The sequence below is a fragment of the Massilia sp. Root351 genome (assembly GCF_001425045.1).
Classification (GTDB): domain Bacteria; phylum Pseudomonadota; class Gammaproteobacteria; order Burkholderiales; family Burkholderiaceae_D; genus Rugamonas.
In genome coordinates this window covers 57,672-115,342 of record NZ_LMDJ01000003.1, presented here as the reverse complement: position 1 = coordinate 115,342, position 57,671 = coordinate 57,672, and the positions used below count along the sequence as shown (strand labels likewise).

43 protein-coding genes, 4 tRNA genes and 6 pseudogenes (2 of these 53 cut by a window edge) are annotated in these 57,671 nt (G+C 66.7%); 37 read left to right on the top strand and 16 right to left on the bottom strand.

Annotated features, from left to right (window positions below):
* From ASD15_RS06820 to ahpF, 4 genes are all read left to right on the top strand, one after another.
* Positions 1-509, top strand: the end of a protein-coding gene (locus tag ASD15_RS06820) for an Ig-like domain-containing protein (protein WP_082551638.1). It extends 925 nt beyond the left edge of the window; only the last 509 of its 1,434 coding nucleotides appear in the window; the start codon falls outside the window, past its left edge; the stop codon is at positions 507-509.
* A gap of 74 nt (positions 510-583) precedes the next feature.
* A complete protein-coding gene (locus ASD15_RS06815) occupies positions 584-3,391 on the top strand; it encodes an EAL domain-containing protein (RefSeq protein ID WP_057154082.1) in 2,808 nt (935 codons plus the stop codon).
* Positions 3,392-3,543: 152 nt separating this feature from the next.
* The gene (ahpC, locus tag ASD15_RS06810; RefSeq protein ID WP_056399876.1) at positions 3,544-4,107 is read left to right on the top strand and encodes an alkyl hydroperoxide reductase subunit C; all 564 of its coding nucleotides are present in this window, start codon (positions 3,544-3,546) and stop codon (positions 4,105-4,107) included.
* 72 nt (positions 4,108-4,179) lie between these two features.
* A complete protein-coding gene (gene ahpF, locus ASD15_RS06805) occupies positions 4,180-5,769 on the top strand; it encodes an alkyl hydroperoxide reductase subunit F (RefSeq protein ID WP_057154080.1) in 1,590 nt (529 codons plus the stop codon).
* Between the two features lie 51 nt (positions 5,770-5,820).
* Here the strand turns inward: ahpF and ASD15_RS06800 are convergent, their stop codons facing one another.
* The 9 genes from ASD15_RS06800 to ASD15_RS06760 all read right to left on the bottom strand — a co-directional run bounded on the left by ASD15_RS06800 (position 5,821) and on the right by ASD15_RS06760 (position 12,073).
* Positions 5,821-6,954, bottom strand: a complete 1,134-nt coding sequence (locus ASD15_RS06800) for an AI-2E family transporter (RefSeq protein WP_057154078.1) — start codon at positions 6,952-6,954, stop codon at positions 5,821-5,823.
* Positions 6,954-7,433: a cyclic nucleotide-binding domain-containing protein gene (locus ASD15_RS06795; RefSeq protein WP_057154077.1), complete on the bottom strand. Its 480-nt coding sequence runs from the start codon at positions 7,431-7,433 to the stop codon at positions 6,954-6,956. The genes ASD15_RS06800 and ASD15_RS06795 overlap by 1 nt, the downstream gene beginning before the upstream one ends.
* Positions 7,434-7,538: 105 nt before the next feature.
* Complete coding sequence (locus tag ASD15_RS06790) at positions 7,539-8,165, bottom strand: ATP-binding cassette domain-containing protein (RefSeq protein ID WP_057154075.1); 627 nt, start codon at positions 8,163-8,165, stop codon at positions 7,539-7,541.
* Positions 8,165-9,382 carry a hypothetical protein gene (locus tag ASD15_RS06785; protein WP_229418093.1) on the bottom strand — a complete coding sequence of 406 codons (1,218 nt, stop codon included), beginning with the start codon at positions 9,380-9,382 and terminating at the stop codon, positions 8,165-8,167. Before ASD15_RS06785 ends, ASD15_RS06790 begins: the two co-directional genes overlap by 1 nt.
* A gap of 55 nt (positions 9,383-9,437) precedes the next feature.
* Positions 9,438-9,514: transfer RNA gene (locus ASD15_RS06780), tRNA-Asp, on the bottom strand.
* Between the two features lie 33 nt (positions 9,515-9,547).
* Positions 9,548-9,623, bottom strand: a tRNA-Val gene (locus ASD15_RS06775).
* 49 nt (positions 9,624-9,672) lie between these two features.
* Positions 9,673-9,749, bottom strand: a tRNA-Asp gene (locus ASD15_RS06770).
* A 41-nt stretch (positions 9,750-9,790) separates the two neighbouring features.
* Positions 9,791-9,866, bottom strand: a tRNA-Val gene (locus ASD15_RS06765).
* A gap of 89 nt (positions 9,867-9,955) precedes the next feature.
* Positions 9,956-12,073 (bottom strand): S9 family peptidase, encoded by a 2,118-nt coding sequence (locus ASD15_RS06760; protein ID WP_229418092.1) that lies wholly within the window; start codon positions 12,071-12,073, stop codon positions 9,956-9,958.
* A 76-nt stretch (positions 12,074-12,149) separates the two neighbouring features.
* Between ASD15_RS06760 and ASD15_RS06755 the strand changes: the two genes are divergently transcribed.
* From ASD15_RS06755 to ASD15_RS06740, 4 genes are all read left to right on the top strand, one after another.
* Entirely contained in the window at positions 12,150-13,415 is a 1,266-nt protein-coding gene (locus tag ASD15_RS06755; protein ID WP_057154071.1) for an MFS transporter, read from the top strand.
* A gap of 82 nt (positions 13,416-13,497) precedes the next feature.
* Complete coding sequence (locus tag ASD15_RS06750) at positions 13,498-13,854, top strand: nuclear transport factor 2 family protein (RefSeq protein ID WP_057154069.1); 357 nt, start codon at positions 13,498-13,500, stop codon at positions 13,852-13,854.
* 27 nt (positions 13,855-13,881) lie between these two features.
* Positions 13,882-14,736, top strand: a complete 855-nt coding sequence (locus tag ASD15_RS06745) for an alpha/beta fold hydrolase (RefSeq protein WP_057154067.1) — start codon at positions 13,882-13,884, stop codon at positions 14,734-14,736.
* Positions 14,733-15,599: a helix-turn-helix domain-containing protein gene (locus ASD15_RS06740; RefSeq protein ID WP_057154065.1), complete on the top strand. Its 867-nt coding sequence runs from the start codon at positions 14,733-14,735 to the stop codon at positions 15,597-15,599. The genes ASD15_RS06745 and ASD15_RS06740 overlap by 4 nt, the downstream gene beginning before the upstream one ends.
* Positions 15,600-15,611: 12 nt before the next feature.
* On the opposite strand, the gene ASD15_RS06735 is transcribed toward ASD15_RS06740, so the two are convergent.
* Positions 15,612-16,070 carry a nuclear transport factor 2 family protein gene (locus ASD15_RS06735; RefSeq protein ID WP_057154063.1) on the bottom strand — a complete coding sequence of 153 codons (459 nt, stop codon included), beginning with the start codon at positions 16,068-16,070 and terminating at the stop codon, positions 15,612-15,614.
* Positions 16,071-16,202: 132 nt separating this feature from the next.
* Here ASD15_RS06735 and dinB point away from each other — a divergent pair, with 132 nt between their 5' ends.
* A complete protein-coding gene (gene dinB, locus ASD15_RS06730; protein WP_057154061.1) occupies positions 16,203-17,369 on the top strand; it encodes a DNA polymerase IV in 1,167 nt (388 codons plus the stop codon).
* Positions 17,370-17,427: 58 nt separating this feature from the next.
* Positions 17,428-18,324, top strand: a complete 897-nt coding sequence (locus tag ASD15_RS06725; protein WP_056399834.1) for a recombination-associated protein RdgC — start codon at positions 17,428-17,430, stop codon at positions 18,322-18,324.
* A gap of 31 nt (positions 18,325-18,355) precedes the next feature.
* Here ASD15_RS06725 and ASD15_RS06720 read toward each other — a convergent pair whose 3' ends face one another.
* Positions 18,356-19,891: a class I SAM-dependent methyltransferase gene (locus ASD15_RS06720; protein WP_057154059.1), complete on the bottom strand. Its 1,536-nt coding sequence runs from the start codon at positions 19,889-19,891 to the stop codon at positions 18,356-18,358.
* 34 nt (positions 19,892-19,925) lie between these two features.
* A complete protein-coding gene (locus ASD15_RS06715; RefSeq protein ID WP_057154057.1) occupies positions 19,926-20,411 on the bottom strand; it encodes an asparaginase domain-containing protein in 486 nt (161 codons plus the stop codon).
* Between the two features lie 114 nt (positions 20,412-20,525).
* Between ASD15_RS06715 and ASD15_RS06710 the strand changes: the two genes are divergently transcribed.
* Entirely contained in the window at positions 20,526-21,278 is a 753-nt protein-coding gene (locus ASD15_RS06710; protein WP_057154056.1) for a hypothetical protein, read from the top strand.
* A 271-nt stretch (positions 21,279-21,549) separates the two neighbouring features.
* Here ASD15_RS06710 and ASD15_RS06705 read toward each other — a convergent pair whose 3' ends face one another.
* Positions 21,550-22,554: a D-2-hydroxyacid dehydrogenase family protein gene (locus ASD15_RS06705; RefSeq protein ID WP_057154054.1), complete on the bottom strand. Its 1,005-nt coding sequence runs from the start codon at positions 22,552-22,554 to the stop codon at positions 21,550-21,552.
* A gap of 343 nt (positions 22,555-22,897) precedes the next feature.
* On the opposite strand from ASD15_RS06705, the gene ASD15_RS06700 reads away from it, so the two are divergent.
* From ASD15_RS06700 to ASD15_RS06690, 3 genes are all read left to right on the top strand, one after another.
* The gene (locus ASD15_RS06700) at positions 22,898-24,754 is read left to right on the top strand and encodes a phosphoenolpyruvate carboxykinase (GTP) (protein ID WP_057154052.1); all 1,857 of its coding nucleotides are present in this window, start codon (positions 22,898-22,900) and stop codon (positions 24,752-24,754) included.
* A 107-nt stretch (positions 24,755-24,861) separates the two neighbouring features.
* Positions 24,862-25,479, top strand: coding sequence for a TetR/AcrR family transcriptional regulator (locus ASD15_RS06695; RefSeq protein WP_057154049.1), 618 nt, complete (start codon positions 24,862-24,864; stop codon positions 25,477-25,479).
* Positions 25,480-25,689: 210 nt separating this feature from the next.
* Entirely contained in the window at positions 25,690-26,367 is a 678-nt protein-coding gene (locus ASD15_RS06690) for a 2-hydroxychromene-2-carboxylate isomerase (RefSeq protein WP_082551636.1), read from the top strand.
* Between the two features lie 10 nt (positions 26,368-26,377).
* On the opposite strand, the gene ASD15_RS06685 is transcribed toward ASD15_RS06690, so the two are convergent.
* On the bottom strand, positions 26,378-27,811 hold the full coding sequence (locus tag ASD15_RS06685; RefSeq protein ID WP_057154047.1) for an aldehyde dehydrogenase family protein: 1,434 nt from the start codon (positions 27,809-27,811) through the stop codon (positions 26,378-26,380).
* A 216-nt stretch (positions 27,812-28,027) separates the two neighbouring features.
* Here ASD15_RS06685 and ASD15_RS06680 point away from each other — a divergent pair, with 216 nt between their 5' ends.
* From ASD15_RS06680 to ASD15_RS06655, 6 genes are all read left to right on the top strand, one after another.
* On the top strand, positions 28,028-29,827 hold the full coding sequence (locus ASD15_RS06680; RefSeq protein ID WP_229418091.1) for a DUF885 family protein: 1,800 nt from the start codon (positions 28,028-28,030) through the stop codon (positions 29,825-29,827).
* Positions 29,828-29,964: 137 nt separating this feature from the next.
* Positions 29,965-30,975: a GSCFA domain-containing protein gene (locus ASD15_RS06675; protein WP_057154043.1), complete on the top strand. Its 1,011-nt coding sequence runs from the start codon at positions 29,965-29,967 to the stop codon at positions 30,973-30,975.
* Between the two features lie 10 nt (positions 30,976-30,985).
* Positions 30,986-31,354 carry an HAD-IIIC family phosphatase gene (locus ASD15_RS06670; protein WP_057154041.1) on the top strand — a complete coding sequence of 123 codons (369 nt, stop codon included), beginning with the start codon at positions 30,986-30,988 and terminating at the stop codon, positions 31,352-31,354.
* Positions 31,351-32,931: a phosphotransferase gene (locus ASD15_RS06665; RefSeq protein WP_057154040.1), complete on the top strand. Its 1,581-nt coding sequence runs from the start codon at positions 31,351-31,353 to the stop codon at positions 32,929-32,931. The genes ASD15_RS06670 and ASD15_RS06665 overlap by 4 nt, the downstream gene beginning before the upstream one ends.
* On the top strand, positions 32,928-33,659 hold the full coding sequence (locus tag ASD15_RS06660) for a glycosyltransferase family 2 protein (protein WP_057154037.1): 732 nt from the start codon (positions 32,928-32,930) through the stop codon (positions 33,657-33,659). Before ASD15_RS06665 ends, ASD15_RS06660 begins: the two co-directional genes overlap by 4 nt.
* Positions 33,649-34,929, top strand: a complete 1,281-nt coding sequence (locus ASD15_RS06655; RefSeq protein WP_057154036.1) for a WavE lipopolysaccharide synthesis family protein — start codon at positions 33,649-33,651, stop codon at positions 34,927-34,929. The genes ASD15_RS06660 and ASD15_RS06655 overlap by 11 nt, the downstream gene beginning before the upstream one ends.
* 12 nt (positions 34,930-34,941) lie before the next feature.
* Here ASD15_RS06655 and ASD15_RS06650 read toward each other — a convergent pair whose 3' ends face one another.
* Both ASD15_RS06650 and uvrA read right to left on the bottom strand, forming a co-directional pair.
* Positions 34,942-35,895, bottom strand: a complete 954-nt coding sequence (locus tag ASD15_RS06650; RefSeq protein WP_082551635.1) for an AraC family transcriptional regulator — start codon at positions 35,893-35,895, stop codon at positions 34,942-34,944.
* 6 nt (positions 35,896-35,901) lie between these two features.
* Positions 35,902-38,763 carry an excinuclease ABC subunit UvrA gene (gene uvrA, locus ASD15_RS06645; RefSeq protein ID WP_057154035.1) on the bottom strand — a complete coding sequence of 954 codons (2,862 nt, stop codon included), beginning with the start codon at positions 38,761-38,763 and terminating at the stop codon, positions 35,902-35,904.
* Between the two features lie 222 nt (positions 38,764-38,985).
* Here uvrA and ssb point away from each other — a divergent pair, with 222 nt between their 5' ends.
* From ssb to pseI, 17 genes and pseudogenes are all read left to right on the top strand, one after another.
* Positions 38,986-39,486: a single-stranded DNA-binding protein gene (gene ssb / locus ASD15_RS06640; RefSeq protein ID WP_057154034.1), complete on the top strand. Its 501-nt coding sequence runs from the start codon at positions 38,986-38,988 to the stop codon at positions 39,484-39,486.
* 793 nt (positions 39,487-40,279) lie between these two features.
* Positions 40,280-42,067: pseudogene (locus tag ASD15_RS33105) on the top strand (heme utilization protein); the annotation flags it as partial.
* Between the two features lie 27 nt (positions 42,068-42,094).
* A pseudogene (locus ASD15_RS33100) lies at positions 42,095-42,696 on the top strand (heme utilization protein); the annotation flags it as partial.
* Positions 42,697-42,710: 14 nt separating this feature from the next.
* Positions 42,711-42,932 (top strand): annotated as a pseudogene (locus ASD15_RS33790) (hypothetical protein); the annotation flags it as partial.
* 151 nt (positions 42,933-43,083) lie between these two features.
* Positions 43,084-43,434: pseudogene (locus ASD15_RS33785) on the top strand (hypothetical protein); the annotation flags it as partial.
* 184 nt (positions 43,435-43,618) lie between these two features.
* Positions 43,619-43,855, top strand: coding sequence for a hypothetical protein (locus ASD15_RS33780; RefSeq protein WP_373888165.1), 237 nt, complete (start codon positions 43,619-43,621; stop codon positions 43,853-43,855).
* Positions 43,852-44,309, top strand: a pseudogene (locus ASD15_RS33775) (heme utilization protein); the annotation flags it as partial. The gene ASD15_RS33780 and the pseudogene ASD15_RS33775, both read left to right, overlap by 4 nt.
* Positions 44,310-44,323: 14 nt before the next feature.
* The gene (locus ASD15_RS33770; RefSeq protein ID WP_373888164.1) at positions 44,324-44,686 is read left to right on the top strand and encodes a hypothetical protein; all 363 of its coding nucleotides are present in this window, start codon (positions 44,324-44,326) and stop codon (positions 44,684-44,686) included.
* 11 nt (positions 44,687-44,697) lie between these two features.
* Positions 44,698-45,570 (top strand): annotated as a pseudogene (locus tag ASD15_RS33765) (heme utilization protein); the annotation flags it as partial.
* Between the two features lies 1 nt (position 45,571).
* Positions 45,572-48,973: S-layer family protein (locus tag ASD15_RS06620; protein WP_229418090.1), on the top strand; the 3,402-nt coding region annotated here is incomplete at its 5' end.
* 165 nt (positions 48,974-49,138) lie between these two features.
* Positions 49,139-51,283 carry a peptidase domain-containing ABC transporter gene (locus tag ASD15_RS06615; RefSeq protein ID WP_057154028.1) on the top strand — a complete coding sequence of 715 codons (2,145 nt, stop codon included), beginning with the start codon at positions 49,139-49,141 and terminating at the stop codon, positions 51,281-51,283.
* Complete coding sequence (locus tag ASD15_RS06610) at positions 51,256-52,605, top strand: HlyD family type I secretion periplasmic adaptor subunit (protein WP_057154027.1); 1,350 nt, start codon at positions 51,256-51,258, stop codon at positions 52,603-52,605. The genes ASD15_RS06615 and ASD15_RS06610 overlap by 28 nt, the downstream gene beginning before the upstream one ends.
* Positions 52,606-52,735: 130 nt before the next feature.
* Positions 52,736-53,737 (top strand): UDP-N-acetylglucosamine 4,6-dehydratase (inverting), encoded by a 1,002-nt coding sequence (gene pseB / locus ASD15_RS06605; RefSeq protein ID WP_057154309.1) that lies wholly within the window; start codon positions 52,736-52,738, stop codon positions 53,735-53,737.
* Positions 53,734-54,885: a UDP-4-amino-4,6-dideoxy-N-acetyl-beta-L-altrosamine transaminase gene (pseC, locus tag ASD15_RS06600; protein WP_057154025.1), complete on the top strand. Its 1,152-nt coding sequence runs from the start codon at positions 53,734-53,736 to the stop codon at positions 54,883-54,885. The genes pseB and pseC overlap by 4 nt, the downstream gene beginning before the upstream one ends.
* Positions 54,882-55,574: a pseudaminic acid cytidylyltransferase gene (pseF, locus tag ASD15_RS06595; protein ID WP_057154023.1), complete on the top strand. Its 693-nt coding sequence runs from the start codon at positions 54,882-54,884 to the stop codon at positions 55,572-55,574. The genes pseC and pseF overlap by 4 nt, the downstream gene beginning before the upstream one ends.
* Before the next feature lie 26 nt (positions 55,575-55,600).
* Entirely contained in the window at positions 55,601-57,163 is a 1,563-nt protein-coding gene (gene pseG / locus ASD15_RS06590) for a UDP-2,4-diacetamido-2,4,6-trideoxy-beta-L-altropyranose hydrolase (protein ID WP_057154021.1), read from the top strand.
* 36 nt (positions 57,164-57,199) lie between these two features.
* Positions 57,200-57,671, top strand: partial view of a pseudaminic acid synthase gene (pseI, locus tag ASD15_RS06585; protein ID WP_057154019.1) — the start only. 575 nt of this gene lie beyond the right edge of the window; the window shows 472 of its 1,047 coding nt (coding positions 1-472); the start codon lies at positions 57,200-57,202; the stop codon falls past the right edge of the window.

Here is a 57,671-nt window from a genome sequence, read left to right as displayed (position 1 = left end):
ACGGCGACGCCACCGGCGCCGACGTCAACGCGCCGGTGCAGGTCGGCACCCAGAGCTGGGCCAGCATCTCGGCCGGCGGCAGCCATTCGGCCGCCATCCGCACCGAGGGCACGCTGTGGACCTGGGGCGACAACCTCAGCGGCCAGCTGGGCTTGAGCAGCACCACCAAGTCGGCCGTGCCGGTGCAGGTGGTCTTGGCGGGCAACGCCAACAACTGGTCCGCCGTGTCGGCCGGCCTGAAGCACACCGTGGCCATCCGCACCGACGGCACGCTGTGGACCTGGGGCTCCAACAGCAACGGCCAGATCGGCAACAACACCCTGCTCGACCAGACCGCGCCGGTGCAGATCGGCACTTCCACCGGCTGGACCTCGGTGGCGGCCGGCGGCCAGCACAGTATCGGCATGATGCTCGACAACACGCTGTGGACCTGGGGCCTGAACGCCGACGGCCAGCTGGGCAACGGCCAGAACACCGACCAGCGCGTGCCCGTGCTGGTGGTGCAGTAACGTAGCGGCGCCACAGGACCGGAGCCGCCTTGCCGCGCTTGCAGCCCCGCCCGCCGCGCTGTTGGCCGCTGCCTTTGCCGTTTTTGCCGCCGGCGCGCGCGCCGGCCGGCCTGCGGCGGCTGGCGCTGCTGGCCGGGCTGGCGCTGGTGCTGGCCTGGCCGGCGCAGGCCCAGGAGAAGGTGGTGCTGCAGCTCAAGCATAGCCACCAGTTCCAGTTCGCCGGCTATTACGCGGCGCTGGAGCAGGGCTACTACCGCGAGGCCGGACTGGACGTGCGCATCCTGGAAGGGGCCGACGGCAATGAGCCGGAGCGCGCCGTGCTGGCCGGCAAGGCCCAGTACGGCGTGGGCGACAGCAGCCTGCTGCTGGCGCGCCTGAAGGGCAAGCCGGTGGTGGTGCTGGGCGTGGTGTTCCAGCATTCGCCCTATGCGCTGGTGATGGCGCAAGGCACGGCCGCGCCGGACGTGCACCGCGTGGCCGGCAAGCGCGTGATGATAGGTACGCTGTCGAACGACCTGAGCCAGGGCGACGAGCTGATGGCCTACCTGCGCAAGGAAGGCATACAGCCGTCCGGCCTGCGGCGCCTGGAACACAGCTACAATCCGGACGACCTGATTACCGGCAAGGTGGACGCCATGTCCATCTTCACCACCAATGAGCCGGACCTGCTGGACCGCGCCGGTTTTCCCTACGACATCTACAGCCCGCGCAACGCCGGCATCGACTTTTACGGCGACAACCTGTTTACCAGCGAGCAGGAAATCAGGGACCACCCGGAGCGGGTCAAGGCTTTCCGCGCCGCCAGCATGCGCGGCTGGCAGTACGCGATGAGCCGGCACGACGAAATCGCCGACCTGATCTTGAACAAGTATTCGCGCCGCAACGACCGCCGCCACCTGCTGTACGAGGCGCGCGCCATGGTGCCGCTGGTGCAGCCGGTGCTGGTGGAAGTGGGCTATATGAACCCGGACCGCTGGCAGCACATCGCCGACGTGTACACCGACCTGGGCATGCTGCCGCGCGGCGCCAGCTTCGACGGCTTCCTGTACCAGGCCGACAGCGGCCGCGCGCTGGCCTGGCTGTACCGCGTGCTGGCGGCCGGCGGCGCGCTGCTGGTGCTGGGCGCCGGCGTGCACGTGGCCTTGCTGGCGCGCGAGCGGCGGCGCGCGCAGGAGGCCATCCGCAAGGGCGAGGCGCGCTTCCGCACCATGTTCGAGGCCGCTCCCATGGGCATCGCGCTGATCGACACCGCCAGCGGCCAGTTCCGCGACATCAACCCGCGCTACCTGGAAATCGCCGGCCGCACGCTGGCCGAGATGAAAGCCAGCAGCTGGCGCGACATCAGCCACCCGGACGACGTGGCGCCCGAGCAGGAGCAGGTGGCGCGGCTGCAGGCGCAGCAGATCGCCGGCTTCAAGCTGGCCAAGCGCCTGCTGCGCCCGAACGGCTCGGTGGTGTGGGTGGACGCCTCCATCACCACGCTGGACGCGGGCAGCAAGGCGCACCACCTGTGCATGATCGAAGACATCACCGACAAGAAGCAGACCGAGGCGCTGGTGTGGCAGCAGGCCAATTTCGACACCCTGACCCAGCTGCCGAACCGGCGCATGTTCCAGAACCGGCTCGAGCAGGCCATCGTCAAGAGCCGGCGCGACGGCAGCCGGGTGGCCATCCTGTTCATCGACCTGGACCATTTCAAGGAAGTCAACGACACCCTGGGCCATCACCAGGGCGACGTGCTGCTGGTGGACGCGGCGCACCGCATCGGCGCCTGCGTGCGCGAGTGCGACACCGTGGCGCGCCTGGGCGGCGACGAGTTTACCGTCATCCTCAGCGAGCTCGATGCTGCCGGCCTGGGCCGGGTGGAAACCATCGCCCAGACCATACTCGACAGCCTGCGCGCGCCCTTCCCGCTGGGCGCGGAGCAGGCCTTCGTGTCGGCCAGCATCGGCATCACCCTGTTCCCGGACGACGCCGCCTCGATCGAGGATCTGCTCAAGCACGCCGACCAGGCCATGTACGCCGCCAAGGACGCCGGCCGCAACCGCTTCAGCTATTTCACGCCGGCGCTGCAGGTGGCCGCGCTGAACCGCATGCGGCTGACCAACGATCTGCGCGGCGCCGTCAAGGGCCAGCAGCTGGAACTGTATTTCCAGCCCATCGTGCACCTGCGGAGCGGCCGCATCCACAAGGCCGAGGCGCTGGTGCGCTGGCGCCACCCGGTGCGCGGCCTGGTCAGCCCGATGGAATTCATCCCGCTGGCCGAAGCGAGCGGGCTGATCATTGAAATCGGCGCCTGGGTGTTCCGCGAAGCAGTGCGCTGGCTGCGGCGCTGGCGCAGCGAGATCGATCCCGCCTTCCAGCTCAGCGTGAACCAGTCGCCGCTGGAGTTCCAGCGCGACGGCGGCTACCAGGCCTGGCTGGCGCTGCTGGGCGAGCTCGGCCTGCCGGGGCAGGCGGTGGTCATCGAGATCACCGAAGGGCTGCTGCTGGACGCCAGCAGCAGCGTGGTCGACCAGCTGCTGCAACTGCGCGACGGCGGCATCCAGGTGGCGCTGGACGACTTCGGCACCGGCTACTGCTCGCTGTCCTACCTGAAGAAGTTCGACATCGACTACCTGAAGATCGACCGCAGCTTCACCCGCAACCTGGCGCCGGACTCGAGCGACATGGCGCTGTCGGACGCCATCATCGTCATGGCCCACAAGCTCGGCCTGCACGTCATCGCCGAAGGCGTGGAAACCCCCGAGCAGCGCGACCTGCTGGCCGCCGCCGGCTGCGACTACGGCCAGGGCTACCTGTTCGCCCGCCCCATGCCGGCCACCGAATTCGACGCGCTGCTGCGCAGCAGTGCCGATACGGCAATCGTGACCAGTCAATAACGCTGCGGCCCCGGAACGGGGATAATAGGGCTTCGGCCTTGTTCGCCGATAGTTAAAGCCAATTGAAACAATTGGAACAATCAATTTTTCAAATGGTTGCAAAAGCCCTAAACTGGCATCTCATTGATACACAACCTCACGAGGAAACCACAATGTCTCTCATTAACACCCAAGTAAAACCATTCAAGGCAACCGCTTACCACAATGGCAAGTTCATTGACCTGAGCGAAGAATCGCTGAAGGGCAAGTGGTCCGTCTTCATGTTCTACCCAGCCGACTTCACCTTCGTGTGCCCAACCGAACTGGAAGACCTGGCCGATTTCCAGCCTGAATTCGCCAAACTGGGCGTGGACGTGTACGGCATCTCGACCGACACCCACTTCGCCCACAAAGCATGGCACGACACCTCGGACGCGATCAAGAAAGTGAACTACCCGCTGATCGGCGACCCAACCGGCACCCTGTCGCGCAATTTCGAAGTGATGATCGAAGAAGAAGGCCTGGCACTGCGCGGCACCTTCGTCATCAATCCTGAAGGCCAGATCAAAGTGATGGAAGTGCACGACAACGGCATCGGCCGCGACGCGTCCGAACTGCTGCGCAAAGTCAAGGCCGCCAAATACGTGGCCGAGCACCCAGGCCAGGTTTGCCCGGCCAAGTGGACCGAAGGCGCTGCCACCCTGACCCCGTCGCTGGACCTGGTCGGCAAGATCTAAGCATTAGCTTGTATTGAGTAGTAAGGCGCCGGCGCATTTGCCCGGCGCCAACCGAAAAAAAAGGAAAACACCATGTTGGACGCAACCCTCAAAACCCAGTTGAAAACCTATTTGGAAAAGGTCGTGCAGCCGATTGAGATCGTTGCGACGCTGGATGATTCCGCCAAAGCCCGCGAAATGCAGGCCCTGCTCGCCGACATCGTCGTGCTGAGCGACAAGATTACCCTGGTCGAAAAGACCGATGGCGACGTGCGCAAACCGTCGTTCGCCATTACCCGCCCCGGGACCGATATCGCCGTGACCTTCGCCGGCATCCCGATGGGCCATGAATTCACCTCGCTGGTGCTGGCGCTGCTGCAAGTGGGCGGCCACACCATCAAGTTCGACGAGGCGGTGATCGAACAGATCCGCAACCTGGACGGCGATTTCCACTTCGAAACCTTCATCTCGCTGACCTGCCACAACTGCCCCGAGGTGGTGCAGGCGCTGAACGCGATGTCGGTCATCAACCCGCGCATCAAGGTCACCACCATCGACGGCGGCGTGTTCCCGAAAGAAGTCGAGGAACGCCAGATCATGGCCGTGCCGATGATGTTCCTGAACGGCCAGCACTTCGGCCAGGGCCGCAGCAGCGTGGAAGAGATCCTCGCCAAGCTGGACACCAATGCCGGCGCGCGCCAGGCGGCCGAACTGAGCAAGAAAGACGTGTTCGACGTGCTGATCGTCGGCGGCGGCCCCGCCGGCGCGGCAGCGGCCATCTACGCGGCCCGCAAAGGCATCAAGACCGGCGTGGTGTCGGAACGCTTCGGCGGTCAGGTGCTGGACACGCTGGCGATCGAGAACTTCATCTCGGTCACCGAAACGGACGGCCCGAAATTCGCCGTGGCGCTGGAGCAGCACGTGAAAGCCTACGACGTCGACATCATGAACACCCAGCGCGCCGCCCAGCTGACGCCGGGCAAGCTGGTGGAAGTGACCACCGCCAGCGGCGCCGTGCTGAAGAGCAAAACCGTGATCCTGGCCACCGGCGCCCGCTGGCGCGAGATCAACGTGCCGGGCGAGAAGGAATACCGCAACCACGGCGTGGCCTACTGCCCGCACTGCGACGGCCCGCTGTTCAAGGGCAAGCGCGTGGCGGTGATCGGCGGCGGCAACTCCGGCGTGGAAGCGGCGATCGACCTGGCCGGCCTGGTCAAGCACGTGACCTTGATCGAGTTCGGCGCCGAACTGCGGGCCGACGCGGTGCTGCAGCGCAAGCTGCGCAGCCTGCCGAACGTGACCGTGATCGTCTCGGCGCACACCACCGAGATCCACGGCGACGGCAAGATCGTCAACGGCCTGAGCTACAACGACCGCGTCAGCGGCGAAGCGAAGAAAGTGGAGCTGGAAGGCGTGTTCGTGCAGATCGGCCTGGTGCCCAACACCGAGTGGCTGAAAGGCACGGTCAGCCTGTCCAAGCACGGCGAGATCGAAGTGGACGCGCGCGGCCAGACCTCGATCCCCGGCGTGTTCGCCGCCGGCGACGTGACCACGGTGCCGTACAAGCAGATCATCATCGCCACCGGCGAAGGTGCGAAGGCGGCCCTGTCGGCCTTCGACCACCTGATCCGCTCCGGCGACGAGGAAGAAGTCGTGGCGGCGCCGGTCGCGGTTGCAGCCTGAGTCCAGCGCTCAACCCTGGGGCCGTGCCGCCGGGACTGGCCCCGGCCTTCGCTACACCGCCAGGTCCGCGCTGGCCTGTTTTTCCCGCAGCGCCTTGGCGTTGCGGTGGCGGGCGCGCAAACGCGGGTTGGTGATCAGCCTGCCCAGCGTTTCGCCCACCACCATCACCACGCCCAGCAAGGGCAGCACCAGCATCAGCCCCGCCACCCCGGCCACCGAGCCGCCGATAAAAATCATCAGCACCGTGATCAGGGGATGCATGTGCAGGCTGCGCCCCAGGGTCAGCGGCATGAACACGAAATCGTCCAGCAGCCGCACCAGGATGAACACGCCGATCGCGCTGTAGGCCACCAGCGGCGCCCCCGGCGCGTCGGTCGACGCCACCATCACCACCATGCAGCAGCCGACGATGGAGCCCACGTAGGGCACCCAGGCCAGCACCGCGGCGATCAGCCCCAGCATCACCGGCGAGGACACGCCGATGGCCCACAGGCCGAAGGCCAGCACCGCCGTGTCCAGCACGGTGAGCTTGAGCATGCCCTGGAAGTAGGCATGCGCGGTCTGGTCCACCTCGTGCAGCAGGCACAGCGTCCGCTCGAAGAAGGCGTTCGGCACCGCGCGCGCCAGGAATTTCTTGAACAGGTGGCCGTCGCGCAGGAAGAAGAAGGTCAGGAAGGGCGCCAGCAGCAGCGCCGGCAGCCAGCCCGCCACCGACACCACGATGGCCGTCAGGTGGCTTTGCATGAAGTCTTCCATGTAGGCGGCGAACTGGGCGTCGACCACCTGGCTCAGGTGCATGTCGCGCAGCAGCGGGAACTTGTCCTCCAGCGCGCGCAGCAGGCCGCGCACGAAATCGAGCCCGCCGCCCACGTAGCGCGCCAGCATGTCCTGCCACGATACGGACGGCGCCGGCAGCCACAGGTTCAGCGCCAGCGCGCCCAGCGCCACCGCCACCGTGAAACAGCCGCCCACCAGCAGCGCGGCCGCGCCCTGGCTCATGCCCAGGCGCAGCAGGCGCTGCATGGGCGGCAGCAGCAGGTAGTACAGGATGATGGCCAGCAGAAAGGGGATTGCCAGCCACAGCATGTGCTGCAGCACCAGCAGCAGGGCGCAGGTGGCCGCGATGATGCCGCTCCAGACCACCGGCCCGGACGCCTGCTGGGCACTGCCCGCGTAGTCGTGCATCACAGCGCCTCGATCTGCGGCCGGCCCGACATCCATTCGCGCAGCCGGTGCGCGATATGGCGCGCCAGCGCGAGCGAGATCTTGTAGCCGATCACGGCGTCGGTTTCCATCAGCCCCATGAAGTCGGCGCGGAAGAACACCGCCACCTCACAGTTGTCGAGCGCGCGCGCCTGGGCGTTGCGCGGCGAGTTGTCGAGCAGGGCCAGGTCGCCGAAGAAGGAGCCGGGACCCACCTCGGCCACCACTTCCGCGCTGTGGTCCAGCGCGCGCGTGATGATCACGCGGCCGGCCGTCACCAGGTACAGCGCCTGGCCTTCCTCGCCCTGGTCGAAAATGATTTCGCCGGACAGGTAGCGCCGCTCGTGCAGCATGTCGTCGACGATTTTCAGCTCCAGCGGAGTGAGCGAGGCGAACAGCGCCGACTGCTTCAGGCGGTGCAGGCGCGGGGACAGGGTTTGGGTCTTGAGGAAGCCGAACATCGGGGTGCTCCGTGGAGGTTTTGTGCAAAGCAACATCATTGTCGCCGGTTTCCCGGCCGGCCGCGCATTCCGCGGCTTGGGGCGCCCGCTCTTGTTGCTAAGGAATCACAACTCGACCGTTTGCGCCAGCGGCACGCCCGGTTCCACATGGCTGGTCAGCACGATGCACTGGCGCGCCAGGCGGGCCGGATCGGCCAGCTGGGCGCGCAGGTAGTCGACGGCGGCCGCGTCCAGTCCGTTGAAGGGCTCGTCGATCAGCAGCAGCGCCACCGGCAGCGCCAGGGCCAGGCTCAGCTGCATCTTCCTGTGCTGGCCCAGCGACAGCGTGGTGACCGGCTGGTCCAGCGCGATGAGCAGGCGGAAGGCGCGCAGTTCGGCCTCCAGCAGGGCCGCGTCGGTGGCCGGATACAGCGCCACGTGCAGGTCCAGCAGTTCGCGCACGGTAAGCCAGGGCAGCTCGGGCGTGTCGCCGCCGCAGTAGTAGCTTTGCAGGCGGTAGGCCAGCGGCTGGGCGGCGCTGCCGATGGCGGGGCCAGCGCCGCTGCCGGGCGGCGCCAGGGCTATCGTGCCCGCGTGCGGCTGCAGCGCGCCTGCTGCCAGTTTCAGCAGCGTGGTCTTGCCGGTGCCGTTTTCGCCGCGCAGCCAGGTGATGCCGGCGCCGAGACGCAGGCTCAGCTGGCGGAACAGGGGCCGGGCGGCGTATTCGAAGTCCAGGCTTTCGATGTGCAGCATCAGAATTCGCTTCCTATGGCGGTCAGGATCAGGATGGACAGCACCACCAGCACCACGCGGCCGCGCGGTCCCGGATTGAGCGCCACGATGGCGCCGCAGGCCGTGCCGGCCGTGGCCAGCCACACCAGCGCCGCCCGGGAGCCAGGGCCGGCTGCCGCTGCGGGCGTTGCTGCGTCTGGTGCGGCTGTCATTGCTGCGGGGGCGCCCGGCGCGCCGAAGGCCAGCGCGGCAAAGGCGGCCAGCACAGCGGCGGCGGGCAGCAGGGTGAACAGGCGGGCGCACAGCAGCAGCGCTGCGGCGTCCAGCGGCCACGGCGCCAGTATCGGACGCAGCCGGGCGGCCTGTTCGCGCACCGCCTTGTCGCCACGGTCGGTCAGCAGGATCAGCATGGCGGAGGCCAGGCCACCCATGGCCGCGCCGGGCAACGGCAGGCCCAGGCCGGGCCCGAGCAGCCACGCGGCGGTGCAGCCCAGCGCGCTGGCCAGCAGCAGGCATTGCTGCACGCCGACGCGGTTCTCGGCACGCCAGAACGGCAGCCAGAACAGCCGATGCCATAGCGCGGGCAGCAGCGGCCGCAAGGGGCGCGGCGCGTAGCCCGGCGCAGCCGTTCCCGCGCCGGCAGGCCCCGTCCCGGCGCTGCCTGCGGCGGCAAGTGTTACTGCGTGGTGCCTCTTGCGGGCGCGGCGTGGGAAAAGCGGCGCGGCGAGGGCAGGGCGCAGGCGGCGCCGGGCCAGCGCCAGTGTGGCCAGCGCCCAGCCCAGCAGCAGCGACAGCGCGGTGGCGGCGATGGCTTGCGGCGCCACCGGGCGCAGCCAGTCCGGCCACTGGAACAGCCAAATACTGGCAGACACCGCGTACAGTCCGGTCAGCGGTCCAGCGATCAGGCCTGCGGCCAGCGCGTCGGCGCTCCAGCCCAGTGCCGGCGGCACGGGCAGCGGACGGGCCCAGGCCACGGCGTCGGCCGGGTGCAGGCGCTGGCGCAGCAGCACCGCCGGCAGCGCGGCGAACAGCGCTTGAGCGGCCAGGATGGCCAGCATGGCGGGCCAGCGCAGGGTGACGGCCAGCATGCCGGGCAGGGCGATGGCGGCGGCCAGGCCGAGCAGCACCGGGCCGAAGCCGAGCAGCGTGATTTCAAGGGAATTGGCCAGGCTGGCAAGAAATTGCCGCAAGCCGTGGCGCGCCATGCGCAGGCGGAATTGCAAATAGGGATGAACCATGTTTTGCTTCCGAAATAGAAAAAGGCCTGACGAATCAGGCCTTTCTCAGTATAGCTGGCGGAGCGGACGGGACTCGAACCCGCGACCCCCGGCGTGACAGGCCGGTATTCTAACCAACTGAACTACCGCTCCGTTGCTTGCGCAACTGGTGGTGCATGTCCGGGATGGTGGGCGCTGAGAGGCTCGAACTCCCGACCTAAGCCTTGTAAGGGCTCCGCTCTACCAACTGAGCTAAGCGCCCATCTGGACCATGCTCGATATGTGTCAGCATATCGTTTTACTACTCAAACTGGCGGAGCGGACGGGACTCGAACCCGCGACCCCCGGCGTGACAGGCCGGTATTCTAACCAACTGAACTACCGCTCCGTGCTTTCGCAACTGGGCTTCATTTATCCGTGTTCTTTAGATGGTGGGCGCTGAGAGGCTCGAACTCCCGACCTAAGCCTTGTAAGGGCTCCGCTCTACCAACTGAGCTAAGCGCCCATCTGGAACACTTCGACGTGTGTCACTACGTCTGAAGGAGGCCGAATTATAGACGCCCCATTCTTGTTGCGCAAGATTTTTTTTATGCCTTACTGCGTGATGCCCCATTGCGACAGCATCCAGGCCTGCAGGAATGCGGTTTCGCCGATGGCGTTGTAGCGTCCGGAAGCGCCGCCGTGGCCGGCGCCCATATTGGTTTTGAGCAGCAGCGGGTTGGCGTCGGTCTTGTGCGCGCGCAGCTTGGCCACGTACTTGGCCGGCTCCCAGTACATCACCTGGCTGTCGTTCAGGCCGGTGGTCACCAGCATGGACGGGTAGGCTTTGCGCTCGATGTTGTCGTACGGCGAGTAGCTGCGCATGTAGTCGTAGGCCGCCTTCTGGTTCGGGTCGCCCCATTCCAGGTATTCGCCGGTGGTCAGCGGCAGGCTGGCGTCCATCATGGTGTTCATCACGTCCACGAAGGGCACGCCCACGTGCGCGGCGCGGAACAGCCCGGGGCGCATATTGAGCACCGCGCCCATCAGCAGGCCGCCGGCGCTGCGGCCGTCGATCACCAGGCGCTCCGGGCTGGTCCATTGTTCGCGCACCAGGTAGTCGGCGCTGTCGATGAAGTCGGTGAAGGTGTTCTTCTTCTTCATCAGCATGCCGTCCTTGTGCCAGTCCTCGCCCATGTCGTTGCCGCCGCGAATCTGCGCGCCGGCGTAGATGACGCCGCGTTCGAGCAGGCTCAGGCGCGCCAGCGAGAAGCGCGCGTCGTTCGGTGCACCGTAGGAGCCATAGCCGTACAGCAGCAGCGGCGCCTTGCCGTCCAGCGGCGTGCCCTTTTTGTAGACGATCCACAGCGGCACCTGCACGCCGTCGCGCGCCGGCGCCCACAGGCGGCGGCTTTCGTACTGGCTGAAGTCGAAGCCGCCCACCACCTCTTGCTGCTTGAGCAGGGTGCGCTTGCCGCTGTTCATGTCCACGTCCAGCACTTGCGGCGGGGTCAGCGGCGACTGGTAAGACACGCGGAACTGGCCGGCCGTGTAGTCCGGCGTGCCGGCGCTGTCGGCCGTGTACACCGGATCCTCGAACTGCACCGTCTGCCACGTCCTGGCGGCGAAGCTGTACAGGCGGATGCGGTTCAGCGCGCGCGTCTTCTCCGTCACCACCAGGTGGGTCTTGAACACGTCGGCCGAGCTGACCAGCACGTCCTTGTCATGCGGCACCAGCTCGACCCAGTTCTTCGGCTGCGGCGCGGCCAGCGGGGCCGTCACGATGCGGAAGTTAGGGGCGTCCTTGTCGGTGCGGATGTAGAGCCGGCCGTCGCGGTGCGTCACGCTGTAGCGGTGGCCCTTCTGGCGCGGCAGCACGGCGCGGAAAGTCCCGTTCGGCTTGGCAGCGTCCAGCAGCCGCACCTCGGCGGTGTCGGTGGCGCGCATGGTCAGCACCAGGTGCTTGCCGTCGCGGTCGCGGTTCACGTACACCGCGAACTGCTCCACCGGCTCGTGGTAGCGCTGTAGCGGCGCACCGCCGCCGGCGGCCAGGCTGAACAGGCGGTCCGAGCGCTTGGTGGTGGCGTCTTCCTGGGTCACGAACAGGGTCTTGTTGTCGCTGGCCCAGGCGATCGACGTGGTGCGCGGCATGCTGGCCGGCAGCAGCTTGCCGGTCTTCAGGTCCTTGACGCGCATCTCGTACTGGCGGAAGCCGGTCACGTCCGTGGTGTAGGCCATCAGGCGCTCGTCCGGGCTGACCACGATGGCGCCCACCGCGAAGAACTTCTTGCCCTGCGCCATCTGGTTCTGGTCCAGCAGGATTTCTTCCGGCGCCTTGTCGTCGTAAGCCATATTGGCGCCGGCGCGGCGGCGGCAATTGAGCGGGTACTGCTTGCCCGCCTCGGTGCGCGAATAGTAGTAGTAGTTGCCGCGCCGCGTAGGCACCGACAGGTCCACGTCCTGCATCCTGCCCTTGATTTCCGCGTACAGCTTGTCCGCCAGCGGCTTGCTGGCGGCAGTGGCCGCGTCGGTGTACGTGTTCTCGGCGTTCAGGTAGGCGATAACGGCCGGGTCTTCCTTCTTTTGCAGCCAGCGGTAGTCGTCGGTCACGACTTCGCCGTGGCGCGTTTCCTGCCATTGGGTTTTGGCGGCAACGGGGGCCACGTCTGCTGCAAAGGCCGGGGTAGCGGCAAGCGCGCACGCCGGCAGGATGCGGGACAGTTTCAAGGTCACTCCTTTATGGTTATTTGTGCAATGATTCTACACGGACTCAGTGCACGCAACAGCACGGAGTGTGCAATCATTACCCATGGATAAAATCGCTCCCGACACCCTGTACGGCAAGGTCAGCCTGCGCCTGGTTCCCTTCCTGTTCCTGTGCTACGTGGCGGCCTACCTGGACCGCGTCAACGTCGGCTTCGCCAAGCTGGGCATGCAGGCCGACCTGCAGTATTCGGACACCGTGTACGGCCTGGGGGCCGGCATCTTCTTCATCGGTTACTTCCTGTTCGAGCTGCCCTCCAACCTGCTGATGGCGAAAGTGGGCGCGCGCATCTGGATCGCCCGCATCATGATCAGCTGGGGCCTGATCTCGGCCGCGCTGATGTTCGCCACCACGCCGGCCAGCTTCTACGTGCTGCGCTTCCTGCTGGGCGTGGCGGAAGCCGGCTTCTTCCCCGGCATCATTCTGTACCTGACCTACTGGTATCCGGCCGAACGCCGCGCCCGCATCGTGGCGCTGTTCATGAGCGGGGTGGCGGTGGCCGGCGTGGTGGGCGGCCCGCTGTCGGGCTGGATCATGCGCGCCTTCGACGGCGAGCTCAGCCTGAAGGGCTGGCAATGGCTGTTCTTGCTGGAGGGCATCCCGTCAGTGCTGCTGGGCGTGTGGACGCTGTTCCGCCTGGACGACGGCATCCGCAGCGCGCGCTGGCTCAGCGAGCACGAGAAGCAGTACCTGGAGCGCGCCATCGGCGCGGAGGCCGGCGGCAAGCAGCGCCTGCCGCTGCGCCAACTGTTCGCCAGCGGCAAGGTGTGGCTGCTGGCGCTGGTCTACTTCCTGTTCGTGATGGGCTTGTACGGCGTGAGCTTCTGGCTGCCGCAGCTGGTGCGCAACACCGGCGTGCACGACGTGTTCCAGGTCGGCCTGCTGACCGCCATCCCCTACGGCGTGGCGGCGCTGGCCATGGTGCTGGCGGCGCGCCACTCGGACCGCAGCGGCGAGCGGCGCTGGCACGCCGCCACCGCCGCCTTCCTGGGCGCGGCCGGCCTCGCCGCATGCACCTGGTACGGCCACGACACCTGGCCGGCCATGCTGGCGCTGAGCGTGGCCACGGCCGGCATCCTGAGCACCTTTCCCATCTTCTGGAGCCTGCCGACCGGCATGCTGGGCGGCACGGCGGCGGCGGCCGGCATTGCGCTGATCAACTCGGTGGGCAACCTGGCCGGCTTCGTCAGCCCCTACCTGGTGGGCGCGGTGAAGGACGCCACCGGCAGCCCCGCCATCGGCATCTACCTGGTGGCGGCCAGCCTGGCGCTGGGCGGGGTGGTGGTACTGGCCGGGGTGAAACGGTCTTGATTACCTGGGACGTAATCGCCGCGCGGCGCAGCTTTCGGGACAATGGTTCTGTCGATAGCGACATAACCCACAGGAGACCGCCATGCACAACCCAGCCCACATCGCTGAACAATACCTGTCCGCCTGGAACGAGCGCGACGCGTCCGCCCGCCGCGCAAAAGTGGCCTGCGCCTTCACGCTGGACGCCAGCTACCTCGACCCGATGATGCGCGGCGACGGCCACACCGGCATCGACGCCATGATAGGCGCGGCGCAAGGCCATTTCCCAGGCATGCGGTTCGTGCTGGACGGTACGCCTGACGGCCACAACGACGTGGTGCGCTTCTCCTGGTCGCTGGGCGTGCCCGGCGCCAAGCCGGTGGCGCGCGGCACCGACGTGGCCACCGTCAGCGACGATGGCCGGCTGGTGAAGGTCACCGGCTTCCTGAACCAGGCCTGAGCCCGCAGACCAGACAAGAAGACCATCATGAGCCAGCCCGACGCCCCCCGCATCGCCGCACCCGGTTTCATCCGCACCGCCGACGGCGCCGATCTGTTCTACCGCGACTGGGACCAGCCGGGCGGCGAGCCGGTGCTGTTCGTCGGCGGCTGGTCGCTGCCGTCGGACGCCTGGAATTATCAGATGCTGGCGCTGCACAGCCAGGGGCTGCGCGTGATGGCCTTCGACCGGCGCGGCCATGGCCGCTCCAGCGATCCGGGACGCGGCTACGATTTCGACACGCTGGCCGGCGACATCGCCGCCGTGATCGAGGCGCTGGACCTGCGCGGCGTGACGCTGGTGGGCCACTCCATGGGCTGCAACGAAATCGTGCGCTACCTGAGCCGCCACGGCAGCGCGCGGGTGCGGCGCGTGGCCCTGCTGGGCACCATGACGCCGGTAGTCCAGCGCCTGCCGGACAACCCGGACGGCTTCGATCCCGCGCTGCTCGATTACTTCCGCAACGAGCTGCTGGTCAAGGATTTCCCGCAATGGCTGGACCACAATACGCCGCCCTTCCTGACGCCGGCAACCTCGCCCGCCCTCGCCGGTTGGCTGCGGCAACTGGCGCTGGGCACCTCGGCGCTGGCGCTGCGCGAATGCAACCGCGCCGTGACCGAAGCCGACTTCCGCCCCGAACTGCCCGGCATCGCCGTGCCGGTGCTGCTCATTGCCGGCGACCTGGACGTCAGCGCGCCGCTGGAGCTGACGGCGCGCCGCACGGCGGCCCTGCTGCCCAATGCCCGGCTGGAGGTGTACCACGGCGCGCCGCACGGCATGTTCGTGACTCACATGGGGCGTGTCAACGGCGACCTGCTCGAATTCATCTCGGAGCCCGCATGAGCGCCGCCGCACCCGGCCAGTACTTCCGCGACTTCGCGGCTGCGCTGCGCTACTGGCGCGGCAAGCGCGGCCACAGCCAGCTGCGGCTGGCCACCGAGAGCGGCATTTCGCAGCGCCACATCAGTTTCCTGGAAAGCGGGCGTTCGCAGCCGAGCCGCGACATGATACTGAAGCTGGGCATGGCGCTCGACATCCCGCTGCGCGAACGCAATGTGATGCTGCTGGCGGCAGGGTACGCGCCGGCCTACCAGGAGCGCAAGATGGACGACCCGGAGCTGCGCGCCGTCAAGCGGGCGCTCGATTTCATGCTGGCCCAGCAGGCGCCGTATCCGGCGCTGGTGGTGGACCGGCTGTGGAACCTGGTGATGAGCAACGAGCCCGCCAACCATTTCTTCAAATGGCTGCTCGGCATGCCGGACCAGGCGCAGATCCCGCGCGACGGCAGCATCAACGTGCTCAAGCTGACGCTGGCGCCGGACGGCCTGCGGCCCTATCTGCAGAACTGGGAAGCGGTCGGCGCCGACCTGCTGCACTGGATACAGCGCGAAGCCATGAGCGACGGTCCCGGCAGCGAGGCCAGCACGCTGCTGTCCGAGCTGCGCACGCTGTCGCTGCCGGGTGCCGGGCCCGGGGCTGCCGGCGCGGGCGCCGCCGGACTGGCTCCCGACTTCGACCGCCGCGCCTTGCCCTTCCTGCCGCTCGCCATCCGCAAGGACGGCGTGGCGCTGAACCTGTTCACCACCATCACCACGCTGGGCACGCCGCACGACGTCACCGTGCACGAACTGCGGCTGGAAGCCTTCTTCCCGGCCGACGAGGCGAGCGCGGAATGGTTGCGCAGCTTTAGCGCGCGCCATGCTTGAGTTTGGTTTTAATTATTTGCGGCTGGTCTGCCGCTTTTCATCGTGGTACTGCCACAGCACGTTGATGATTTTCCATTCGCTGCGCTGGTTCTTGTACAGGTGCATATAGTCGATCCACTCGTCGGCCGTCAGTTTCACCGTGGCGACGCGCTTGTCGATGTCCAGGATCTTGATGTCCACGCGCGGGGAGGGCGGAAACTTGTTGCCATCCTTGTTGTAAGTCCTGGCTACTTGCAGCATGGTCTCGTAATCCGTCTGCATGACGAATTCCGTCCCATCCGCCGCTTGCCAGTAAGTCCGCTTGGCGAGTTGCCGGTCCAGCCCGCGCTCCATCAGTGCGGGGTCCGCCTTGTGCTGCGATTCGATATAGTCCCGCACGGCCCGCTCGATCGCCTGCTGGTCCGCAGGAGCGGCGGCGTGGGACAGGAAGGGCAACAGCGCCAGGGTCAACAGCATCAGTACGCGTTTCATGTGGTCCGGCCTTTTCAGTAGTTGGCAAGAGAACCACATGAAAACACAAACCCGGCCGTCATGGCAATGGCGCTGGATACTGTATATAATTACAGTATTACAATCACCGTCCTTGCCCGTCCTGTCTCCGCCATGGCCGAAACGCGCCGCATTGCCCACCTCGACATGGATGCGTTCTACGCGTCCGTGGAGCTGCTGCGCTACCCGGAACTGCGCGGCCAGCCGGTGGTGATCGGCGGCGGCTCGCGCCACCAGCCGGTGCTGCTGCCGGACGGCAGCCGCAAGTTCTCCCGCCTGCGCGACTACGTGGGGCGGGGCGTGGTCACCACGTCCACCTACGAGGCGCGCGCGCTCGGCGTGTTCTCCGCCATGGGCACCATGAAAGCGGCCGCGCTGGCGCCGGACGCGGTGCTGCTGCCGACCGACTTCGATTCCTACCGCCGCCTGTCGCGCCTGTTCAAGGCCGCCGTGGCCGAGATCGCGCCCCATATCGAAGACCGCGGCATCGATGAAATCTACATCGACCTGAGCGAACATGAAGAGGAAACGCGCGCACTGGCGCTGCGCATCAAGCAGGCCGTCAAGGACGCCACCGGCCTGTCCTGCTCGATCGGCATCGCGCCCAACAAGCTGCTGGCCAAGATCTGCTCCGACCTGGAAAAGCCCAACGGCCTGACCGTCGTCTCGCACGACGACGTGCGCACCCGCATCTGGCCGCTGGCGGTGCGCAAGGTCAACGGCATCGGTCCCAAGGCGGACGCCCGGCTGGCCGCGCTCGGCATCGACACCGTGGGCCAGGTGGCCGCCGCCGACGACGCGCTGCTGCAGGAACATTTCGGCCTGAACTATGCCACCTGGCTCAAGCGCATCGCGCACGGGCTGGACGAGCGCGCCGTGGTCACCAGCCACGAGCCCAAGTCCATCAGCCGCGAAACCACCTTCGAGCGCGACCTGCACGCCAAGCACGACCGCGAGGCGCTGTCCGACATCTTCACCCGCCTGTGCCAGCGCCTGGGCGAAGACCTGGAACGCAAGCGTTACGTGGGCCGCACGGTGGGCATCAAGCTGCGCTATTCGGACTTCAGCCGGGTGACGCGCGACGTCACCCTGCCGGCGCCCACGGCCGACGCGGCCGCCATTCGGCGCGCCGCCGGCGAATGCCTGCGGCGGGTGCCGCTGGACCAGCGTCTGCGCCTGCTGGGCGTGAAAATCAGCGCCCTGTCCAGCATGGACGATCCGGGCCTGCTCCAATCCGCAACACGCCAGCCGCAGCAGGGCGATCTTTTCGCGGACCTGTAACGCACGCGTGTAAAATGTCGTTCCCCCAGAATTTAGTTGAACAAAGGCAAACTCAAATATGTGGTTCAAGAATCTGCAAATCTACCGTCTGCCCGCGCCCTGGGCATTTACTCCAGAACAACTCGAAGCAGCGCTGAGCACCAACGCGTTCTCGCCGGCCAGCAGCAATGAACTGCTGCGCCAGGGTTGGGACAAGCCGCGTCCGAACGGCGGCCTGGTGCACGTGGTCAACAACCAGATGCTGATCCTGCTGGGCACCGAGAAAAAGCTGCTGCCGGCCACCGTCATCAACCAGGTGGCCAAGGCCCGCGCGGCCGAGATGGAAGAAGCGCAAGGTTTCGCCCCCGGCAAGAAAGCCATGAAAGAACTGAAGGAACGCGTGGCCGACGAGCTGCTGCCGCGCGCCTTCTCGATCCGCGGCAACGTGTGGACCTGGATCGACCCGGTCAACGGCTGGCTGGTGGTCGATGCCGCCAGCCCGGCCAAGGCCGACGAAGTGATCAAGCTGCTGCTGAAAGCGGTAGACCGCATGCCGCTGGAAAGCCTGCGCGTGCAGCGCTCGCCGGTGGGGGTGATGACCGAATGGCTGCAGGCCGACGATTCGCCGGTGGGCTTCACGGTGGACATGGACACCGAGCTGCGCGCCACCGGCGAGAGCAAGGCCGCCGTGCGCTATGTGCGCCACACGCTGGAAGCGGACGAGGTGCGCCGCCACATCGCCGCCGGCAAGCAGTGCACGCGCCTGGCCATGACGTGGGAAAGCAAGATCTCCTTCACCTTGACCGAGTCGCTGGCGCTGAAAGGCATCAAGCCGCTGGACGTGCTGAAGGAAACCGAGTCCAGCACCCGCAACGACGACGAGCGCTTCGACGGCGACTTCATGCTGATGACCGGCGAGCTGAGCAAGATGATGGCCGACGTGGTCGAAGCCCTGGGCGGCGAAGCGAAAGCCTGATGAAAAAAGACCCGCTGGCGCGGGTCTTTTTTTACGCGGCGATGCCGAGGGCGCGCATGACGGGCAGCGTATCCGCGACAAAAAGCTCCGCCAGGCGGCGCAGCTCGGCGCCTTGCTCGGCCGCTGATAGCACCTCGCCCTGTTTCTGCAGCAGCTGGTTCTGGCTTTTCAGCACACCCTCAACGAAGGCGCCCAGCTGCGCTGCACCGGTGTCGCCCTGCGCATAGGCAAGCAGGAACATCTGCGTGAAGCGGTCCATGCGGCAACCGCCGCCGGTGACCGGGGACGCCAGGTACAGCACCTCGGTGCCGGTCACGGCCATTTCGCACAGATAGCGGTTCAGGCGGTCGGTCTGCGGGCGCGCGCCGGCGATGGCGTGGTCGTCCTGCACGGCAAGCAGGGTGCCGTTGTTGGACAGGATCATCACCAGTTCGAGGAGCTGCTGCAGGGTCAGACCCCGTTCGCTCAGCGCGGCTTCGATCTCGCCCAGCGTGCGCGGCTGATGGTCGGCCAGCAATTCCAGCACCGGGCCGTATACTTTTTGGTCCAGCGCGGCTTCGCCCAGCAGGCCTGCCGTCTTCAGCACCACATCCTTGCGCGGCACCGCCAGCACGATTTTTTGCTGGCGCAGCAGCGCGTCGCGCGCGGCATTGCTCAGGCGGCGCGGACCGCGCACCCAGTAGTCGCGCCGGAACTGCTGGTTCATCATGAAGTCGCGCACCGTCTCGCGGAACGAGGGGTCCGGCAACTCCGCCAGCAACGCCTGTTGTTCGGCGGTCAGGTTCAGCGGGTCGATGTGTTCCAGGTAGTGCGCGGAGCAGGCAAAGGTCAGTTTTGCCTGTTGCAGCTGCTGCGCCGTGGCAGAGAACGACATCGGGGTCCAGTCGCGATTGAAGTACTCGTGCGCCACATAGCTGCGGTCCAGGCTCTTCAGCGTGGAGACGCGCTGGGCTACGGCCGGATTCTGCGCCAGGAAGCGCGGTTCCGTGGCGAACAGGCGCTGCGCAAAATCGAGCGATTGGTCGATGCGATTCAGCACACCCTTGCCCGGCACGCCCATCACCTGGCAGTGTTCGGCGAGCAGGTCGCGCATCGGCGCCATCGCTGCCCAGCCGGGCTGGGTGTTGTAGCTAACGTAGAGCACACCGCCCGGTTTCAGCTTGCGCTGCACAAACTCCACCAGGATCGCGCGGTTCTCCTCCGAAATCCAGCTCCAGATGCCATGCATGGCGATGAAGTCAAAGTCGGGCAGGTTGCTGCGGCTGCAGAATTGCGCGAAGGATTCGTCATGCAGTTGCGCGTGCGCGTCGGACGCGACCGCCATGTCCTGGGCAAAAGCGGCTTGCGACGGGTTGAAGTCGGTGCCGTGCCATTCGGTGACCGAGGCGGCAGCATGGACATTGATGCTCACGCCCTGGCCGAAGCCGAGTTCGCATGCCGCGCCCACTTCGGGGAAGGCCAGGCCGGCGTGCAAAAAGGCCAGCTTCAGGCGCAGGGGGTTCAGTTCAGGGTAGAGGCCAAAGGTATAGCCGATGTCGGCTACGTAGCCGGCGGACCAGTCAGACATTGCAGTTCCTGAGAATTGAGAAATGGCGCGTATTTTACAGAGGCTGGAAGACGCCGGCCGCACGGTTCTTCTGCACATTGTCCCAGCTGAAAATACGGCCGTTCATGGCGACGTACACGCCGGCCGGCAGGGTCTGTGCCACGCCGCAGGCGAAGCCCAGGTTGAACAGCGCGTCCGAGTTGGCGATTTCATAAGGAATCATGGCGCCGGTCAACACTATGGTCTGTTCCAGGCTGGCCGCGCCCAGCACGGCGGCGGTTTCCTTCATGGTGTCGGTGCCGTGCACGATGACGATGGCCTTCTCGGCGGCGGCGCGGCAGGCAGCCAGCACGCGTTCGCGGTCGGCGTCCTGCATGTCCAGCGAATCCAGCAGCGGCAACTGCTCCAGCGTGGCGCCCACCGTCATGCGCGACTGCGCAATGGCTTGCGGCAAGTGGCTGTCGGCGAAAGCCAACGTGCCGTTCAGTTCGTTGTAGTGCTTGTCGAAAGTGCCGCCGGTGGCAATGATGCGCAGGGTCATGATGGAATCCGTAAGAGAGTGGGGAAGAATGCGCGCATGATAACTTGATCGACACTCATCTGGAAACTTCGGCATACTCGGACTACACTGGTTTCTTTTGTTCGGCAGCCACCCATGAAAGTACTCGCACCCGGTACCGTTATTTTCCACCGCCATCGCGGCTATGGCGTGATCACGGCCGTCAATTTGCTGACCGGCTGGATCGCCGCGCGGTTCGGCAGCGAGTCGCGCACCCTGGACCTGAACCTGTCCACCGACGAAGTGCAGTTTGCCGACGGCGAAGCGATCCTGTTCCGGCGCGCGCCGCCGGACCGCATGCCGCACGCGCGGCTGATGGCCATGGTGCGCGAGCTGCACCGGGCCGGTTATCAAAAGCTGTACCTGTACTCCTGGCCCAAGCCGTCCGGCCTGCACTGGCGCTGGCACCTGTTTACCGGGCCACGCGACTGGATGCAGCGTTCCTGGCGCGAAGGATGGTACGGTTCCGGCGCCGACTACAACGTCAATCCGGTGATGGGCTGGGGCGACACGCCGGGCGCCAGCACCAACGAGCTGATTGGCGCGCTGGCCCGCTTCGACCCGCAAGGCCTGGCGCAGGCGCTGGGCCGGGACGAAGACCACGCGGCCTGGTTCGCCCACGTCTGCGACCATTTGCTTCCCGGCTACATGTACAGCCTGGACATGGCGCGTCCCGACGGCGGCCCGCTGACGGACATGCCGCCGGTGCCGGTGATCCCGGTACGCGCCACGCTGCCCCCGTACAGCGGCCCCGACCTGGCCTGGCCGCCTGGCTGGGCCGGCCTGTGGACCAAGGTCCACGCCCTGCCCGTCCCCCGCCCCAACCTCACCGGCATTCCCGAATCCTAAGCACTGTCAGCCTCCCCCTACAGGCAGCCTGAGCCGCATCCCCCCGACTTCGGGGTCAGACCCCGAAGTGGGGGGGATGCGGCTCAGTTCGTGTGGTGCAAACACCGGTCCGGCTGGCTGAACCGGCTCTGGACCAAATCTACGCCACGTTGCATCTGTCCCCGGTTCACGCGCTTCCCGAAACGCTGACAAGCGTCAGTCTTTCCCTACAGGCAGCCTGAGCCGCATTCGTCCAACTTCGGGGTCTGACCCCGAAGTGTGCAAATGCGGCTTAGCTTGCTTGGCGTGGATGGGTGGCGTAGCCGGGGTTGAGGATGGTCTTGCAGTTGCCGTTGGCGAAATCGACCAGGTTCTGGAAGGCGTGCCGGAAGTACAGCTCGTAGCTGTCTTTTTCGACGTAGCCGAGGTGGGGCGTGGCCAGCACGTTGGGCATGCGCAGCAGCACGTCGTCTTGCGGCAGCGGTTCGCTGGCGAACACATCCAGCGCGGCGGCGCCCGGCGCGCCCAGCTTGAGCGCCGCCTCCAGCGCACCGTCGGCCACCAGTTCGGCGCGGCTGGTGTTGACGAACAGCGCTCCCGGCTTCATGCGCGCCAGGTCTTCGGCCGTGACGATGCCGCGCGTGGCCTCGGCCAGCCGCAGGTGCAGGCTGAGCACGTCCGCTTCGGCAAACAATTGCTCGCGCGACGCCGCCGCCGCATAACCGTCTGCCAGCGCTGCGTCGCGGCTGGCTTGCCCGCCCCAGACGATCACTTTCATGCCGAAAGCCTTGCCGTAGCCGGCGATCAGTTTGCCGATCTTGCCATAGCTCCAGATCGCCAGCGTGCGGCCCTTGAGCACCGTGCCCACCGTGTTGTATTCCGGCAGGTTGGACACGGTCTGCCACAGCCCGGCCCGCAAATTGGCGGCATATGGCACGAGCTTGCGCTGGGCCGCCATGATCAGCGCCCACGTCAGCTCGGCCGGCGCGGTGGGCGAGCCCACGCCTTCGGCAATGGCAATGCCCAGCTCGGTGGCGGCGGCCACGTCGATGTGGCCGCTGACTTTCCCGGTCTGCGAGATCAGCTTCAGGTTCGGCAGCTTGGCCAGCAGCGCGCGCGAAAACTCGGTGCGCTCGCGTATCAGCACCAGCGCCTCGAACGGCGCCAGCCGCGCCGCGAGCTGGCCCACGCCGCGGCTGGAATTGTTGAATACTTTGACATCATGGCCGTCCAGCATACGGAAGCAGTCCAGGCTGCGGGCGGCGTCCTGGTAGTCGTCGAGAATTGCTATTTTCATAATTGTGCAAGTGATTTTGACAGGGTTTCGTAGCGAAATAACGGGTTTGATAATTTCCAGAATAGCTTACTACTTTACTCAACCAATTTTCCTACATTTTCGACTGAATCGCGGGGGGGCGGGTGTACAATCCCCAGCAATTTGGAGCCCGACAGTGGGTTCCCGCAATACGTTCCATCAGCGCCGTTACATAATTGGTGCTGCGCGCCCGGGTAGGGCGCACCGACATGACCGCCGTACCGCCGAAGCATTAAAGAATGCCTTTCCGAGCGCAAGCCACAAGCTGACGACGATCTGCCGTGCCGGGACAAGACAAGAATTCTTTATTGGCATTGGAGGTACTATGAATCAGCCCGTTATGACTGGCGTTGCAGCACTGAACGTCCCAGCTTACATCAAACACCAGAAACTCATCGACTGGGTGGCCGAAGTGGCCGCGCTGACCCGTCCTGCCCGCATCTACTGGTGCGACGGCTCGCAGGAAGAGTACGACCGCCTGTGCGGCGAAATGGTGGCCGCCGGCACGATGAAAAAGCTGAACCAGGCGCTGCGCCCGAATTCCTACCTGGCCTGCTCGGACCCCACCGACGTGGCGCGCGTGGAAGACCGCACCTTCATCTGCTCGAAAACCAAGGAAGAGGCCGGCCCGACCAACAACTGGATGGCCCCGGCTGAAATGCGCACCACCCTGAACGGCCTGTTCGACGGCTGCATGGCCGGCCGCACGCTGTACGTGGTGCCGTTCTCGATGGGGCCGCTGGGCTCGCCGATCGCCCACATCGGCGTCGAGCTGTCCGACTCGCCTTATGTCGCGGTCAACATGCGCATCATGACGCGCATGGGCAAAGCCGTGTACGACGTGCTGGGTACGGACGGCGACTTCGTGCCGGCCATCCACACCGTGGGCGCGCCGCTGGCCGAAGGCCAGCAGGACGTCGCGTGGCCCTGCAACGCCACCAAGTACATCGTGCATTTCCCGGAAACCCGCGAAATCTGGTCCTACGGCTCCGGCTACGGCGGCAACGCGCTGCTGGGCAAGAAGTGCTTCGCGCTGCGCATCGCCTCCAATATGGGCTTCCAGGAAGCGCAGTCCGGCAAGAGCGCCGGCTGGCTGGCTGAGCATATGCTGATCCTGGGCGTGGAATCGCCGGAAGGCAAGAAGCACTACGTCGCTGCCGCCTTCCCGTCGGCCTGTGGCAAGACCAACTTCGCCATGCTGATCCCGCCAGCGAGCTTCAACGGCTGGAAAGTGACCACCATCGGCGACGATATCGCCTGGATCAAGCCGGGCGCGGACGGCCGCCTGTACGCCATCAACCCGGAAGCGGGCTACTTCGGCGTGGCCCCCGGCACCAACACCAAGACCAACTCGAACTGCATGGCTTGCCTGGGCGAGAACACCATCTTCACCAACGTCGCGCTGACCGACGACGGCGACGTGTGGTGGGAAGGCCTGACCAAGGAAGCGCCTGCGCACCTGATCGACTGGCAGGGCAAGGACTGGACCCCGGCCTCCGGCACCAAGGCCGCCCATCCGAACGCGCGCTTTACCGTGGCCGCGACCCAGAACCCGGTCATCGACCCGGCCTGGGACGACCCGGCCGGCGTGCCGATCTCGGCCTTCATCTTCGGCGGCCGCCGCTCCACCACCGTGCCGCTGGTCACTGAAGCGCGCAACTGGGTGGAAGGCGTCTACATGGCAGCGACCATGGGTTCCGAAACCACCGCCGCCGCCGCCGGCCAGATGGGCGTGGTGCGCCGCGACCCGTTCGCCATGCTGCCGTTCATCGGCTACAACATGAGCGACTACTTCCAGCACTGGCTGAACCTGGGCCAGAAGGTCGGCGCCCACGCACCGAAGATCTACTGCGTGAACTGGTTCCGCACCGACGCCGACGGCAAGTTCGTCTGGCCCGGCTTCGGCGACAATATGCGCGTGCTGAAGTGGATGCTGGAACGCATCGACGGCCAGGCCAGCGGCGTGGAAAACGTGTTCGGCGTGACCCCGGAGTTCAAGGACCTGAACTGGGACGGCCTGAACTTCACGCAAGCGCAGTTCGACCAGATCACCTCGATCGACAAGAACGCCTGGACCGAAGAGCTGAAGCTGCACGCCGAGCTGTTCGAGAAGCTGGCCTATCACCTGCCGCAGGAACTGGTGGCCACCAAGGCTGAAATCGAGAAGCGCCTGGCCAACTAAGCAGGCAGCATCCCGTAACAATGGCGCGGCTCCGGACGCGCCATTTTTTTTGCCTGTTTTTTTACATTCGTCGTTTACATTTCGCACAGGTGTGCTAAAATTTGGGCATGAACACCCTGTCCTCCAAAAGCGAAGCCACTTACAGCGCCATCCTGGGCACCGCCTACCAGATGGCGGCGGCCGACGGCATCGGCAAGCTGTCGCTGGGCGAGGTGGCCAAGCGCACCGGCATCAGCAAGAGCGGCGTGTTTTCCCGCGTCGGCTCGCTGGAAGCGCTGCAGGGCGACGTGCTGGACGAGTACGACCGCCGCTTCGCCGAGGATGTCTTCATGCCTTCGCTCAAGCTGGCGCCCGGCCTGCCGCGCCTGGTGGCGCAGGTGGAGCGCTGGATTGCGCGCTGCCGCGACACCGGCCCCGGTTCCGGCTGCCTGTACACGGCGGGCGCCTTCGAGTTCGACGACCTGGACGGCGCGCTGCGCGACCGCCTGCAGCAGGGCGTGGAGCGCTGGCGCGCCTCGCTGCGCAAGACCGTGCGGCAGGCCATGGACCTGGGCCATCTGCGCCCCGATACCGACGCTGAACAGCTGGTGTTCGAAATTTACTGCCTGATCGTGGGCTTGCTGCACGATACCCGCTTCATGCGCGACCCGGCGGCGCCGGGCCGCATGATGCTGGCCTTCAGCCGCCTGATATCGACCTACAAAAGCTTCACCTACCAGGGATGACAGCCGCAGCCGACAACGCGGTGGCCGGCTGCGCCGCCGTTTTTTTTCAACTAGTTTCGCACACCTGTGCGAAAAAGGAGAGCATCATGACCAAAGCCCTGTTCCTCACCGTCGTCGCCTGCTGCCTGCTGTTCAGCCCGCGGCTGGTGGATGCGCTGCGCGCGCTGCCCGACAGCAACGACGAATTCGGCCTGTGCTGAGAGGGCCGCCATGGAACCGATAGATTTCTACTTCGACTTCGGCTCGCCCTACGGCTATTTCGCCGCCACCTGCATCGACGAGCTGGCGGCGCGCCACCGGCGCGCAGTGCGCTGGCATCCCATCATGATGGCGGCGGTGTTCGAGACCACCGGCGGCATGCCCTTGCCGATGGTGCCCATCAAGGGCAGCTACGTGCAGCACGATATGGACCGCACCGCGCGCCAGCACGGCATCGCCTACCGCCAGCCGGCCACCTTCCCGCAGCTGCTGCTGGGCGCGCCGCGCGCCATGCTGTGGCTACGCCAGGAATTCGGCGACGAACTGGCGGTGCGCTTTGCCAAACGCTGCCTGCAAGCCTACTTCGCCGACCGCGTGGACGTGGCGGACGACGAGGTGCTGGGCGGTATCGCCGCGGGCCTGGGCGTGCCTGCCCGGGCCATGCTGGCGGCGATCCGCTCGCGCGAGGTGAAGGAATTGCTGAAGCAGGAAACCGCCGCCGCCATGGCGCGCGGCGTGTTCGGTTCGCCCTTCGTCATCGCCGACAAGGAGCCGTTCTGGGGCTTCGACCGCTTCGGCCAGCTGGAAGCGTGGCTGGCCGGCGGCGGCGTGTCGTGGAGCTACTGGGCGCGCAAGCCGAAGATCGTCTCCAGCCTGGGCCACCGCAGCGCCCCGCGCACTGCGGCCTGACGGCCCATGGTCAGGCGTACTGCGCCGCCTCGCCCAGGATGGCTTTCGGTTCCAGGTAGGAGTCCAGCCCGTATGGGCCGAATTCGCGCCCGATGCCCGATTGCTTGAAGCCGCCGAACGGCGCAATCAGGTCGTCGTGCACACCGTTGATGTGCACCCGGCCCGCGACCAGCTGCGCCGCCACCCGGTTGGCGCGCGCCAGGTCGGTGGAGCTGACATAGGCTTGCAGGCCGTACGGCGTGTCGTTGGCCATGGCGATGGCCTGCTCCTCGGTGTCGTAGGCGAGGATGGACAGCACCGGGCCGAAGATCTCCTCGCGCGCAATCGTCATCTCCGGCGTCACGCCGGCGAACACGGTCGGCTTGACGAACCAGCCTTGTTCCAGGCCGGCGGGCCGGCCCGAACCGCCCGTGAGCAGCTCGGCGCCTTCTTCGATGCCGGTGCGGATATAGTGCTGCACCCGCTCCCACTGTTTGCGCGTGACCATCGGCCCCAGGCTCACGCCGGGGTCGCGCGGATCGCCTACCACCACCGCTTCGGCGGCGGCGATGGCAAGCTGCCGCACCTGTTCCAGCCTGCTGGCGGGCACCAGCAGGCGCGAACCGGCGATGCAAGCCTGGCCGTTGTTCATATAGCAGGCCTGGATCGCCATCGGCACGGCTTTCTCGAAGTCGGCGTCGTCCAGCAGCAGGTTGGCGCTTTTGCCGCCCAGCTCCAGCGTTACGCGCTTCATGGTGTCGACTGCGGTGCGCGCGATGGTCTTGCCCACCAGCGTGGAGCCGGTAAAGGAAATCTTGTTGATGTCCGGGTGCGCGCTGAGCTCCGCGCCCACTACATCGCCGCGCCCGTTGACGATGTTGAACACGCCCGCCGGCAGGCCGGCTTGGTGCAGGCACTCGGCCAGGATCTGCGTTTGCCATGCGCTCAGTTCACTGGGCTTGACCACCAGCGTGCAGCCGGCGGCAATCGCCGTGGCCAGCTTGTTGGCCACGAACCATGCGCTCGAGTTCCATGGCGTGATGATGCCCACCACGCCGACCGGCTCCAGCACCACTTTGGATTTGCCCACGGTCTTGCTGAAAGCGTGTGCTTCCATCACCTGCTTCACGTCCAGGAACATCTTGGCCGTGTACTGCGAGCGGCCGATGCTGCCGGCGTACGGGCCGCCGTATTCCTCCATCAGGGCGGCGGCCGCCTCGCCGGCGCGCGCCAGTACCGCGTCGTGCAGGCGCTGCAAATACATGCCGCGCTGCGCGATGCTGCTGCGGGAGAAGGAGGGGAATGCCGCCTTGGCGGCGGCGATGGCGCGCCGCGCGTCCTCTACGTCGCCCAGGCGGACCTGTCCGGCCAGCTGGCCGGTGGTGGGGTTGACCAGGTCCGCCAGCTCGGTGCCGTGCGGGGTGGTGAATTCGCCGTTGATGTAAATCTGGTCGATGATGCGCATGCTGTTCGCTCCTTGGGAATAACGTACAGCCATTCTAGAAAGCCGCAGCGGCGCGGGGCAGTGCCATTCCTGCCGCATCCTTGCCCGATCATGCACATCCGTGTATGCCGCGAATTTCGCAACCCATGCCTTTGTTTTAACGTTTCGTCACAATTGGTCCCCGCCGTGCGGCGCGCTCGCTTACAGTGCAGGCTCACCCTTTTTTCGTATGCCACCATGACAAAAATGACCCGCTTCGGCGCCGCCAGCGCGCTGCTGTTTTCCCTTATCCTCGGCCCGGTGCATGCCCAGGCGCCGGACCTGGAGGCGCGCCGTGCCGCGCTCAATAGCCTGATCAAGGAGCAGTGGGAGTACACCATGCGCAACAGCCCCGAATGGGCGTCGCTGCTGGGCGACAAGCGCTACAACGACAAGTGGTCCGACTTTTCGCAGGCCGGCATTGAAGCCGACACCAGGGCCACGCTGGAATTCCTGAAGCGTTTCGAGGCCATCGACAGCAGCGGTTTCCCGCTGCAGGAGAAGCTGAATCATGAGTTGATGCTGCGCCAGTTGCGGGAGAGTGCCGAAGCGGCGCGCTTCAAGGACTGGCAAATGCCGCTGGCGCAGAACTCCGGCGTGCATATCGACCTGCCGCAAATCGTCTCCGCGCTGCCGTTCGAAACCGTGAAGGACTACGAGGATTACATCCAGCGACTGCACACGCTGCCGGCGCTGTTCGAGCAGACCCGCGCGCAGATGGAGAACGGCGTGCGCGACGGCCTGATGCCGCCCAAGTTCCTGATCCCGAAAATCGTCAGGCAGTGCGAAACCGTGGCCGCGATGAAGGCCGGCGCCTCGCCCTTCGCCGAACCGCTGAAGAAGTTCCCGAAAGACTTCTCGGCTGCCGACAAGGCGCGCCTGAGCAAGGAGATCCTGGCGGCGATCCAGAAGGACGTGGCGCCTTCCTACCGCAAGCTGGCCGCGTACGTCAAGACCCGGTACCAGCCGCACGGCCGAACCGAAGTGGGCATGTGGTCCTTGCCGGACGGCGCCGCGCGCTACAGTTTCAAGGCCAAATCGTCCACCACCACCGAGATGCCGCCGGAAGAAATCCATCAGCTGGGGCTGAAGGAAGTGGCCCGCATTGAAGCGCAGATGCTGGGCGTGGCGCAGCAACTGGGCTTCAAGGATCTGAAGAGCTTCAACAAGGCCCTGGCCGCCAACCCCAAGCTGCACCCGAAATCGCGCCAGGAGATCGTGGACCTGTACCAGAAATACACGGACCAGATGTACGCCCAACTGCCGCAGCAGTTCGGCATTCTGCCCAAGGGCAAGGTGGAAATCCGCCAGGTGGAGCAATTCCGCGAGAAGGGCGAGGCCGCCGCGTCGTATCTTCAGGGTTCGCCGGACGGCAAGCGCGCCGGCCGCGTGATGGTCAACACCGGCGACTTCGCCAAGCGCTCCATCATCGGCATCGAGACCACGGCGCTGCACGAAGGCGTACCGGGCCACCACATGCAGATCGCCATCGCGCAGGAAATCGAGGCGCTGCCCAGCTTCCGCCAGCAGGGCAATTACACGGCGTATGCCGAGGGCTGGGCGCTGTATTCGGAACGCCTGGGCCAGGAACTGGGCTTCTTCAAGGATCCCTACAGCTACTACGGCCACTTGCAGGACGAAATGCTGCGCGCGATCCGCCTGGTGGTCGACACCGGCCTGCACTACAAGAAGTGGAGCCGCCAGCAGGTGGTGGACTTCTTCCATGACCATTCCGGCATCGAGGAAGTGGACGTGCAAAGCGAGACCGACCGCTACATCGTGTGGCCGGGCCAGGCGCTGGGCTACAAGATCGGGCAGCTGAAAATCCTGGCGCTGCGCGACTACGCGAAGCGGGAACTGGGCGCCCGCTTCGACATCCGCAAGTTCCACGACCAGGTGCTGGGCGCGGGCGCCTTGCCGATGGACGTGCTGGAGTCGCACATCAAGCAATGGGTGAGCGGGGAGCAGCAAGCTGCCAAGGTGGCAAGCCAGCCTTGATGCGGCGTTGATACAGGTCCGGCCCGCAGCGCCTGCGCCGCCGGCCGGACCGGCCGTTTCTGCAACGATCAATTGATCTGGTGAAAATTCGTTGCTATGATCTGGATGACCCCTCCCCCCTCCCGATCAGGCACACCATGAAGATCATCCCCGGCCCGGATGCATACGGCAATTTATTCCACGGCGTGAAGCAGCGTACCTTTCGCTATCCGTCCAAGGGCGAGGCCGGCTATCTCGACGGCGTCCTGCTGCCGAAACTGAACCCGAAATTCACCATCGCGCCTGGCGAGAAGATCTTCACGATCGGCTCGTGCTTCGCGCGCGAAATCGAAAGCCGCCTGGTGCAGCGCGGTTTCGACGTGCCGGTCAGTAAGTTCATGAACCCTGAAATGTTGAACGAATATAATGCGGGCACCATCCTGCAGCGCATTGAAAGCGTGTTCGGCATGTTCACTTACGACGACGGCATGGGCATCGAGGAGACCGAGAAGGGCTGTGTCGACCTGTTCCTGCACATCGCGCAGGCGCCGGTGCCGCTGGACATCCTGCTGCTGCGGCGGCGCATGATCGCCGAGGTGTACCAGGAACTGCTGGCCTCGCACACCGTGGTGATCACCCTGGGCCTGACCGAAACCTGGTTCGACACCAAGTACCAGTGCTATGTGAACAAGGCTCCGAGCCGCATGACGGTAAACCGCGAGCCCGAGCGCTTCCAGTTCCACCGCATGGACGTCGAGGACGTGACGGCGCGCATCTCCAATGCGCTCAGCCTGATCAGCAAGCACTCGCAGAAGAAAATCGTCCTGACGGTAAGCCCGATCCCGATCGAGGCCACCTTCTCGCAGTCCAACGCCATCGTGGCCAACTCCTATTCCAAGGCCGTGCTGCGCGTGGTGGCCGAGAAGATGAGCAACGACTTCAGCAACGTCGATTACTTCCCCAGTTTCGAAATGGCCACCTCGGCCGGCACGCGCTACTACCAGGACGACAATGTGCACGTGACCACCGAGCTGGTCGACATCATCACCAGACACATGCTGGCCAACTACGTGCCGTCGCAGGCCAGCGCCCCGGCGGCGGAAGGCGCGGTGACCCTGAACTACATCGACGGTGAGGCGCACAACCGCCTGATCGGCACGGTGCTCTGATGGCTGCGGCATGAAACGCATCATTATCGACCTTGACGATACCTTGTGCACCACGGTGGAAGGGGACTACCGCAATTCCCAGCCGGTGCCGGAAGTGATCGAGCGCCTGCGCTGGTACCACGCGCAGGGTTTTGAAATCGCCATCAACACCAGCCGCAACATGCGCACCTACGCCGGTTCGCTGGGCAAGATCAACGCCAACACGCTGCCGCTGATTATCGACTGGCTGGCCCGCCACGAGGTGCCCTACGATGAAATCTACGTGGCCAAGCCGTGGTGCGGCCACGACGGCTTTTACGTGGACGACCGCGCCGTGCGGCCGGACGAATTCGCCAAGCTGGACTACGAACAGTTGCTGAAGCTGATAGGCAAAGCATGATACTGGTGACAGCGGCCGCGTACGTGGGCCAGGAATTGCAGAGCGGCTTCGGCCGCGTGCCGCCGTGCATGCTGCCAGTCGGCAACCGCCCGATCCTGGAACTGCAGATCGAGGTGTTGCGCAGCAAGTTTCCGGACGAACGGCTGGTGCTGTCGCTGCCGGCCAATTTCCAGTGCGCCGCCGGCCATGCGCTGACGTTCGCGCGGCACCGCATCGAGACCATCGCCGTCAAGGAAGGCCTGACGCTGGCCGATTCGGTGCTGTACGTGATCAACGCCATGGCCGACGACAGCGGCGTGCTGCGCATCCTGCACGGCGACACGCTGATCTTCGACCTGCCCGACGGCGATGACGTGATCGCCACCGGCCGCACCCAGACCGACTATCCGTGGGAAATCGAGGGCGCCAACGCGCGCGAGGAAATCGTCTGGAGCGGCTATTTCTCGTTCTCCAGCGCGCGCCAGCTGTCGCGCTGCCTGGCGCTGTCGGGCGGCAATTTCGCGGCGGCGCTGCACAACTACGACGCCGGCTGCAAGCTGGCGCGCGCCGAGGTGACGCGCTGGCTGGACGTGGGCCACATCAACACCTTCTTCGCCGCGCGCGAACAGATGACCACCGAGCGCAGCTTCAACAGCATCACCATCGCCGACGGCTGCGTGCGCAAGACCGGCGAGAACCAGCGCAAGATACGCGGCGAGATCAACTGGCTGCGCACCGTGCCGCGCATGATCAAGCTGCGCACGCCGCAGCTGGTGGAGGCGGGCGACGACGAGCACGGCCAGCCCTACTACATCACCGAATACATGCATCTGGTGCCGCTGAACGAGCTGTTCGTGCACAGCCGGCATTCCGTGATTTTCTGGAACAGCATCTACGGCCATTGCGAAAAATTCTTCGCCGAGTGCCGCCGCGCCTTCGAGGTCTTGCCGCCGGACGTGCGCGCCGCCGAAGCGGCGCGGGTACAGGTGGAAGCGCAGCAGCTGCGCGTGGCCAAGACCGCGCAGCGCCTGCAGGAATTCTCAAGGCAGCGCGGCTTCGCGCTGGACCGGTCCTGGCATATCAACGGCAGCGAGCGCCCCAGCCTGTGGGCGCTGTTCGAACTGGCCAGCGCGCGCGCCGCGCAGCAGCCCTGCGTGCCCGGCGTGCTGCACGGCGACTTCTGCTTCAGCAACATCCTGTACGACAGCCGCGCCAACGCCATCAAGGTGATCGACCCGCGCGGCGTCACGCACGACGGCGCCTTGTCGATCTACGGCGACCTGGCCTACGATATCGCCAAGCTGAGCCACTCGGTGCTGGGGCTGTACGACTACATCATGGCCGGCCTGTATTCGGTGGAAGAGCAGGGCGCCTACCGGCTGGCGTTCTCCCTGCGCATCGACCCCTGGCTGCAGCCATTGCAGCAAGCCTTTGCCGCGCAAGTGTTCCTGGGCGGGCAGGTCACGCTGCGCGCCTGCCTGCCGCAGGTGATCCTGCTGTTCCTGTCGATGCTGCCGCTGCACGCCGACGACGAGCGGCGCCAGCTGGCGCTGATGGCCAATGCCTACCGCCTGTACGACGAGATGGAGTCCGCATGATAGTTATTCCCATGGTGGGCAAAAGCTCGCGTTTCTTCCAGGCCGGCTACACCCGTCCAAAATATGAATTGATGGTGCATGGCCGCAGCGTGTTCGCGCACGCGGTGGCCTCGTTCGAAGCCTATTTCGACAGCGAGTTCTTCCTGTTCCTGGTGCGCGGCGACTTCGGCGCCGAAGCCTTCGTGCGGCAGGAGCTGGCCAGCCTGGGCGTGCGCCGCTTCGAGCTGGTGGTGTTCGAGCAGGAGACGGCGGGCCAGGCCGACACGGTCTACCAGGGCTTGCAGCGCATGCGGGGCGCCGGCAGCGGCGGCGCGCTGACCATTTTCAATATCGACACCTTCCGGCCCGGCTTCACCATGCCGGCGCTCGATTGCGACGGCTACCTGGAAGTGTTCGAGGGCGAGGGCGAGCACTGGTCCTTCGTGCGGCCCGGCGCGGACGGCCGGGTGCTGGAAACCACCGAGAAGGTGCGCATCTCCAACCTGTGCAGCGACGGCCTGTACCAGTTCCGCGAGCGCAGCCTGTTCGAGCAGGCCTTCCGCCACGCCGCCAGCAACGACCTGCGCGTGCGCGCCGAATTCTATATCGCGCCGCTTTACAACTACCTGATCGCCGCCGGACGCGACATCCGCTACGTCACCGTGGGGGCCGGCGAGATCGTCTTCTGCGGCACGCCGGACGAGTACCTGGCGGCCGTCAAACACGGAAACACCAGCCATGCAAATTGATCGCCAGCGCCCGGTCAGCGTCGTCTTCACGGGACAGCTGCGGGAAAAGGAGCTGTTCGAGAAAAACCTCGGCACCTTGTCCGCACTGCCTTGCGTGCAGGAGCTGATCCTGTCGACCTGGCACCGCGACGCGCTCGAAAACGCGGCCTACCTGAAACAGCTGGAGCAGAAATACGGCCTGAAAGTGGTCACCGCAACCGACCCGGCGCTGCCCTTCGACCGCTTCAACGGCTTCCGCCAGTCGGTCAGCCTGCGGCGCGGCCTGGAGGCGGTCGGCAAGGCGGACTACGTGTTCAAGACCCGTACCGACTGCTATATCGACGGCGCCGCGCTGGCTTACCTGGCGCAGAAGGACATGGCCATCACCGACCCGCAGGCGCTGGCCATGGGCATCTTCCGCGAGAAGGTGTCGGTGGTGAGCGCTTCGGTGCTGGCGCCGTTCTATATCGACGACAAGCTGGTGTTCGGCCACATCGCCGACATGTTCAAGCTGTGCAGCATGGAGTTCAGCGAATTCAAGTACCCGTCGTCGGCCAAGTTTGGCCACTACATCCGCTTCTACCCGGCCTTCATGCGGGACTTCCCGCAGTTCCTGCCCTTCATCCGGCATGAAATCCTGGTCACCAGCAGCAACGAGGACTTCCGCGTCGCCACGCTGCCCAAGCTGCTGTCCTGCCGCGAGGTGGCGCTGCCGCTGCTGGTGTACTACCGCATCATGAGCGCCTTCTTCTGCCTGGACTGGGACGGCCACGCGCCGTGGTTCCGCGGCGAGACCGCCGCCCACCTGGATCCCGCCGGCGAAGTGGGCACCAATGCCGACCTGCAGTGCGCCAGCAACGCCTTCTTCGCGCTGGCGGCGCAGGGCCACGTCGCCAACGTCCACCTGGCCGGCGCGCTGCGCGAGGCAGCCAGCATGGCGCGCGCCGTGGGCGACCCGCGCCACATCGGCAACGGCATGGACCTGACCGGCTTCTGGGGCCGGGCCCTGGACGAGGCCAAGGTTTTCCTGCAGTACGAGGACCAGGTGGCGGGCGCGCGCCAGCTGATGCGCGAGCGCGAAGTGCAGGAAGCGTTCAAGAACCTGACCCGCTTGCTGCCCTGCGATCCCAGCAACAAGCATGTGCGCTACCTGATTGCCCTGTGCTTCCACGCGGTGGGCGACAACGACGGCGCCCGCATCTACCTGCATTCCTGCCTGGAACTGGGGGATGGCTACGACACGCCGGCCGGCAAGCTGCTGGCCGAGATCGAAGGGCTGCCGGCGGCGTGAGCCGGCGCTGCGCTACACTTCCGGGCGCAGCTTCTTGATGTCCCGCATCGGCGGCGCGCCGAACAGGCGCCGGTACTCGCGGCTGAACTGGGACGGGCTCTCGTAGCCCACCTGGTAGGCCGCCGTGGCGGCATCGGTATCGCCGTTGAGCAGCAGGGCGCGCGCCTGCTGCAGGCGCAGCTGCTTCTGGTACTGCATCGGCCCCATGGCGGTCACCGCCTTGAAGCGGTGGTGCAGGGTGGACACGCTCATATGGGTGGCCTGCGCCAGTTCCTCCACCAGCACCGGCTGGTTGTAGCGCTCCTTCAGCCACGCGATGGCCTTGCTGATGCCGCGGTCCTGCTGGTCCAGCACCACGTTCTGATACAGCTGGCGGCCGTGCGCGCCGGTCAGCAGGCGGTAGATGATTTCCCGCTTCAGGCCCACCGCCAGGAAGGCCGCTTCCCGCGGCGGCGCCTCGCCTTGGTGCGCTGCGTCGAGCAGCTCCAGCAGCCGGCACAAGGCTTCCTGCAACGCCGCATCGCACGCGCCGACAAAGGCGCCGCGCACCGGCTGGGCGCCGTCGTTCAGGTCCAGGCGCGCCTCCAGCACCACGGCGGCCAGTTCCGCCGGGTCGATCTCGATATTCAGCAACAGATAGGGCTGCTCCGGCGTGGCGCTGAGCACATGGCCGGCGGCCGGCAGGTCCACCGACACGGCCAGGTACTGGCCGGGCCCGTAGTCCAGCACATCGGTGGCCAGGTGCACGCGTTTGCGCCCTTGCAGGATCACGCAGCACGAGGGTTTGAGCACGCCGCGCGTGACGGGCGTGGGCTGCGATGAGCGCAGCAGCGACAGGAAGGGCACGGCGGTTTCCCGCCTGCCGTCGTGCGGCAGCAGCCGTCCGACGACGGCGGCCATGCGCGCCAGCCGGTCAGGCCGGGCCGGCAACCCAGCGGCGCTGCCGGGCGCTGCGTCCGCGTTCATGGCGTGTTACTTCTTTTTCGCCGGCTTGAGCAGCGGGATCAGGTATTTGCCCGTCACGCTGGCCGGGTTGGCCGCCACATCTTCCGGCGAACCGGCGGCGATGATCTGGCCGCCGCCGGCGCCGCCTTCCGGCCCCAGGTCCACGATCCAGTCGGCCGTCTTGATCACGTCCAGGTTGTGCTCGATGATGGCCAGCGTGTTGCCCTGGTCGCGCAGGCGGTGGATCACCTTCAGCAGCAGGTCGATATCGTGGAAGTGCAGGCCGGTGGTCGGCTCGTCCAGGATATACAGCGTGCGGCCGGTGTCGCGCTTGGACAGCTCCAGCGACAGCTTGACGCGCTGCGCCTCGCCGCCGGACAGCGTGGTGGCGCTCTGGCCCAGCTTGATGTAGCCCAGGCCCACGTCCAGCAGGGTGTGCAGCTTGCGCGCGATGACCGGCACCGGCTTGAAGAACTCGTGCGCGTCCTCCACCGTCATGTCCAGCACCTCGGTGATGTTCTTGCCCTTGTAGTGCACTTCCAGGGTTTCGCGGTTGTAGCGCTTGCCGTGGCAGACATCGCACGGCACGTACACGTCCGGCAGGAAGTGCATTTCCACCTTGATCACGCCGTCGCCCTGGCAGGCTTCGCAGCGGCCGCCCTTGACGTTGAACGAGAAGCGCCCGGCGCTGTAGCCGCGCTCCTTGGCGGTGGGCACGGTGGCGAACAGGTCGCGGATCGGCGTGAACAGGCCGGTGTAGGTGGCCGGGTTCGAGCGCGGCGTGCGGCCGATCGGCGCCTGGTCCACCGCGATCACCTTGTCGAAGTGTTCCAGGCCGCTGATGGTGTCGTGCGGCGACGGCTCGGTCTGCGAGCCGTACAGGTGGCGCGACAGGGCAGGGTAGAGCGTGTCGTTGATCAGCGAGGACTTGCCCGAGCCGGACACGCCGGTGATGCAGGTCATCAGGCCGACCGGCAGCTGCAGGGTGACGTTCTTCAGGTTGTTGCCGGTGGCGCCGGTGATCACCAGCTGGCGCTCCTCGTCGAACTGGTGGCGCTTCTTCGGCACTTCGATCTTCTTGGCGCCGCTCAGGTACTGCGAGGTCAGCGAGTCCTTGTTCTTCAGGATGTCCTTCAGCGAGCCGGAGGCGATCACGTCGCCGCCATGCACGCCGGCGCCCTTGCCCATGTCGACGATGTAGTCGGCGGTGCGGATCGCGTCCTCGTCGTGCTCCACCACCAGTACGCTGTTGCCGATGTCGCGCAGGTGCTTCAGGGTGTCGATCAGGCGGTCGTTGTCGCGCTGGTGCAGGCCGATGGACGGCTCGTCCAGCACGTACATCACGCCGGTCAGGCCGGAGCCGATCTGCGAGGCCAGGCGGATGCGCTGCGCTTCGCCGCCGGACAGGGTGTCGGCGCTGCGGTCCAGCGACAGGTAGTCCAGGCCCACGTTGTTCAAGAACTTCAGGCGCGAGATGATCTCCTTGACCACGCGGTCGGCGATCTCGCGCTTGGCGCCGGTCAGCTTCAGCGTTTCGAAGTAGTCCAGCGCGTCGCGCAGCGGCTTGCGCGACAGTTCGAAGATGGCGCGCTGCTGCTTGCCGCTGCCCACCTTCACGTAGCGCGCTTCGGTGCGCAGGCGCGCCCCGGCGCAGGACGGGCATTCCTTCTCGTTGATGAACTTGGCCAGTTCCTCTTTCACCGCCATCGAATCGGTTTCGCGGTAGCGGCGCGACAGGTTGTTCACCACGCCTTCGAAAGTGTGTTCCTTGACCACGGTGCGGCCGCGTTCGTTTATATAGGCGAACGGGATGGCCTGCTTGCCGGAGCCGTGCAGCACCGCTTCCTGCGCCGGCTTGGGCAGCTGCTCGAACGGCGTGTCCAGGTCGAACCCGTAGTAGGCCGCCAGCGCGGTCAGCATCTGGAAGTAGAACTGGTTGCGGCGGTCCCAGCCTTTCACGGCGCCGGAGGCCAGCGACAGGTTGGGGAAGGCCACGATGCGCCTGGGGTCGAAGAACTCGATATGGCCCAGGCCATCGCACTCGGGGCAGGCGCCCATCGGGTTGTTGAACGAGAACAGGCGCGGTTCCAGTTCCTGCAGCGAGTAGCCGCATTCGGTGCAGGCAAACTTGTTGGAATAGACATGCTCCTGCGCGGTGTCCATTTCATAGGCCACGGCGCGGCCGTCGGCCAGGCGCAGCGCGGTCTCGAAGCTCTCGGCCAGGCGCTGCTTGATCTCCGGCGTCACCTTCACGCGGTCGATCACCACGTCGATGGTGTGCTTTTCGGTCTTCTTCAGCTTGGGCAGGTCGTCCACTTCATAGATTTTTGCGTCATGCGTACCGCTTTGCACCCGGAACCTGACGAAACCCTGGGCCTGCATCTGCTCGAACAGGTCCACGTGCTCGCCCTTGCGGTTGGCCACCACCGGCGCCAGTATCATCAGCTTGGTGCCCTCGGGCATGGCCAGCACCGCGTCCACCATTTGCGACACGGTCTGCGCGGCCAGCGCGTGGGTCGGGTGGTTGATGCAGTACGGCGTGCCGACCCGCGCGAACAGCAGGCGCAGGTAATCGTGGATCTCGGTCACGGTGCCGACCGTGGAGCGCGGGTTGTGCGAGGTGGCTTTCTGCTCGATGGAGATGGCCGGCGACAGCCCTTCGATCAAGTCCACGTCCGGCTTTTCCATCAGCTGCAGGAACTGGCGCGCGTAGGCCGACAGCGATTCCACATAGCGGCGCTGGCCCTCGGCGTACAGCGTGTCGAACGCCAGCGAGGACTTGCCGGAGCCGGACAGGCCGGTAATCACGATCAGCTTGTTGCGCGGCAGATCGAGGTTGATGTTCTTGAGGTTGTGCGTACGTGCGCCGCGTATGCGGATCTGTTCCATTGTCTGAGCCTTGGGTAAAGGAGCGAGCGGGTGAACCCGGTACTATAGCCGGGTTTGATCCGCGCCGCCTTGCGCGGTTTGACAAGCATCAAGGCGGGGGGATCGATACTGTATATAATACCAGTATTCTTAAAAATGGGCAGCGCCTTGCCTTCGCTTATAATCGTCGTTTAGTAAAATGTCAGCCCGCCGTGCGCGGCCGCAGTTCAACAGGAGTTACACATGGCATCAGTCAACAAAGTCATCATCGTCGGCAATCTGGGCCGCGATCCGGAAATTCGCTACATGCCTAGCGGTGATGCGATCGCCAACATTGCCGTCGCGACCTCGTACAAGTCGAAGGACCGCAACACCGGCGAGCAAAAAGAGCAAACCGAGTGGCACCGTATTTCCTTCTTCGGCCGCCTGGCTGAAATCGTCGGCCAGTACCTGAAAAAAGGTTCCTCGGTCTACGTCGAAGGCCGCCTGCAGACCCGCAAGTACACCGACAAGGACGGCGTCGAGAAATACGCCACCGACATCATCGCCGAGCAGATGCAAATGCTGGGCGGCCGCCAGGGCATGGGCGGCGACGCCGGCATGGACGACGGCGGCAGCTACGACGCCCCGGCCCCGCGCCAGGCGCCCGCGCCGCGTCCGGCCCCTGCGCCAGCCCCGGCCCCGCGCCCGGCGCCGCGTCCGGCGCCGAACTTCTCGGACATGGACGACGACATCCCGTTCTAAAGCCTGCCGGCTGCCGGAAAAAACGAAAAACCCCCGCAACGCTTCGGCGTTGCGGGGGTTTTCTTTTGCGTGGACGCGTTGCTGCCGGTTACGAAATTCGGCTGCGCAGCAGCGCCGGAAAGGGCAGGAATAGCATGTCAAAACGTTCATAAGACATTGAAATTACGTGACTTTTATCATACGGTCAGCATTTTTGTGCCCACAAACAACACTCGCCGCCAAGCGGGTCCGCAGCGCTTCCGTTGCACCATGTGATATGCGCCCGGTTTACCCCGGTGCTCTCCCCATGAGAGCGCTACACAAGCCCATAACATGCTGTCTACAAGCAATTTTAACCTTGCCTTTTAAACACATGAAATGCGTTTGAGATAGCGAAAATAAGTGCGGCAGGGAAATTAATTGCGATATACTTGCTGCTAAGAATCTGTTTTTCAAGCCCTGCCGCTGACAAGCAAGCGAGTAAGTTGTCAGTTTGCAAACGTCCCTGTGGTTTTGGTCTTGCCCCGCAAAGTTTACTTAACGAAACTCCGTTTAAGGTCGCTTTGCACATAAGCCTGCTGAAATTGTCTGCTCAAAAATGGGGCGCAACTCAGCCGGCAAGCACTAAAGGTTTCGCCTAATGTTGACGTTAAGAATGAAAACATGGGCACTTGCCGCAAGGCTGGTAGGGCGCGAGGCGCTTGGTATCGGCTGGTAGTAAGAGTACTAAATTAACTTTGGCTGCCCCCGCCGTACTGGTCACGGTGCTGCTTTCATAAATTTTTGCTGTCTGTAGTTCCAAGGAGAATGGAAAATGTCATCCAACATCGGTCTTTTGACGTCGTCGCAGATCCGCGCCCTGTCGACTGAATATATTGCGGGGCTGACCACGGAAGACGTACGGGCGTTGACGTCCGACCAAGTCTCTTGGCTCACCACGCAGCAAATCTCGGTGTTGACGACGGCGAATATTGCAGTCGCGCTGACCACCAACCAGATTCCTTCGCTGACCACGGCGCAGGCAGCCGCGCTGGGTTCCGCGCAACTGGCGGCCATGACCACCGCCAACCTGGCCGTGCTCGAAACGGCCGACGTGGCCGCGCTGCGCTCCACTTCCATTGCCGCCTTGTCGACCAGCCAGTTCGCTGGCCTGACCTCGAACCAGGTCGGCGCCCTGACCACCCGGCAGCTCGGCGCCCTCAGCACCAACGTGATTGCCAATGGCCTGACCACTTCGCAAGTGGTGGGCCTGACCAGCGCCCAGGTGGGCGGCCTGAGTTCCGCGCAAGTCGCTGCCTTCACCACGGCCAACCTGGCCGCCATGGAAACGGCCGACTTCGTTGCCCTGAAGACCAACGCCATCGCCGGCTTGACCACCAGCCAGTTCGCCGGCTTGACCACCAACCAGGTCGCCGCGCTGACCAGCGCCCAGCTGGGCGCCCTGAGCACCAATGTGATCGCCAACGGCCTGACCACTGCGCAAGTGGTGGCCCTGAGCACCAGCCAGGCTGCCGGCCTGAGCTCGCGCCAGATCGGCGCCTTGTCGACCGCCAACCTGGCCGCCATGGAAACCGTGGACCTGGCCGCGCTGTCGACCGCCACCATCGCTTCGCTGGGTTCGGCCCAGATCGCCGCGCTGACCTCGGCGCAAGTTATCGGCCTGAGCACGGCCCAGGCCGGCGCGCTGACCTCGGCCCAGCTGGCCGCCATGGAAACGGTCGACCTGGCCGCCATGGAGACGGTGGACTTCGTTGCCCTGAAAACCAATGCCATCGCCGGCCTGAGCACCAGCCAGTTCGCCGGCCTGACCACCAACCAGGTTGCCGCGCTGACCAGCGCCCAGATGGGTGCGCTGAGCACCAACGTGATCGCCAACGGCCTGACCACCGCGCAGATCGTCGCCCTGAGCACCAGCCAGGCCGCCGGCCTGAGCTCGCGCCAGATCGCCGCGCTGTCGACCGCCAACCTGGCCGCCATGGAAACGGTGGACTTCGCCGCCCTGAAGACCGCCACCATCGCCGCGCTGACCTCGGCACAGATCGCCGGCCTGACCTCGGCGCAAGTGATCGCGCTGACCACGCTGCAAGCCGCGTCGCTGACCTCGGCACAAGTGGCCGCCATGGAAACGGTGGACCTGGCCGCGATGGAAACGGTGGACTTCGTGGCGCTGAAGACCAGCGCCATCGCCGGCCTGAGCACCAGCCAGTTCGCCGGCCTGACCACCAACCAGATCGCCGCCATGACCAGCGCCCAGATCGGCGCGCTGAGCACCAACCTGATCGCCAACGGCCTGACCACCGCGCAAGTCGTCGCGCTGAGCACCAGCCAGGCTGCCGGCCTGACCTCGCGCCAGATCGCCGCCCTGTCGACCGCCAACCTGGCCGCCATGGAAACCGTGGACTTCGCCGCGCTGAAGACGGCCACCATCGCCTCCCTGAGCACCACCCAGATCGCCGGCCTGACCTCGTCGCAAGTGATTGCGCTGACCACCGCGCAAGCCGCGTCGCTGACCTCGGCCCAGCTGGGCGCCATGGAAACGGTCGACCTGGCCGCGATGGAAACGGTGGACTTCGTGGCGCTCAAGACCAGCGCCATCGCCGGCNCGCTGACCTCGGCCCAGCTGGGCGCCATGGAAACGGTCGACCTGGCCGCGATGGAAACGGTGGACTTCGTGGCGCTCAAGACCAGCGCCATCGCCGGCCTGAGCACCAGCCAGTTCGCCGGCCTGACCACCAACCAGATCGCCGCGCTGACCAGCGCCCAGATGGGCGCGCTGAGCACCAGCCTGATCGCCAACGGCCTGACCACCGCGCAAGTTGTCGCGCTGAGCAGCACCCAGGTGGCCGGCCTGACCTCGCGCCAGATCGCCGCCCTGTCGACCGCCAACCTGGCCGCCATGGAAACGGTGGACTTCGCCGCCCTGAAGACGGCCACCATCGCCGCCCTGAGCTCGGCCCAGATCGCCGGCCTGACCTCGGCGCAAGTGATCGCGCTGACCACCGCGCAAGCCGCGTCGCTGACCTCGGCCCAGCTGGGCGCCATGGAAACGGTCGACCTGGCCGCCATGGAAACGGTGGACTTCGTGGCGCTGAAGACCAGCGCCATCGCCGGCCTGAGCACCAGCCAGTTCGCCGGCCTGACCACCAACCAGGTCGCCGCGCTGACCAGCGGCCAGATCGGCGCGCTGAGCACCAACCTGATCGCCAACGGCCTGACCACCGCGCAAGTGGTNCCAGTTCGCCGGCCTGACCACCAACCAGGTCGCCGCGCTGACCAGCGGCCAGATCGGCGCGCTGAGCACCAACCTGATCGCCAACGGCCTGACCACCGCGCAAGTGGTCGCGCTGAGCACCTCCCAGGCTGCCGGCCTGACCTCGGCCCAAGTGGGCGCCTTCACCACGGCCAACCTGGCCGCCATGGAGACCGTGGACTTCGCCGCGCTGAAGACCGCCGCCATCGCCGGCCTGAGCACGGCCCAGTTCGCCGGCCTGACCACCAACCAGGTTGCCGCGCTGACCAGCGCCCAGATGGGCGCGCTGAGCACCAATGTGATCGCCAACGGCCTGACCACCGCGCAAGTGGTGGCCCTGAGCAGCACCCAGGCTGACCAGCGCCCAGATGGGCGCGCTGAGCACCAATGTGATCGCCAACGGCCTGACCACCGCGCAAGTGGTGGCCCTGAGCAGCACCCAGGCTTCCGGCCTGACTTCGCGCCAGATCGCCGCGCTGTCGACCGCCAACCTGGCCGCCATGGAAACGGTGGACTTCGCCGCCCTGAAGACCGCCACCATCGCTGCCCTGAGCTCGGCCCAGATCGTCGGCCTGACCTCGGCGCAAGTGATCGCGCTGACCACGCTGCAAGCCTCGTCGCTGACTTCGGCACAAGTGGCCGCCATGGAAACGGTGGACCTGGCCGCCATGGAAACGGTGGACTTCGTGTCCCTGAAGACCAGCGCCATCGCCGGCCTGAGCACGGCCCAGTTCGCCGGCCTGACCACCAACCAGGTCGCCGCGCTGACCAGCGCCCAGATGGGCGCGCTGAGCACCAGCCTGATCGCCAACGGCCTGACCACCGCGCAAGCTGAGCAGCACCCAGGTGGCCGGCCTGACCTCGCGCCAGATCGCCGCCCTGTCGACCGCCAACCTGGCCGCCATGGAAACGGTGGACTTCGCCGCCCTGAAGACCGCCACCATTGCCGCGCTGAGCTCGGCCCAGATGGCCGGCCTGACGTCCTCGCAAGTGATTGCGCTGACCACCGCGCAAGCCGCGGCGCTGACCTCGGCCCAGCTGGGCGCCATGGAAACGGTCGACCTGGCCGCGATGGAAACGGTGGACTTCGTGGCGCTCAAGACCAGCGCCATCGCCGGCCTGAGCACCAGGGCGCGCTGAGCACCAGCCTGATCGCCAACGGCCTGACCACCGCGCAAGTTGTCGCGCTGAGCAGCACCCAGGTGGCCGGCCTGACCTCGCGCCAGATCGCTGCCCTGTCGACCGCCAACCTGGCCGCCATGGAAACGGTGGACTTCGCCGCCCTGAAGACGGCCACTGTCGCCGCCCTGAGCTCGGCCCAGATCGCCGGCCTGACCTCCTCACAAGTGATCGCGCTGACCACCGCGCAAGCCGCCTCGCTGACCTCGGCGCAAGTGGCCGCGATGGAAACGGTCGACCTGGCCGCGATGGAAACGGTGGACTTCGTGGCGCTGAAGACCAGCGCCATTGCCGGCCTGAGCACCAGCCAGTTCGCCGGCCTGACCACCAACCAGGTCGCCGCGCTGACCAGCGGCCAGATCGGCGCGCTGAGCACCAACCTGATCGCCAACGGCCTGACCACCGCGCAAGTGGTNCCAGTTCGCCGGCCTGACCACCAACCAGGTCGCCGCGCTGACCAGCGGCCAGATCGGCGCGCTGAGCACCAACCTGATCGCCAACGGCCTGACCACCGCGCAAGTGGTGGCCCTGTCCAGCGCCCAGGCGGGCGGCCTGACCTCGTCGCAGGTGGCGGCCTTCACCACGGCCAACCTGGCCGCCATGGAGACTGTTGACTTCGCCGCGCTGAAGACTGCCGCCATCGCCGGCCTGAGCACGGCCCAGTTCGCCGGCCTGACCACCAACCAGGTCGCCGCGCTGACCAGCGCCCAGATGGGCGCGCTGAGCACCAATGTGATCGCCAACGGCCTGACCACCGCGCAAGTGGTGGCCCTGAGCAGCACCCAGGCTTGACCAGCGCCCAGATGGGCGCGCTGAGCACCAATGTGATCGCCAACGGCCTGACCACCGCGCAAGTGGTGGCCCTGAGCAGCACCCAGGCTTCCGGCCTGAACTCGCGCCAGATCGCCGCGCTGTCGACCGCCAACCTGGCTGCCATGGAAACGGTGGACTTCGCCGCCCTGAAGACCGCCACCATCGCTGCCCTGAGCTCGGCCCAGATCGTCGGCCTGACCTCGGCGCAAGTGGTGGCCCTGACCACGCTGCAAGCCGCCTCGCTGACCTCGGCCCAGATCGCCGCCATGGAAACGGTGGACCTGGCCGCCATGGAAACGGTGGACTTCGTGGCCCTGAAGACCAGCGCCATCGCCGGCCTCAGCACGGCCCAGTTCGCCGGCCTGACGACCAACCAGGTCGCCGCGCTGACCAGCAGCCAGATGGGCGCGCTGAGCACCACCGTGATCGCCAACGGCCTGACCACCGCGCAGATCGTCGCCCTGAGCAGCACCCAGGCCGCCGGCCTGAGCTCGCGCCAGATCGCCGCCCTGTCGACCGCCAACCTGGCCGCCATGGAAACGGTGGACTTCGCCGCCCTGAAGACGGCCACCATCGCCGCCCTGAGCACCGCGCAGATCGCCGGCCTGACCTCGGCGCAAGTGGTGGGCATGACCACCGCCCAGGCCGCCTCGCTGACCTCGGCGCAAGTGGCCGCCATGGAAACGGTCGACCTGGCCGCCATGGAAACCGTGGACTTCGTGGCACTGAAGACCAGCGCCATCGCCGGCCTGAGCACCAGCCAGTTCGCCGGCCTGACCACCAACCAGGTCGCCGCGCTGACCAGCGCCCAGATGGGCGCGCTGAGCACCAGCCTGATCGCCAACGGCCTGACCACCGCGCAANCAGTTCGCCGGCCTGACCACCAACCAGGTCGCCGCGCTGACCAGCGCCCAGATGGGCGCGCTGAGCACCAGCCTGATCGCCAACGGCCTGACCACCGCGCAAGTGGTGGCCCTGAGCAGCACCCAGGTGGCCGGCCTGACCTCGCGCCAGATCGCCGCCCTGACCACGGCCAACCTGGCCGCCATGGAAACGGTGGACTTCGCCGCCCTGAAGACCGCCACCATCGCTGCCCTGAGCACCACGCAGATGGCCGGCCTGACCTCGTCGCAAGTGATCGCGCTGACCACGGCCCAAGCCGCCTCGCTGACCTCGGCGCAAGTGGCCGCCATGGAAACGGTGGACCTGGCCGCGATGGAAACCGTGGACTTCGTGGCACTGAAGACCAGCGCCATCGCCGGCCTGAGCACCACCCAGTTCGCCGCGCTGACCACCAACCAGGTCGCCGCGCTGACCAGCGGCCAAGTCGGCGCGCTGAGCACCAACCTGATCGCCAACGGCCTGACCACCGCGCAAGTGGTGGCCCTGAGCACCACCCAGGCCGCCGGCCTGACCTCGTCGCAGGTGGCTGCCTTCACCACGGCCAACCTGGCCGCGATGGAGACCGTCGACTTCGCCGCGCTGAAGACCTCGGCCATCGCCGGCCTGAGCACGGCGCAGTTCGCCGGCCTGACCACCAACCAGGTTGCCGCGCTGACCAGCGCCCAGATGGGTGCGCTGAGCACCAACCTGATCGCCAACGGCCTGACCACCGCGCAAGTGGTGGCCCTGAGCAGCACCCAGGCCGCCGGCCTGACCTCGCGCCAGATCGCTTCCCTGTCGACCGCCAACCTGGCCGCCATGGAAACCGTGGACTTCGCCGCACTGAAGACCTCGGCGATCGCCTCGCTGACCACGGCCCAGATCGTCGGCCTGACGTCCGCGCAAGTGGTCGGCCTGACCACGCTGCAAGCCGCGTCGCTGACCTCGGCCCAGGTCGCCGCGATGGAAACGGTGGACCTGGCCGCGATGGAAACCACGGACTTTGTGTCCCTGAAGACCACCGCCATCGCCGGCCTGAGCACCAGCCAGTTCGCCGGCCTGACCACCAACCAGGTTGCCGCGCTGACCAGCAGCCAGATGGGCGCGCTGAGCACCAACGTGATCGCCAACGGCCTGACCACCGCGCAAGTGGTGGCCCTGTCCAGCACCCAGGCCGCCGGCCTGAGCTCGCGCCAGATCGCCGCCCTGTCGACCGCCAACCTGGCGGCCATGGAAACGGTGGACTTCGCCGCCCTGAAGACGGCCACCATCGCCGCGCTGACCTCGGCCCAGATCGTTGGCCTGACCTCCGCGCAAGTGGTGGGCATGACCACGGCCCAGGCCGCATCGCTGGGTTCGGCGCAGATCGCCGCGCTGGAAACGGTGGACCTGGCCGCGCTGGAAACGGTGGACCTCGTGTCGCTGAAGACCAGCGCCATCGCCGGCCTGAGCACCAGCCAGTTCGCCGCCCTGACCACCAACCAGGTTGCTGCACTGACCAGCTCGCAGATGGGGGCGCTGACCACCACCATCATCGCCAACGGCCTGACCACCGCGCAAGTGGTGGCCCTGAGCAGCACCCAGGCTGCCGGCCTGAGCTCGCGCCAGATCGCCGCGCTGACCACGGCCAACCTGGCCGCGATGGAAACGGTGGACTTCGCCGCACTGAAGACCGCCACCATCGCCGCCCTGAGCACCGCGCAGATCGCCGGCCTGACCACCTCGCAAGTGGTGGGCATGACCACGGCCCAGGCCGCGTCGCTGACCACGGCCCAGCTGGCCGCGCTGGAAACGGCTGACCTGGCCGCGATGGAAACGGTGGACTTCGTGTCGCTGAAGACCAGCGCCATCGCCGCCCTGACCACCACCCAGTTCGCCGCGCTGACCACCAACCAGGTCGCCGCGCTGACCAGCGCCCAGATGGGGGCGCTGACCACCACCATCATCGCCAGCGGCCTGACCACGGCGCAAGTGGTGGCCCTGAGCACGGCCCAGGCCGCCGGCCTGACCTCGCGCCAGATCACCGCGCTGACCACGGCCAACCTGGCCGCGATGGAAACGGTGGACTTCGCCGCACTGAAGACCGCCACCATCGCCGCGCTGACCACCACCCAGCTGGGTGCGCTGACCAGCAACCAGGTGATCGCGATGACCACCGCGCAGACCGCAGCCCTGGGCTCGGCGCAAGTGGGCGCGCTGTCGACCGCCTCGCTGGCGGCACTGGCCACGGACGACGTCGCTGCGCTGAAGACCGCCAGCATCGCCGCGCTGAGCACCACCCAGCTGAACGCGCTGACCACCACCCAGGTGACGGCGCTGACCACGGCGCAGGCAACGGCGCTGACCAGCAGCCAGATCGTTGGCCTGGCCACCAGCAGCCTGGGCGCGATGGAAACGGCCGATCTGCGCGCACTGCGGACCAGCGGCATCGCTGCGCTGACCACCAGCCAGCTGAGCGCGCTGACCACCACCCAGCTGCCGGGCATGACCACCAGCCAGATCGCTGCGCTGAGCTCGACGCAAGTGTCGGCCCTGACCAGCACCCAGCTGGCCTCGCTGACCACGGCGCAGCTGGCGGTGCTGGCACCGTCCACGCCGCTGGTGCTCGACCTGAACGGCAACGGTGTCCAGACCCTGGGCGTCTCGTCCGGTGTCCAGTTCGACATCTTTGCCACCGGCAAAGCGGTCAACACGGGCTGGGTAGGCCAGGGCGACGGCCTGCTGGTGATGGACCGTAACAACGACGGCACCATCAACAACGGCGGCGAACTGTTCGGCAGCTCGGTGACCCTGGCTGACGGTAGCAAGGCGCAAGACGGCTACGCCGCCCTGTCCGAGCTCGACAGCAACGGCGACCGCGTGATCGACAGCGGCGACGCGGCCTTCGACAAGCTGAAAGTGTGGGTGGATGGCAACGCCGACGGTGTCAGCCAGGCCGACGAACTGCTCAGCCTGAAGGATGCCGGTGTGGCCAAGCTGAACCTGAATGCCGCCGCCAGCGACATCAACAGCAACGGCAACTGGGTTGGCCTGACCTCGACCTTCGAGAAGGCCGACGGCAGCCAGGGCGCCATGGCCGACGTCTGGTTCCAGACCGGCGTGGCCAAGTCCGCCGAGCTGCGCGACAAGGTCAGCGGCCTGGCCCAGTCGATCAACGCCTTCGCCTCGGCGCCGGAAGCGGCACCGGCCGGCGGCAAGCTGGAGATGCCTGCGCAGCAGAACGCATCGCTGGCAGCGGTCGGCAAGATGGTTGATGTACTGAAAGGCTTCGACGCCAACGGCAACGCACTGGGCGGCTCCGCGCTGGCCAGCGGCAGCCAGACGGTGCGCGCACCGGGCCAGGTCGACAGCGGCAGCAACGGCTTCCTCGCGATGCCGAAGTAAATCCCGCAGCGGCAGGGGCGGCGACGCCCCTTCCGGGCCGGCGGCGACGGGCAACCGTCGCCGCTTTTTTTTATTCCGCGCCAAGGCGGGCACAGGTTAGAATCGCAGTGAGCGCGCCGCCGGCCCGCCTGCGCACAGTGCACGAATTCTCACGTTTCACAGACGATGCAAGAAAAATTCCCCCATACGGTAATCCAATGCCTGACCGCCATCGCGCAGCACCACGGCTTGCAGGTCAACCCCGAGCGTCTGATCGATGACTATGCGCTGCGCGGCGAGGAACCGGCCGGCGCGCGCCTGCTGCGCATCGCTGCCGAAATCGGCCTGAAGGCCAAGCAGTCGCACCTGAACTGGGACAGCCTGCTGGCCCAGGGCGGCGTGTTCCCGCTGATCGCGCGCCTGGACAACGGCAACGCGGTGATCGTGGTGGGCGCGCGCGCCGACGACGCCGACGGCAAGGTGGCCATCCTCGATCCGCTCGAAGAGGCCGCTGGCGTGATGCTACTCACGCGCGAGCAGTTCTGCACCCGCTGGCACGGCGACATCGTGTTCATCAAGCGGCAGCACGCGCTGACCGATCCCAACCAGCCGTTCAGCCTGCGCTGGTTCATCCCCGAGATCCTGAAGCAGAAGGCGGCCTTCCGCGACATCGCCATTGCCGCCTTCGCCATGCACTTCCTGGCGCTGGCCTCGCCCATCTTCTTCCAGCTGGTGATCGACAAGGTGCTGATGCACCAGAGCGCGGCCACCCTGAGCGTGCTGGCGGTGGGCATCGTGGCCGCGCTGGCCTTCGACGGCATCTTCAACTACCTGCGCCAGCTGCTCACCCTGGCGGCCACCAACAAGATCGACATGCGCCTGACGCGGCGCACCTTCGGCCACCTGCTGTCGCTGCCGATCGACTACTTCGAGACCACCTCGGCCGGCGTCATCGCGCGCCACATGCAGCAGCTCGAGAAGATCCGCGGCTTCCTCACCGGGCGCCTGTTCTTCACCGCGCTGGACGCCACCGCGCTGCTGATCTTCCTGCCCATCCTGTTTACCTACTCGGTCAAGCTGGCCATGATCGCGCTCGGCTTCACGCTGGTCATCGCCACCGTGGTGGCGGTCATGATCCCGCCCTTCCAGCGCCGCCTGAACGACCTGTACACGGCCGAGGGCAAGCGCCAGGCCATGCTGGTCGAGGCGGTGCACGGCATGCGCACCGTCAAGGCGCTGGCCATCGAACCGACCCAGCGCAAGCAGTGGGACCAGCGCTCGGCCGAGGCCATCACCCTGCATTTCCGGGTCGGCCAGATCTCCATCGCCGGCAACGCGCTGGTCGACTTCCTGGGCAAGCTGCTGCCGGTGGTGGTGATCGTCATCGGTGCCCAGGACGTGTTCGACCAGACCCTGTCGGTGGGCGCGCTGATCGCCTTCCAGATGATCACCAGCAAGGTCACGCAGCCGCTGATCGCCATAGTCGGGCTGGTCAACGAGTACCAGGAAACCGCGCTGTCGGTGAAGATGCTGGGCGAAGTGATGAACCGCGCGCCGGAGGGGCGCGGCGGCGCCGCCGGCCTGCGGCCGCAGCTGCAGGGCAGCATCACCTTCGACGCGGTGACGTTCCGCTATCCGGGCGCGGCGGGCACGGCGCTGGACCGCGCCAGCTTCACCATCAAGGCCGGCACCGTGGTCGGCATTGTCGGGCGCAGCGGCTCGGGCAAGACCACCTTGACCAAGCTGATGCAGGGCCTGTACCCGGTGCCCGAGGGCGTGGTGCGCTTCGACAGCTTCGACGCGCGCGAAATCGACCTGGCCCACTTGCGGCGCCAGATCGGCGTGGTGCTGCAGGAAAACTTCCTGTTCCGCGGCAGCGTGCGCGACAACATCAGCGCCGTCAAGCCGGACGCCACCTTCGAGGAGATCGTCGAGGCGGCCCAGGCGGCCGGCGCCGACGAGTTCATCGAGCGCATGCCGCAGGGCTACGACACCTTGCTGGAAGAAAACGCCTCCAACCTGAGCGGCGGCCAGAAGCAGCGCCTGTCGATCGCGCGCGCGCTGCTGGCCAAGCCGCGTATCCTGATCCTGGACGAGGCGGCCAGCGCGCTGGACCCGGAGAGCGAGGCCATCTTCATTGCCAACCTGTCCAAGATCGCCGTCGGCCGCACCGTGGTGATGATTTCGCACCGCCTGTCGACGCTGGTCAACGCCGACGCCATCCTGGTCATGCAGCGCGGCAGCCTGATGGACAGCGGCCGCCACGAAGAATTGTTGCAACGCAGTGAAACTTATCAGCACCTATGGAACCAACAAACAAGCCACCTGTAAACGCGCGCAAGGGACGCCAGCCCGACGTCGAGTTCCTGCCCGACGCCGATGAGATCGAGCTGCGCCCGCTGCCGCTGGTGGCGCGCGTGACGCTGCCGGTGCTGGCCGGCGGCCTGCTGCTGGCCGCGCTGTGGGCCAGCATCTCGCAGATCGACATGGTGGTGGTGGCCAAGGGCCGCCTGGTCAATCCGCTGCCCAACATCGTGGTGCAGCCGCTCGAGAATTCCATCGTGCAAGAGATCCACGTGCGGGTCGGCCAGATCGTGCGCAAGGGCGAGCGCCTGGCCACCATGGACCCCACCTTCACCTCGGCCGATGAAGCCCAGCTGCGCGCCCGCCTGGCCAGCCTGAGCACCCAGCAGGAACAGCTGGCCGCCGAGCTCAAGGGCGGCAGCGTGAGCGCCGGCGTCAACGCCGACGGCCAGCTGCAGCAGCGCCTGTCCGAGGAACGGCGCGCCAACTACCTGGCCCAGGTCAACCGCATCGACGAGAACATCCTGCGCCAGCGCGCCGCGCTGGAAACCAACCGGCGCGACCTGCAGGTGCTCAACGCGCGCCTGGCCTCGGCGCAGGAAATGGAGACCATGCAGCAGCGCCTGGTGGACCAGCAGTTCGGCGCCCGCGTCAAGCTGCTCGAAGCGCGCGACAAGCGCCTCGAGATCGAGCGCGACCAGCTGCTGACCAAGAACCGCGAACAGGAAATCCTGAAGGACATCGCCGGCCTGCAGGCCGAGAAGTCGGCCTTCGACCGCGGCTGGCGCCAGAAGACCATGGAAGAGATGCTGACCATCTCGCGCGACCGCGCCGACGTGGCCGAGCAGCTGCAAAAGGCCGACAAGCGCCACGCGCTGGTGAGCCTGCAGGCGCCGTCCGACGCGGTGGTGCTGGAGATCGCCAAGCTGTCGCCCGGCTCGATCGCGCGCGGCACCGAGAACTTCTTCACGCTGGTGCCGCTGGCCGCCGAGCTGGAGGCCGAGGTGCAGATCGACGCGCTGGACGTGGGCTACATCAAGCCCGGCGACCCGGTGCATATCAAGATCGACGCCTTCCCCTTCCAGCGCCACGGCGCGCTGGACGCCAAGGTGCGCACCATCAGCGAGGACGCGTTCCGGCGCGACAGCAGCCAGCCGCAGGCGCCGGACTCGTATTACCAGACCCGCTTGACGCTGAGCAAGAAGCCGCTGCGCGCCATGCAGCCGCAGTCGCGCTTGCTGCCCGGCATGACCCTGTCGGCCGAGATCGTGGTGGGCCAGCGCTCGGTGATGTCCTACCTGATCTGGCCGCTGACCAAGACGCTGGACGAATCGATCCGCGAGCCGTGACGCGGCGCCGGCAACGGCGCCGCCAATTTCCTCCCCGGCGCGCCGGAAGACGCGGCATAATAGTGAGAGAACAGAGTGAACAGCGGCGGTTGCCCTTGCGGCCGCGCGCAGGCCTTTTGAATGGATGACCATGCTGAACAATAAGACGATCCTGATCACCGGCGGTACCGGCTCCTTTGGCAAGCAATTTGTGAAGACCATCCTGGCGCGCTACCAGCCGAAAAAGGTCATCATCTATTCGCGCGACGAGCTCAAGCAATACGAAATGGCGCAGACCTACAACGCCCCGCAGATGCGCTACTTCATCGGCGACGTGCGCGACCAGGCGCGCCTGCTGCAGGCCATGGACGGGGTCGACTACGTGATCCACGCGGCCGCGCTGAAGCACGTGCCGGTGGCCGAGTACAACCCGATGGAGTGCATCAAGACCAACATCTACGGCGCCGAGAACGTGATCCACGCGGCGCTGGCGGCCGGCGTCGAGCGCGTCATCGCGCTGTCGACCGACAAGGCGGCCAATCCGATCAACCTGTACGGCGCCACCAAGCTGGCGTCGGACAAGCTGTTCGTGGCCGCCAACAACATGGTGGGCAGCCGTCCGACCCGTTTCGCCGTGGTGCGTTATGGCAATGTGATCGGTTCGCGCGGTTCCGTGGTGCCGTTCTTCCGCAAGCTGCTGGACGAGGGCGTGACCGAACTGCCGATCACCGACGAGCGCATGACGCGCTTCTGGATCACGCTGCAGAACGGCGTCGACTTCGTCATCAACAATTTCGAGCGCATGCACGGCGGCGAGATCTTCGTGCCGAAGATCCCCTCGGCCACCATCACCGACCTGGCGCTGGCCATGGCGCCGCAGCTGCCGCGCAAGGTGATCGGCATCCGCCCCGGCGAGAAGCTGCACGAAGTGATGTGCCCGCTGGACGACGCCCACCTGACCCTGGAGTTCGCCGACCACTACGTGATCAAGCCCTCGATCACCTTCTCCGAAGGCGTCGACTACGCGCACAACAAGCGCGGCGAAACCGGCACCCTGGTGGCCGACGGCTTCGAGTACAGCTCCGGCACCAACCCCGACTTCCTGACCGTGGCGCAGATCCAGGCGCTGATCGCCCAGGGCAGCCCGGCATGATTCCCTACGGCCGCCAGTCGATCACCGAGGACGACATCGCGGCGGTAGCGGCGGTGCTGCGTTCGGACTGGATCACGCAGGGCCCGTCCATCACCGCCTTCGAGAACGCGCTGGCGCGCTACTGCGGCGCGGCGCACGGCGTGGCCGTGGCCAACGCCACCGCCGCGCTGCACATCGCCTGCCTGGCGCTGGACGTCGGCCCGGGCGACCTGGTGTGGACTTCGCCCAACACATTCCTGGCCTCGGCCAATTGCGCGCTGTACTGCGGCGCCGAGGCGGACTTCGTCGACATCGACCCGGCCACCTACAATATGTGCCCGCAGGCGCTCGAGCGCAAGCTGGTGGCCGCGCGCGCGGCCGGGCGCCTGCCCAAGGTGGTGATTCCGGTGCATTTCGCCGGCCAGTCCTGCGACATGGCGGCGATTGCCCGCCTGGCGCGCGAATACGGCTTCAAGGTGGTGGAAGACGCCTCCCACGCGGTGGGCGCGGACTACCTGGACGGCAAGGTCGGCAGCTGCCAGTACAGCGACCTGGCCGTGTTCAGCTTCCACCCGGTGAAGATCCTGACCACCGGCGAGGGCGGCATGGTGATGGCGCGCGACGCGGCGCTGGCGCAGCGCCTGCAGCAGCTGCGCTCGCACGGCATGGTGCGCGACGCGGCCCTGTCCGAACAGCACGGCGCCTGGTACTACGAGCAGCACACGCTGGGCTACAACTACCGCATCACCGACATCCAGGCCGCGCTCGGCCTGTCGCAGCTGGGCCGCCTGGACAGCTTCGTGGCGCGCCGCCGCGCGCTGGCCGCGCGCTACGACGCGCTGCTGGCCGGCCTGCCGCTGCAATGCCCGCGGCAAAGCCCGGACGGCCGCTCGGCCTTCCACCTGTATCCGGTGTGGATCGACGAGGCCGCCGCCGGCCGCAGCCGGCGCGCCGTGTTCGACGGCCTGCGCGCGGCGGGCATCGGCGTCAACGTGCACTACATCCCGGTGCCGAACCAGCCCTACTACCAGGCGCGCGGCTTCCAGCCGGGCCAGTTCCCGGCCGCCGAGCGCTACTACGCCGGCGCCATCAGCCTGCCGATGTACTACAGCCTCAGCGACGCCGAGCAGGACCAGGTGGTGGCGGCGCTGCGCCGGGTGCTCGCATGAGGCTGGCGATCATCCCCGCGCGCGGCGGCAGCAAGCGCATTCCGCGCAAGAACATCAAGCCCTTCGCCGGCAAGCCCATGATCGCCTACGCGATCGAGGCCGCGCGCGCCTGCGGCCTGTTCGACCGCGTGCTGGTGACCACCGACGACGACGAGATTGCCGGCATCGCGCGCCAGCACGGCGCCGAGGTGCCCTTCATGCGGCCGGCCGAGCTGTCAGACGACCACGCCGGCACGGTGCCGGTGATCGCCCACGCGATCCAGGCTTGCGCCGCGCTGGGCTGGCAGGCGGCCCAGGTATGCTGCATCTATCCCGGCGTGCCGCTGCTGCGCGTGGCCGACCTGCGCGCCGCGCACGCGCTGCTGGACGCCGGCGACGCCGATTACGCCTTCACCGTGGCGCCGTTCCCGGCCGCCGTGCAGCGCGCCTTGCGGCGCGGCGCGGACGGCAAGATGGCGCCGTTCCAGCCCGAATACGTGCGCACCCGCACCCAGGACCTGGAGCCGGGCTATTACGACGCCGGCCAGTTCTACTGGGGCACGGCCGAAGCCTGGCTGCGCGGCCAGTCGCCGCACGAGAACGGCAAGGGCCTGGTGATCCCCGAGTGGCGCGCGGTCGACATCGACACCCCGGACGACTGGCGCCGCGCCGAACTGTCCTTCCACGCCTTCGCGGCGGCGGAAGACTGAGCGCCGCGCCGGCCTGTGCCCCCGTCATGAAGGTCGTCATCCGCTGCGACGCCGCGCCGGCCATCGGCACCGGCCACGTGGTGCGCTGCCTGACGCTGGCCGAACGCCTGCGGGCCGGCGGCGCGCAAGTGCGTTTCATCTGCCGCGCGCATCCCGGCCACATGGCCGGCGCCATCGCCGCGCGCGGCTTCGCGGTCGGGCTGCTGCCCGCGCCCGCCGCCGCCAATCCCGCCCCCGCCCAGGCCGAGCCGCCAGCGCCCGCGCACGCCGCCTGGCTGGGCGCCGGCTGGCAGCAGGACGCGGCCGACACGCTGGCCGCCATGGCCGAGGGGGGCGATGCGCGCCCCGACTGGCTGATCGTCGACCATTACGGCATCGACGCCGCCTGGCAGCGCGCCGTGCGCCCGGCGGTGCAGCGCCTGATGGTGATCGACGACCTGGCCGACCGCCCCCACGACTGCGACCTGCTGCTGGACCAGAACCTGGCCGACGCCGGCGCCGCGCGCTACGCCGGCCTGGTGCCGCCGCACTGCCAGCTGCTGTGCGGCCCGCGCTACGCCTTGCTGCGCGACGAATTCGCGCAGGCGCGCGCCGCGCTGGCGCCGCGCAGCGGCCGGCTGCAACGCCTGCTGGTGTTCATCGGCGGCGCCGACTTGCACGATGAAACCGGCCGCGTGCTCGACGCGCTGGCCGAACTGCACGCGGCCGGCCAGCCGCTGGCGGCCGACGTGGTGGTGGGCGCGGCCTACGCCGCGCACGAAGCGCTGGCGGCCCGCTGCGCCGCGCTGCCCGGCGTGCGCCTGCACCGCCAGGTGTCCAATATGGCCGAGCTGATGGCCGGCGCCGACCTGGCCATCGGCGCCGGCGGCGGGGCCATGTGGGAGCGCTGCAGCGTGGGCCTGCCGGCCATCGTGCTGGCGGTGGCCGGCAACCAGCGTCCCGGCTGCGAAGCCATGGGCCGCGCCGGCGCCGCGCTGTATGTGGGCGGGCCCGGGCCGGACAGCGGCGCGCGCCTGCTGGCCGCGCTGCGCCTGGCCTGCGCCTCGCCATGGCTGCTGCAGCACCTGGCGGCGGCCAGCCTGGCCCTGGTGGACGGCCAGGGCGCCGCGCGCGTGGCGCGCCGCCTGGCCGCACTGCCGCTGGCGGCCGGCCTGCGCCTGCGCCCGGCCGCCGCCGCCGACTGCGACGCGGTCTGGGCCTGGCGCAACGACGACACCGTGCGCCGCCATTCCGGCGACAGCGCCGCGCTGCCGCTGGCGGCGCACCGCCAGTGGTACGCCGGCGTGCTGGCCGACCCCGAGCGCCAGCTGCTGCTGGCTGAAATCGGCGCTGAAGTGGCCGGCGTATTGCGGTATGATCGCAAGCAGAACCAGGCCACCATCTCGGTCTATCTGACGCCGGCATTCCTGGGCAAGGGCATCGGCCCGGCCCTGCTGGAGCAGGGCAGCGCCTGGGTGGCGCGTCACTGGGCCGGCGTGGACACCATCGAGGCCCTGGTGCGGCCGCAAAACCTGGCCTCGGCCGAAGCATTCGCCACTGCGGGCTTCAGCCTGGAATTCGACATTTACCGGCTGCGCATCAAGCCCTGACCGAGCCGTAACCGAGACGTAACCAAGGCATCCACCATGCAAATCCAGAACCGTACCATCGGCCCCGGCGCCGCTCCCTTCATCATCGCCGAGATGTCGGGCAACCATAACCAGTCGCTCGACCGCGCCCTGGCCATCGTCGACGCGGCCGGCAAGGCCGGCGCCCACGCGCTCAAGCTGCAGACCTACACCGCCGACACCATGACCCTGGCGCTCACCAGCGGCGAGTTCACCATCCGCGACGAGAACAGCCTGTGGCAGGGCCGCAACCTGCACGCGCTGTACCAGCAGGCCTACACGCCGTGGGAATGGCATGCGCCCATCATGCAGCGCGCGCAGGAACTGGGCATGATCTGCTTCAGCACCCCGTTCGACGAGACCGCCGTGGACTTCCTGGAAAGCCTGGACGTGCCGTGCTACAAGATCGCGTCCTTCGAGAACATCCACCTGCCGCTGATCCGCAAGGTGGCCGCCACCGGCAAGCCGCTGATCATGTCGACCGGCATGG

What these genes read in the sequence shown, in the direction of transcription:
- ahpC (WP_056399876.1), top strand. Translation starts at nt 3,544, where the DNA reads ATGTCTCTCATTAACACCCAAGTAAAACCATTCAAGGCAACCGCTTAC.
- ahpF (WP_057154080.1), top strand. Translation starts at nt 4,180, where the DNA reads ATGTTGGACGCAACCCTCAAAACCCAGTTGAAAACCTATTTGGAAAAG.
- ASD15_RS06800 (WP_057154078.1), bottom strand. Translation starts at nt 6,954, where the DNA reads ATGCACGACTACGCGGGCAGTGCCCAGCAGGCGTCCGGGCCGGTGGTC.
- ASD15_RS06795 (WP_057154077.1), bottom strand. Translation starts at nt 7,433, where the DNA reads ATGTTCGGCTTCCTCAAGACCCAAACCCTGTCCCCGCGCCTGCACCGC.
- ASD15_RS06790 (WP_057154075.1), bottom strand. Translation starts at nt 8,165, where the DNA reads ATGCTGCACATCGAAAGCCTGGACTTCGAATACGCCGCCCGGCCCCTG.
- ASD15_RS06785 (WP_229418093.1), bottom strand. Translation starts at nt 9,382, where the DNA reads ATGGTTCATCCCTATTTGCAATTCCGCCTGCGCATGGCGCGCCACGGC.
- ASD15_RS06755 (WP_057154071.1), top strand. Translation starts at nt 12,150, where the DNA reads ATGGATAAAATCGCTCCCGACACCCTGTACGGCAAGGTCAGCCTGCGC.
- ASD15_RS06750 (WP_057154069.1), top strand. Translation starts at nt 13,498, where the DNA reads ATGCACAACCCAGCCCACATCGCTGAACAATACCTGTCCGCCTGGAAC.
- ASD15_RS06745 (WP_057154067.1), top strand. Translation starts at nt 13,882, where the DNA reads ATGAGCCAGCCCGACGCCCCCCGCATCGCCGCACCCGGTTTCATCCGC.
- ASD15_RS06740 (WP_057154065.1), top strand. Translation starts at nt 14,733, where the DNA reads ATGAGCGCCGCCGCACCCGGCCAGTACTTCCGCGACTTCGCGGCTGCG.
- ASD15_RS06735 (WP_057154063.1), bottom strand. Translation starts at nt 16,070, where the DNA reads ATGAAACGCGTACTGATGCTGTTGACCCTGGCGCTGTTGCCCTTCCTG.
- dinB (WP_057154061.1), top strand. Translation starts at nt 16,203, where the DNA reads ATGGCCGAAACGCGCCGCATTGCCCACCTCGACATGGATGCGTTCTAC.
- ASD15_RS06725 (WP_056399834.1), top strand. Translation starts at nt 17,428, where the DNA reads ATGTGGTTCAAGAATCTGCAAATCTACCGTCTGCCCGCGCCCTGGGCA.
- ASD15_RS06720 (WP_057154059.1), bottom strand. Translation starts at nt 19,891, where the DNA reads ATGTCTGACTGGTCCGCCGGCTACGTAGCCGACATCGGCTATACCTTT.
- ASD15_RS06715 (WP_057154057.1), bottom strand. Translation starts at nt 20,411, where the DNA reads ATGACCCTGCGCATCATTGCCACCGGCGGCACTTTCGACAAGCACTAC.
- ASD15_RS06710 (WP_057154056.1), top strand. Translation starts at nt 20,526, where the DNA reads ATGAAAGTACTCGCACCCGGTACCGTTATTTTCCACCGCCATCGCGGC.
- ASD15_RS06705 (WP_057154054.1), bottom strand. Translation starts at nt 22,554, where the DNA reads ATGAAAATAGCAATTCTCGACGACTACCAGGACGCCGCCCGCAGCCTG.
- ASD15_RS06700 (WP_057154052.1), top strand. Translation starts at nt 22,898, where the DNA reads ATGAATCAGCCCGTTATGACTGGCGTTGCAGCACTGAACGTCCCAGCT.
- ASD15_RS06695 (WP_057154049.1), top strand. Translation starts at nt 24,862, where the DNA reads ATGAACACCCTGTCCTCCAAAAGCGAAGCCACTTACAGCGCCATCCTG.
- ASD15_RS06690 (WP_082551636.1), top strand. Translation starts at nt 25,690, where the DNA reads ATGGAACCGATAGATTTCTACTTCGACTTCGGCTCGCCCTACGGCTAT.
- ASD15_RS06685 (WP_057154047.1), bottom strand. Translation starts at nt 27,811, where the DNA reads ATGCGCATCATCGACCAGATTTACATCAACGGCGAATTCACCACCCCG.
- ASD15_RS06680 (WP_229418091.1), top strand. Translation starts at nt 28,028, where the DNA reads ATGACAAAAATGACCCGCTTCGGCGCCGCCAGCGCGCTGCTGTTTTCC.
- ASD15_RS06675 (WP_057154043.1), top strand. Translation starts at nt 29,965, where the DNA reads ATGAAGATCATCCCCGGCCCGGATGCATACGGCAATTTATTCCACGGC.
- ASD15_RS06670 (WP_057154041.1), top strand. Translation starts at nt 30,986, where the DNA reads ATGAAACGCATCATTATCGACCTTGACGATACCTTGTGCACCACGGTG.
- ASD15_RS06665 (WP_057154040.1), top strand. Translation starts at nt 31,351, where the DNA reads ATGATACTGGTGACAGCGGCCGCGTACGTGGGCCAGGAATTGCAGAGC.
- ASD15_RS06660 (WP_057154037.1), top strand. Translation starts at nt 32,928, where the DNA reads ATGATAGTTATTCCCATGGTGGGCAAAAGCTCGCGTTTCTTCCAGGCC.
- ASD15_RS06655 (WP_057154036.1), top strand. Translation starts at nt 33,649, where the DNA reads ATGCAAATTGATCGCCAGCGCCCGGTCAGCGTCGTCTTCACGGGACAG.
- ASD15_RS06650 (WP_082551635.1), bottom strand. Translation starts at nt 35,895, where the DNA reads ATGAACGCGGACGCAGCGCCCGGCAGCGCCGCTGGGTTGCCGGCCCGG.
- uvrA (WP_057154035.1), bottom strand. Translation starts at nt 38,763, where the DNA reads ATGGAACAGATCCGCATACGCGGCGCACGTACGCACAACCTCAAGAAC.
- ssb (WP_057154034.1), top strand. Translation starts at nt 38,986, where the DNA reads ATGGCATCAGTCAACAAAGTCATCATCGTCGGCAATCTGGGCCGCGAT.
- ASD15_RS33780 (WP_373888165.1), top strand. Translation starts at nt 43,619, where the DNA reads ATGGAAACGGTGGACTTCGCCGCCCTGAAGACCGCCACCATTGCCGCG.
- ASD15_RS06615 (WP_057154028.1), top strand. Translation starts at nt 49,139, where the DNA reads ATGCAAGAAAAATTCCCCCATACGGTAATCCAATGCCTGACCGCCATC.
- ASD15_RS06610 (WP_057154027.1), top strand. Translation starts at nt 51,256, where the DNA reads ATGGAACCAACAAACAAGCCACCTGTAAACGCGCGCAAGGGACGCCAG.
- pseB (WP_057154309.1), top strand. Translation starts at nt 52,736, where the DNA reads ATGCTGAACAATAAGACGATCCTGATCACCGGCGGTACCGGCTCCTTT.
- pseC (WP_057154025.1), top strand. Translation starts at nt 53,734, where the DNA reads ATGATTCCCTACGGCCGCCAGTCGATCACCGAGGACGACATCGCGGCG.
- pseF (WP_057154023.1), top strand. Translation starts at nt 54,882, where the DNA reads ATGAGGCTGGCGATCATCCCCGCGCGCGGCGGCAGCAAGCGCATTCCG.
- pseG (WP_057154021.1), top strand. Translation starts at nt 55,601, where the DNA reads ATGAAGGTCGTCATCCGCTGCGACGCCGCGCCGGCCATCGGCACCGGC.